The following is a 47261-nucleotide window of genomic DNA, read 5'->3' as shown; positions in this document are numbered from 1 at the left end:
TTACTACCCGGTGCTTTTTGGGGAACCCTGAGGGACTCTGATTCCCTCAGGGTTCCCCTCACGGACCTGGGCTTGGGCAGACGCGCCTCAACCGCACCCGTAGCGCCGCCTCAAGGTCCCGGCATGGGGAATCACAGCCAGGTTCTCCTCACGGCACGAAACCTCAGGCAGGCAGATCCACCAGATCAGCCAGCCGAGCCCGATGCCGCCCTGGCGTGCCGAAAGCGATCTGATCGCTCTTGGCCCGTTTGAGATAAAGATGCGCCGGATGCTCCCACGTCATCCCGATCCCGCCGTGCAGTTGGACAGCCTCCTCGGCCGCGTGCACCGCGATCGGCGACACCCGCGCCTGCGCGACCGCCACCGCGATCGGCACGTCGTTCCCGGTCGCCAGCGCATCCGCCGCGTACCGAGCCGTCGCGCGTGCGTTCACCAGTTCCGTGTACAGGTTCGCCAACCGGTGCTTCAGCGACTGAAAGCCCCCGACCGGACGGCCGAACTGGTACCGCCCCTTCAGGTAAGTCACAGTCTCGGTCAACGCCCACTCAGCGATCCCGGTCTGCTCCGAAGCCAGCAACCCAGCCGCGGTGGTCAACGCGGTCTCCAAAGCTTCCGCAGCGGCCGAACCAGTGCAAATCACCTGTGCCGCAGCGGAATCCAGCGTCACGTCGGCAACCCGGCGCGTCAGGTCCAGCGACACGGCCTCGGCCACGGTCGCCGCCGAAGCGTCCACGGCGTAAAGACCAGGGCCATCAGGACCGACGGCCGGAACGATCAGCAGATCCGCGACCGACGCATCGGCCACTGTGGACACTCGCCCGGTCAAGGTTCCGTCGAGAAAAGAAACCGTGGCGGGGAAAGCGGAACCCGGAGCAGTCGACAAAGGCACCGCCAGCGCGCCGATCATCGAGCCGGAAGCGAGCTGGGGGAGCAGCTCCGAGCCCGCGGCCAGCAGCGCGGCAGTCGCAAGCACGGCACTGCCCAGGTAAGGCACTGGCGCGACGCTCCGGCCCAGTTCCTCCATGACGACCGCGACCTCGCGCGTCGAAGCCCCGTGTCCGCCAAGGGATTCCGGCACCATGAGCCCGGCGGTCCCAAGGTCGGCGGCCAGGGTCTTCCACAGGGCGAGGTCGTACGGCGCGTCCGTCTCGACCCGCGCGAGCAGGGCGGCGGGCCCGGCGCGGTCGGTGAGGAGCGCCCGCACCGAGGACCGCAGGTCCTCTTCCACCTCCGAGTACAGCAGGTCCGGCGTGCTCATCGCGGCAGGTCCTTCCAGGCGACGTCCTTGTCCACCCGCGGCTCGGACGGCAGCCCCAGCACGCGTTCGGAGATGATGTTCCGCAGCACCTCCGAGGTACCGCCTTCGATCGAGTTCCCCTTGGCGCGCAAGTACCGGTACCCGGCGTCGCGGCCGAAGAAGTCGACCTGTTCCGGACGGCGCATCGTCCAGTCTTCGTAGCGCAGGCCCTCTTCGCCGAGCAGCTCCAGCTCCAGGCCGGACAGCTCCTGGTTCAGCTCGGCGAACGCCACCTTCATCGCCGAGCCCTCCGGACCGGGCGCGCCGACGGCGAGCTGCTGCCGCTGCCGTTCTCCGGCCAGCCGCAGCGATTCGGCTTCGACCCAGTGCTGCACGAGCCGGTCGCGCAGTTCCGGCGTCCGCAGTTCGGGACGGTCCCGCCAGGTCTTCGCGACGAGCCCGATCATGCCGCCCTCCCGCGGCATCGCGGTGCCGCCGATCGCGACGCGTTCGTTCATCAGTGTGGTCTGCGCGACCTTCCAGCCCTCGCCGACCGCGCCGATCCGCTGCGAGTCCGGAATCCGCACCTCGGTCAGAAAAACCTCGTTGAACTCCGCCTCGCCGGTGATCTGCCGCAGCGGCCGGACCTCGACGCCGGGCGCGGTCATGTCGCACAGGAAGTACGTCATGCCCTGGTGTTTCGGCACGTCCGGGTCGGTGCGGGTGACGAGGATGGCCCACTGCGCGAGATGCGCGCTGGACGTCCACACCTTCTGCCCGGTCACGACCCAGTCGTCGCCGTCGCGGACCGCGCGCGTGGCCAGCGCGGCGAGGTCGGAGCCGGCGCCCGGTTCGCTGAACAGCTGGCACCACACCTCCTCGCCGGTCCACAGTGGACGGAGGTAGCGCTTCTTCTGCTCCTCGGTGCCGAACGCGAGGATCGTCGGCGCGGCCATGCCGAGCCCGATCAGGATCCGGCGCGGGTTGTTGTCCGGTGCGCCAGCGGCGGCGAAAGCGGCCTCGACCTCGCCCTGCAGCGCACGAGGAGCTCCTTGTCCGCCAAGGCCTTCGGGGAAGTGCACCCAGGCGAGCCCGGCGTCGAAGCGAGCCCGCAGGAAGTCCAAAGCGGACAGTTCAGCAGGGTCGTGCGCGGCGAGGAAAGCGGCGACCTGCGCCCGCAGTTCCTCGGCGGTCACTTGCCCGCCTCCGTCCGGTACTTCTTCAGCTCACGCCGCGCCAGCGAACGCTTGTGCACCTCGTCCGGACCGTCGGCGAGCCGCAGCGTGCGCACCCCGGCCCAGATCTCCGCCAGCGGGAAGTCCTGCGAAACGCCGCCCGCGCCGTGCGCCTGGATCGCCTTGTCCAGGATCCATTCGACGGCCAGCGGAGTGGAGATCTTGATCGCCTGGATCTCCGTGTGCGCGCCCTGGTTGCCGACGGTGTCCATCAGCCACGCGGTCTTCAGCACCAGCAACCGCTGCTGCTCGATCCGCACGCGCGCCTCGGCGATCCAGTCCTGCACCACGCCCGAATCGGCGATCGGACGGCCGAAAGTCTCGCGCGACAGCGTGCGGCGGCACATCGCCTCCAGCGCCCGCTCCGCCATGCCGATCGCGCGCATGCAGTGGTGGATGCGGCCGGGGCCGAGGCGGGCCTGCGCGACGGCGAACCCGGAACCCTCGTCGGCGATCAGGTTTTCCGCGGGCACCCGCACGTCCTCGAACAGCACCTCGGCGTGCCCGCCGTGGTCGCCGTCGGTGTAGCCGAACACCTGCATGCCGCGCACGACGGTCAGGCCCGGAGTGTCGCGCGGGACCAGGATCATGCTCTGCTGCTTGTGCGCGGGCGCGTCCGGATCGGTCTTGCCCATGACGATGAAGATCTTGCAGTTCGGGTTCATCGCGCCGGTGATGTACCACTTGCGCCCGTTGATCACGTACTCGTCGCCCTCGCGGCGGATGCTCGTCGCGATGTTGCGCGCGTCCGACGACGCCACGTCGGGTTCGGTCATCGCGAACGCGGAGCGGATCTCCCCGGCCAGCAACGGTTCCAGCCACTGCTTCTTCTGCTGCTCGCTGCCGAACATGGTCAGCACTTCCATGTTCCCGGTGTCCGGCGCGGCGCAGTTCACCGCGGCGGGCGCGAGGTGCGGGCTGCGGCCGGTGATCTCGGCCAGCGGCGCGTACTGGAGGTTGGTCAGCCCCGCACCGTGATCTCCAGGAAGGAAGAAGTTCCACAGCCCGCGCTTGCGTGCTTCGGCCTTCAGCTCGTCGACGACCGGCGGCGGCGACCACGGGTCGGTGCGCGCGGCCAGCTGCTCGTGGAAGACAGCTTCGGCGGGGTAGACGTGCGAATCCATGAATTCGAGCAGCTGCCCGCGCAGTTCCTCGGTACGGGCGTCGAACGCGAAGTCCATCAGTTCTCCTTGGTGAGCGTCTTGCTGCCCTGCTCGATGAGGGGTGCGACGGCGGCGCCGATCTGGTCGAAGCCCTCGCCGACGGTTTTGCCTTGCTGGAAACGGAAGTAGATGCCCTCGAGGATCACCGCGAGCTTGAAGTACGCGAAGCTCACGTACCAGTTCAGCGCCGACAGATCGCGGCCGGAACGCTGCGCGTAGCGGGCGATCGTCTCGTCGGTGTCCGGGTAGCCCGGCGCGCTGCTGGCGTTGGAGACCATCGGCAGCGAGAGCTGGTCCCGCTGCGCGTAGGTGATCATCAGGCCGAGGTCGGTGAGCGGGTCGCCGAGCGTGGACATCTCCCAGTCCAGCACCGCGGTGATCCGGTCCTCGCCGTCGACGAGCACGTTGTCCAGCCGGTAGTCGCCGTGCACGATGGCGGGCGGGCCGGACGCCGGGATCGCCGCGGCGAGCTGGTCGTGCAGCCGGTCCGCGCCGGGCAGGTCGCGGCTGCGCGAACCGTCGAGCTGCTTCTTCCACCGGCGCAGCTGGCGTTCCAGAAAGCCTTCCGGACGGCCGAAATCGCCGAGCCCGACCGCTTCCGGATCGACCGCGTGCAGGTCGACGAGCGTGTCCACCAGCGAATCGGCGATCGCCCGCGTCCGCTGCGGGCCGAGCTGCTCCAGCTCGTCGGCGGTCCGGTACGGCGTGCCCTCGACGAACTCCATCACATAGAACTGCGCGCCGAGCACCTCCGCGTCTTCGCACAGCAGAACGGTTTCCGGCACTGGCACCGGAGTCCCGGCCAGCCCGCTCAGCACGCGGAACTCGCGCCGCATGTCGTGCGCGGTCGGCAGCACGTGCCCGAGCGGCGGACGGCGCACGACCCAGCGCTGAATGCCGTCTGTGACGAGATAGGTGAGGTTGGACCGCCCGCCCTGCACCACGTCCGCGGTGAGGGCGCCGGAGACGAGCCCGGGCCGCTCGCGGTCGAGATGGGCGCGCAGCCTCGCCAGATCGAGGCCGGGCGGGTCGGTTTCGGTCATCGGAAGGACTCCAGTTCGTGCGAGGTCGGCGATCGCCCCAATGCCACATTGGGTGCGTGAGACGCACCGAATGCCGCATTGGGTGCGTCAGATGCACCCAATGCCACATTGGGGCGCGGGCGGGCGGTCAAAGGATGAGCCGGGAAACCATCTCGGCGACGCAGGCGGGTTTGTCCTCGCCCTCGATTTCGACGGTCCAGCGCACGACGGCCTGCTTGCCGCCGGGCACGTCGGTCAGCTCGACCAGGTCGGCGGTCCCGCGCACCCGCGAGCCCACCTTCACCGGCTGCGGGAACCGCACCTTGTTGAGCCCGTAGTTGATGCCCATCTTCAGGCCGTCGACGCGGTAGATCTCCGGCAGGAACGCCGGGATCAGCGACAGCGTGAGGAACCCGTGCGCGATCGTCGTGCCGAACGGGCCCGCGGCGGCCTTCTCGGCGTCGAGGTGGATCCACTGGTGGTCGCCCGTGGCGTCGGCGAACAGCTGCACCTGCTCCTGGCTGACGGTGTGCCATTCGCTCGTGCCCAAGGGTTTGCCGACTGCTTCGGCGAGTTCGGCGACGTCGGAGAACACGCGCATCGCGATCAGTCCTTCGGTCCGCCGGCGACGTAAATGACCTGGCCGGACACGAATCCCGCGCCCTCGCTGACCAGGAACGACGCGACGTTCGCGATGTCCTCGGGCGTGCCGACGCGCTGCACCGGGATCTGCGACGCGGCCGCGGCCTTGAAGTCCTCGAAGCTCATGCCGACGCGCTCGGCGGTCGCCGCGGTCATGTCGGTGGCGATGAACCCGGGCGCGATCGCGTTGGCGGTGACGCCGAACTTGCCCAGTTCGATCGCCAGCGTCTTGGTGAAGCCCTGCATGCCCGCCTTGGCCGCGGCGTAGTTGACCTGCCCGCGGTTGCCCAGCGCGGAGGTGCTGGACAGGTTGACGATCCGGCCCCACTTCTCCTGCGTCTGGTACTTCTGCACCTCGCGGGTCATCAGGAACGAACCGCGCAGGTGCACGTTCAGCACCGAGTCCCAGTCCTGTTCGGTCATCTTGAACAGCAGGTTGTCGCGGGTGATGCCGGCGTTGTTGATCAGCACGGTCGGCGCGCCGAGCTCCTCGGCCACGCGGGTCACCGCGGCCTCGACCTGCCCGGCGTCGCTGACGTCCAGCGCGACGCCGACCGCCCGGCCGCCGTCGGCGACGATCGCCTCCGCCCCTTGCTTGACCCCGGCCTCGTCGAGGTCCAGCAGGCCGACGGCGAACCCGTCGGAAGCGAGGCGGCGGGCGACGGCGGCGCCGATGCCACGGCCGGCTCCGGTCACGATGGCCACACGGGAAGCGGTCACGGGGATCTCCTCATCGTCGGGGAAAGCCTGCTCGGCGCGTCCGGACAGGCTGGGGCACGCTCGGACTGCCTGCGCAGGATGCCACGGCGCGGCACCTGTCGCTGGCGGCTAAGCGTACGCTTATTACGCGGCGATCGCGAGCCCCTCGTCCGATCGGGGAGGAGTCAGCGGCGGCTTCGCGGCGGGGCGGCGAGCGCGGCCAGCGCGACGAGTTCAGTGAGGGCCATCCCGCGTTCGACGAGGCCCAGCGGGATCAGCAGCCACCAGCGTTGGTCAGTCAGCGCGGCGACCGCGACCGCGCCGAGGATCACCGCGAACCACGCGAGCGACGCCACGGCGAGTGCGCGGGCGAGGAACCGGCGGCGCGGCGAGTCCGGGAAGACCGTGCGCGCCGAGATGAGTACTGCGAGCGGAAGGCAGACGAAAGCGACGACGCTGGCGATCCGGTGCAGCGTGCCGCCTGCTCCGGAGGCTGCCGCGTTGGCCCAGTCGGTCTTCGGGAACGCGACGATCACCAGCAACCCGGCTGTCCAGAACGCTCCGAACACCGCGGCGAGGACCGGCAGGCGGCCTTGCAGACGCAGCACGGCGAACGCGACCGCCGAACCGGCCGCGACCAGTACGACAGCCAGGTCGAACACCCGTTTGTGGTCCGACAGCCCGTATTCGCTGATGGTCCGCCAGGTCGCGCTGATCTCGTCGGTCGGCGGCACCACCTGCAACAACAGCATCAGCACGGCGCCGAGCGCGAGCGCGCCGATGCCAGCCAGCGCGAGCAGGGCGGGACGGCGGTCGGCGGACACTGTTGTCATGTACTCAGAGTGACACGTGCCGGATATGTCCCCGGTGAGTCAGGCCGCCCTGCCGGACCCGGTGACCTGCGCGCGGACCGTGCGCAGCGCGTTGTGGTCCACAGTGGACGGTTCGGCGGACAGCCAGCCGCCGATCTCGTGCAGGAACTGCTCGGGCGTCATCGGCGGACCGGGTTCGCCGTCCGGTTCGGCGGTGGTGACCTCGCCGTCGCGGCTCGGGTAGACGATCATCGCGCCGCGCAGCGCGACGCCGGGCAGCAGTTCGCGGTAGCGGTCGAGGCTTTCTTCCAGCTGGGTGCCGCCGCCGCGGAACGGGCGCCCGTTGCGCAGCAGCCGTCCGTCCTCGGCGGTTTCGTAGTGCCCGGGCAGCCACAGCTTCGACTCGACCAGCACCAGGCGTTTTCCGCACAGCACCGCGTGGTCGACGTCGGCGAACACCGAACCGGGCCACGCGAGACCGTGGAAGATGCGCGCGCCGGGCAGCCGGGTCAGATACCGCTCCAGCAGGTCGGCGGTGAGCCGTTCGGCCAGCTCGTCGGCTTCGGCGCCCGGGGAGCCGAAAACCGCACTGCCGCCGAATTCCTCGGCGAACTCGTGCCGGGCGCGACGCGCGGACAGATAGCCGCGAGCGAGCCGGTGCACGAGCAGCGCGGTGCCCGCGGTCAGCGCGAGCCAGACGACCAGCACCGGCGGCGTGAAGTCGATCCCGGCGAGCAGCGGCAACAGCACCAGCACCGTGCCGGCGACCGCCGCGACGACCGGCGTATGCCCTGGCCCGCGCCGCCGCCCGTGCCGCATCCGCGGGTCGGCCGCGGCGAACGACCACCACTCCAGGCTTTCCGGGTCGATGTCCGGCGCTTCCGGGCGGTAGCCGGGCTGCTCGCCGAATCGCCGCCGGGGCCGGGGTTTGGGCACCGACGCGGCCGGGACGCCGGCGTCGTAACGAGCGCGTTCGTTGGGGTCGGCGAGGGTGTCGTAGGCCTCGCGCAAGAGCTGGAAGGTGCCGACCGTGCCGCCCGCGTCCGGGTGCAGCGTCTTGGCCAGCCGACGGTAGGCGGCCTTGATCTCCGTGGGGGACGCGGTTTTCCCCACGCCGAGTACCGCGTAGTAGTCGGGCACGGTTCGGGTTCCACCTCCGGACGGCTGCCCGCGCAACGATATGGGGTCGCCGGGGCGGGGTGCCAGCCGCCTCCGCGGCGCGCCGGAGTGAACGTGTTTCCGCTAGTTCCGGGCTAGCCACTCCTCGCGGCGGAGGGCGTACTCGACGGCGTGGCGGTCGTCGCCCGGTGCGAAGTAGTCGGGGTCGTCGGAGACGAAGTCGCGGATGTGCCGGAGTCCGATGGCGGCCATCGTCGCTTGGGAGGCTTTGTTGCCCACGGCCGTCCCGGCGAAGATGCGGTCGAGGCCGACGTCGCGGAATCCGTACCGGAGCAGTTCGAGCGAGCCTTCCTTGGCGAGCCCTTTGCGCCAATGCCTGCGGAGCAGCCGGTATCCCAACTCGGCCTCGTTCGGCGCGTCGGCGGGGCGCAGGGCCCAGTAGCCGGCGAAATCGGCATCGAGGAAACCTGCCCAGCAACCCAGGCCCGGCGCGGTGTCCGCGAGCAGTTTCCGAAGCGCTTCAGCCGACTGCTCCCGGGTCCGCACGCCGCCGAGGTAACGCATCACCTCCGGGTCGGCGGAGAGTTCGATCTCGTGCTCGAGATGTCCGGCGGACAACGGGACCAGCCGGAGGCGCTCGGTGTGCAGGATCGGCGGGGACATCAGGCGAAGTTCCGGGCCAGCCAGTCTTCGCGGCCGGCGGCGTACTCGACCGCGTGCAGGTCGGCGCCCGGTGCGAAGTGCTCGGGGTCGGCGACGAAGTCCCGCACGTGCCGGAGCCCGATAGAGGCCATCGTCGCTTGGGAGGCTTTGTTGCCCGCTGCCGTCCTGGCGTAGACGCGGTCGAGTCCTAGGCCGCGGAAACCGTGCCGCAGCATCTCGCCAGCACCCTCCTTGCCGAGTCCTTTGCGCCAAAACCCGGGAAGCATCCGGTATCCCAGCTCCGCCTCGTTCGGGGATTCGCCGGGGCGCAGGGACCAGAAACCGGCGAAAGCGCCGTCGACAAAACCGGCCCAGCAACCGAGGCCGCGACCGGCGTACGCGAGGGTTCGCCGAAGCTCGTCCGCTGACTGCTCCCGGGTCTGCACACCGGTCAGGTAGCGCATCACCTCCGGGTCGGCGGAGAGTTCGACCAGGTGCTCGAGATGTCCGGCGGACAACGGGGCCAGCCGGAGGCGCTCGGTCTGCAAGATCGGTTGGGACATCAGGCGAACGCTCCCGGCCAAATGGACGACGAGAAGCAGTCTGGCAGCCGGAAGGGCCGCCCGTCAGCCGGTTTTCCGCCCGTCCGCGCAGGTTGCCGCGCTGCGCTGGGGTGTGGTGACTCCCGGTCAGCGGCGCCATCCGGTCGGAACGCCCGTTCCCGCCGTTGCGCGATCCTCGCGGCGGGCCCGCGCCCCACCGTCCCCTTCTCCCACTCCCGCACCGGTTTCGGCAACTTTCCGGACGCAGCCCTTCCGCACCCCGTTCATCTTATGTTAAGAAGCTTTACTAACTATTGGATGGAGGCACGACGTGAGCTCACCCACCCGCCCGGGGGACTCCGCGACCCTTCCGGGGAACGGTCTCGAACGCCGGATCGGGCCGCTGCAGGCGACCGCGATCAACATGACGCAGATGTGCGGGATCGGCCCGTTCGTCACCATCCCCGCGATGGTCGCGACCATGGGCGGCCCGCAGGCGATGTTCGGCTGGATCATCGGCGCGATCATCGCGCTCGCCGACGGGCTGGTGTGGGCCGAGCTGGGCGCGGCGCTGCCCGGGGCCGGCGGCACCTACATCTACCTGCGCGAAGCGTTCCAGTACCGCTCCGGGCGGCTGATGCCGTTCCTTTTCGCCTGGAGCGCGGTGCTGTTCATCCCGCTCATCATGTCCACCGGCATCATCGGGCTGGTCCAGTACCTGGGCTATCTGGTGCCGGGCGTGACCGACGCGGGCGGCGTCACCCCGCTGGGCAAGGTCATCGGCATCGGCCTCGTCGTGCTGATCGTGCTCGCGCTGTTCCGCCGGATCGGCCAGATCAGCAAGCTCACCACGGCGCTGTTCCTGATCATGCTGTTCGCCGTTCTCGCGGTGATCATCGCGGCCTTCACGCACTTCGACGCGCACCAGGCGTTCGACTTCACCCCGGGGGCCTTCGGCTCGGGCGGCGCGTTCTGGTCCGGGCTGGGCGCGGGCCTGGTCATCGCCGTTTACGACTACCTCGGCTACAACACGAGCGCGTACCTCGGCGGCGAGGTCCGGAACCCGGGCCGCACGCTCCCGCGCTCGATCATCTTCTCCATTCTCGGCATCATGACGCTCTACTTCCTGCTGCAGGTCGGCGTTCTCGGCTCGCAGCCGCTGGAGTCGATCAAGAACGCGACGTCGGTGGCGTCGTCGGTGCTGGAGCAGGCGTGGGGTTCGGTGACCGCCAAGATCATCACCGTCTTCATCGTGATCGCCGCCGTCGGTTCGGTGTTCGCCGGCCTGCTCGGCGGGTCGCGGGTGCCGTTCGAAGCCGCGCGCGACAAGGTGTTCCTGCCGGTGTTCGGCAAACTGCACCCGAAGCTGAACCTCCCGACCGCGGGCGTGCTCGCGATGGGCGCGATCACCGCGATCGGTTCGCTGTTCACTTTGACTGACGTGATCAACGCGGCGGTCACCGTGCTGGTGATCATCCAGTCGCTCGCGCAGGTGGCGGCGATCGTCGTGCTGCGCCGCCGTCAGCCGCACCTCAAGCGGCCGTACCGGCAGGTGCTGTACCCGGTGCCGACGATCATCGCGTGCATCGGCTGGGTCTACGTGTACGTATCGGCCAGCTGGCTTTCGATCTGGCTGTCGATCGGCTGGATCGTTCTCGGGGTCATCGCCTTCCTGGTCTATGCCTCGAAGGAAAAGGTGTGGCCGTTCGGTCCCAAGGAAATCCGCGAGGCGTTCGCGGCCCAGCCGGTCTCGGGGGTGGAGTCGTGAAGAAACCGCTGATCGCGGGGATCGCCGCGCTGGTCCTCCTCCCCGGCATAGTCACGGCCACTGCTTCGGCGCAGCAACCGGAAGCGGCGGCATCCCGTCCGCAGGGCCCGTCGACGATCGGGCTCGGCGGCTGGCAGGTGCTGACGACCGCGCAGGTCAAGGACGACGGCACGGCGGTGTCGAAGCCCGGCTACCCGACGCACGGCTGGCTCAAGGTGAAGCCGGACGACGCGGGCGCGCCGGGCACCGAGATCAACGCGCTGGTGCAAAACGGCAAGTGCCCCAATGTTTTCTACTCCGACAACATGCGCAAATGCTTCGGCTATCAGACGAAGCGCGGACCGGTGGTCACGAAGCAGTTCATGGACCCGTGGTGGTTCCGCACCGATTTCGACCCCGGTTTCCGGCCGGGCAAGAACGCGAAGCTGACCGTCCCGGGTGTCGTCGGCGAGGGCGACGTGTGGGTGAACGGCACGCTCGTCGCGGGCAAGGACGTGGTGAGCGGCGCGTACGCGGGCCACACCTTCGACGTCACGAAGTTCCTGCGGCCGGGCAAGAACACGCTCGCGGTCAAGATGTACCCGAACGACCCGAATTCGATGTACACGCTCGACCAGGCCGACTGGGCGCAGATCGTGCCGGACAACAACACCGGCCTGCAGTACCCGCCCACGCTGCAGCTGTCGGACGCGCTGAGCGGCGACAACGCGCACGTCGTGCAGGACAACGCGGCGGATCTGTCGACGTCCTCGCTGACCGCGAAGGTCGACGTCACCAATGACGCGGGCTCGCCGCAGACCGGCGAGGTCGCCGCGACGGTGACGCCGCCGGGCCGCGGCGCGCCGATCGTGGTGAAGCAGAACGTCACGATTCCCGCGCACGCCAAGCAAACCGTGACGTTCACGCCCGCGAAGTTCCCACAGTTGAAGATCGTCAAGCCGCAAGTGTGGTGGCCGTACTCAATGGGTGCACAGCCGTTGTACACCTTGGGTACGACAGTTTCGCAGGGCGGCGTGGTGTCGACTTCGTCGTCGGACACGTTCGGGATCCGGACGGTGACGTCGAAGCTGATCGGCAAGTCCCCGGCACTGCCGGACGGCGCGCGGAAGTTCGCGGTCAACGGCCGCGACTTCGTGTTCCGCGGCGGCGGTTTCGCGCCGGACCTGTTCCTGCGCTACGACAAGGCCGACATCGCGCACCAGCTCGCGCTGATCAAGAACCTGGGCCTGTCCGGCGTCCGGCTCGAAGGCCACGACATGCCCGCGGACTTCTACGAGCAGGCCGACCGCGCCGGACTGCTGGTGCTCGGCGGATTCCTCTGCTGCGACGCCTGGCAGCCGGAGCATCCGGAGAAACTGACCGACCGCGACTACCGGATCATGCACGATTCCGCGTACTCGATCGCGCAGGCCGAACGCAGCCACCCCAGCGTGATCACCTACGGCTGGAGCGACAACGAGCCGATCCCGCGGCAGGAGACCGAGACGCTGAGCGCGTTCAAGGCAGCCGACTGGGACGTGCCGGTGATCGCGTCGGCGGAGTACAAGAGCACCAAGACGCTCGGCCCGTCAGGGGAGAAGGAAGGCCCTTACGACTGGGTCCCGCCGACCTATTGGTACGACTCGTCGACCTTCGACAAGACCGACCCGAGCCGCACGAACGCAGGCGGGGCCTGGGGTTTCGCGAGCGAGCAGAGCGCCGGGCACACCGTGCCGACGCTGGATTCGATCCGGCGGTTCCTGTCGCCGGAGGAGCAGGCGAAACTGTGGCAGGACCCGGCGTACAACCAGTACCACGCGAACTACGAATCCGGGCACGGCGGCTACAAGTTCGGCACGCTGTACACCTTGGACGAGTCGATCGCCCGCCGGTACGGGAAATGGGATTCGCTGGAGTCCTATGTGGAGTCCGCGCAGATCGCGAACTACGAGAACACCCGATCCCAGTTCGAGGCGTTCCTCGCGCACGCCAACGACAAGAAGAACCCGTCGACCGGCGTCGTGTACTGGCAGCTGAACAAGGGCTGGCCGACGCTGCTGTGGTCGCTGTACAACAACGACGGCGACCAGCCGGGCGCGTACTTCGGTGCGCAGAAGGCGAATAAGCCGCTGCACGCGCTGTACACCTACGACACCGGCGCCGTCGCGCTGTCCAACCTGGGTGCCGCGCGGCAGAACGGGATTTCCGTGCAGGCCAAGGTATACGACACCGCGGGCAAGGTGCTCGACGACCAGACCGCTCCGGCGGTTTCGCTGGACAGCCAAGGCGTCGCGACCGGCTTGCTGAAGCCGAAGGTCCCGGCTGAGACGAAGGCACCGGCGAAGGCGCAGGTGTACTTCGTGGAGCTGCAGGTGCGGCAAGCCGGGAAGGTTGTGGACCGGAACGTCTACTGGATGTCGACGCAGAAGGACGTCGTGGACTGGGCGAAGACGCTGCAGAACCCGCAGGCGACGATGAGCCAGTACGGCGATCTGACCGCACTTCGCGACCTGCCGAAGTCGCAGGTGAACGTGACTGCGTCGACGCGCCCCTCGCGTGGCCCGGACGGCACGGACACCGCGACGACGGTCACCGTCACCAATACGTCGAAGGCCTCCGCGGTCAGTTTCTTCCTGCGCGCGGACCTGCGCCGCTCTACCGACGGTTCCCAGCTGCCAGCTGCGACCTGGGACGACAACGACATCACGTTGTGGCCGGGCCAGTCGCAGACGCTGACCGTCCGCTACCGGGCCGCCGACCTCCACGGCGCCGGCCCGACCGTCAGCGTCGACGGGTTCAACACCGGCCGGGTCGTGGTGCCGGCCGGTCCGCACCGGGACAGCCAGGGCGCTGTCCCGCCGGTCATCGAGGGGACCCGCGAGTGACATCGGAAGACCTGATCCTGGGCATCGACTTCGGCGGCACGAAAGTGGCGCTGGGTCTGTCCGACCGGACCGGCACGCTGCGGGCGACCCGCCGCCTGGACACCGACGCCGAAGCGGGCGCCGAACAGGTGGTCGCCCGGGCGCTGGCCGCCGCTGTCGAGCTGGCTTCCGGTGCTCAGCCCGCCGCGATCGGCGTAGTGAGCCCGGGAATCGTGCTGCCGGACCGGATCCTGCTGGCCCCGAACGTGCCCGGCTGGGAAGAACTCCACCTGGCCGAACTGGTGTCAGCAGCCTTCCCCGGTGTGCCGGTCGCGGTTGGCACCGACGCGAAAGCCGCCGCCCTGGCCGAATGGACCTGGGGCACTCTGGCCGGCGCCGATCCCGCGGTATTCCTCTCGCTAGGCACCGGCATCGCCGCCGCGGTCCTGGTCGGCGGCCGCCTGCTGACCGGAGCCAACGGGGCGGCCGGGGAGATCGGGTACAACCTGCGCACCCCTCAAGACACTGACGGTTTCTCCGGCGGAGCGGCGCCGCTGGAGGAAGCCGTCGGAGGCCGGTGGCTGGGCACGCGGGCAACCGCGCTGCTCGGCCGCCCGGTCACGGCGGGGGAGTTGTTCGCCTTGGCGCGGGAGAACACGGAGGCCAAGGAGCTGGTCACTTCGGCTTTGGACGAGCTTTCGATGCACGTGGCCAACCTGGCGATCGCCTTCGATCCCTCGCGGATCGCCGTTGGTGGTGGGTTGGTTCGGTCGGCTGATGTGCTTTTGCCTGCCCTGAGGGAACGTTTGGCGGCCGCGGTGCCGTTCCCGCCGGAGTTGGTGCCTGCGCGGTTCGACCAGGACGCTGCGTTGCTGGGCGCGGTGGCGCTGGCGCTGCGCGCAGAGTGAAACTCCGTGACCGGCGGGGTTGTTGGGACGCTTCGCCGGTCACGGGTACCAAGTTTTGACGGGACCGCGGGCCCCGATCAGGCCGTCCGTGAGGGCCGCCCTGAGGGAATCTGATTCCGTCAGGGTTCCCCTCACGGACCTGAGTTCGGCAGGCTGCGGGTGCGCGTCTCCCTCCGCCGCCCTTCCTGCGTCATCTTTCCTGGCTCGCCTAGGCCTCTGACTTGCCAGATCTCTTCTCGCACCTCTCTCATCCGCCTCCCTCCGCACTCGCGGCCCCTTCCCCTCCGTCTCCCTGGCCAGCAAAAACAGCCCGCTAGATCCAACCTGGCACCCTCGCGCACCGATCTGGCGCCCAAGAAGTGTGGACGAGGAGCTGCGGGTAGCCGTGCTCGTCGCCAGCACCCGGGAGGGCCGGGTCGGCGGCGAGATCGGCCGATGGTTCGTCGAGCGGGCCGCCGGGCACGGCGGGGTGGTGCTCGACGTGCTCGACCTCGCGACGTTCGCGATCCCGGCCCGGCTGCCGGCCGAGCCGACAGCTGTCATGGCCGGGTTCGCGAAGCGGATCGCGGTGGCCGAGGCGTATGTCGTGGTCACGCCCGAGTACAACCGCAGCTTCCCGGCGTCGCTGAAGCAGGCGATCGACTGCGCGTACGAGGAATGGCGGGCCAAACCGGTCGGCTTCGTCTCCTACGGCTACCGCGCGGCCGGGCGCTACGCGGTGGAGCACCTTCGGGACGTCTTCACCGAACTGCACACGGCGACGGTGCGGGATTCGGTGTGCCTCGACTTGCTCGAGCACGAATGCGGTGACCCCGGCGCGGGTCCGCACGGGGAATCCGCAGGTCACGCGGTCTCTGCTCTACTGGACGAACTGATCTGGTGGGGACTGGCACTGCGCGAGGGCCGGCGCGCGCGGCCGTATCGCGGATGAGGAACTGAGGGGAAAGGACAGACATGAGCAACGCAGCCGGGGAACCGGCGATCGAGACTTCCGGGCTCGTCAAAGTGTTCGGCGAGACCCGGGCGGTGGACGGGGTCGACCTCGTGGTGCCCGCCGGGACCGTGTACGGCGTCCTCGGGCCCAACGGCGCGGGCAAAACCACCACCGTCCGCATGCTCGCCACGTTGTCCCGCCCGGACGGCGGCGAAGCGCGGGTGTTCGGCCACGACGTGGTGCGCGAAGCGGACGCCGTGCGCAGCCGGGTGAGCCTCACCGGCCAGTACGCGTCGGTCGACGAAGACCTGACCGGGCAAGAGAATCTGGTGCTGCTGGGCAGGCTTCTGGGGCACCGCAGCGCTGCCGCGCGCGATCGGGCGGCTCAGCTGCTCGCGGCGTTCGGGCTCACCGAAGCCGCGCGCCGCCAAGTCAAGAACTACTCCGGCGGCATGCGCAGGCGGCTCGACATCGCCGCGAGCATCCTCAACACGCCGGACCTGCTGTTCCTCGACGAGCCGACCACCGGCCTCGACCCGCGCAGCCGCAACCAGGTGTGGGACATCGTCCGCGCGATCGTCGCGCAGGGCACCACCGTCCTGCTCACCACGCAGTACCTCGACGAGGCCGACCAGCTGGCGTCGCGGATCGCGGTGATCGACCACGGCCGCGTCATCGCCGAGGGCACCAAGGGCGAGCTGAAGGCCTCGGTCGGGGTCGGCGCCGTCCACTTGCGACTGCGGGACGCCGACCAGCGCGCGGCCGCCGCCGAAGTGCTGGAACGCGCGCTTTCCGCCACCGTGCAACTGGATCACGACCCGGTCGCGATCACCGCCCGGCTGTCGTCGGACGCGCACGAGGCCGCCGCCGACCGCGCGTCGCGGGCTCTCGCGGAGCTCGCGAAGGCCGGCGTCATCGTCGACACGTTCTCGCTCGGCCAGCCCAGCCTCGACGAGGTTTTCCTGGCCCTCACCGACCGCACAGCCACCGAGGAGGCGGCGTGACCACCGTCAAGGAACCCGATCTCGACCTCGCGGCCCCGAAGCCGGACGAGCTGGCCGCGGTCCTGCTCGCCACCGAACGGCCGCCTCGGCCGAGCGCGCTGTCCGCGTCGTTCTCCTTCGGCTGGCGGGCCGTGCTGAAGATCAAGCACGTGCCGGAGCAGCTGTTCGACGTCACCGCGTTCCCGATCATGATGACGTTGATGTTCACCTACCTGTTCGGCGGCGCGCTGGCCGGTTCGCCGACGCAGTACCTGCAGTTCTTCCTGCCGGGCATCCTCGCGTCGAGCGTCGTGATGATCACGATGTACACCGGCGTCGCGGTGAACACGGACATCGAGAAGGGCGTGTTCGACCGCTTCCGCACGCTCCCGATCTGGCGGCCCGCCCCGATGGTCGGCTACCTGCTCGGCGACGTGCTGCGGTACCTGATCGCGTCCGTGGTGATCATGGTCGTCGGCCTGATCCTGGGCTTCCGCCCGGACGGCGGGATCGGCGGAGTGGCCGTGGGAGTCCTGCTGCTGCTCGTGTTCTCGTTCGGGCTGTCGTGGGTGTGGACGATGTTCGGGCTGCTGCTGAGGTCCGAGAAATCGGTGATGGGCGTCAGCATGATGGTGATCATGCCGCTGACGTTCCTCAGCAACATCTACGTCGACCCGTCCACCATGCCCGGCTGGCTCCAGGCCGGCGTCTCGGCCAACCCGATCAGCCACCTGGTCACCGCGGTGCGCTCGACGATGTCCGGAGCCTGGGACGGCAGCGCCATCATGTGGACGCTGATCGCGGCGGCCGCGCTGACCGCGGTGTTCGGGACGCTGACCATGCGGCTGTACAACCGGAAATGACCGTTGCGCAGCGGGAGGCACTCCGGTGCGCAGCGGGAAGCCGCGCACCGGAGGGCCTCGCTGGCCAAGTCGTGGCAGCGCCGCTCGTCGCGCCCGGCTTCGGGGCTGCCGACCTCGTCCCGGCGCCGTGGCTTCAGGTCGTGGGGGAGAGGACGTAGGAGAACCGGCGGACCGCCGGAACCCATTGCTGGAACCGGGAAAGAGTGTCGATGCGCAGCGCGGTCGACACGTGGGCGAGGCCGCGGTGCAGTTGCCGCCAGTCCCGCAGTTCCTTGTCGCAGAGCGTCCCGGCGACCGGGTTCTGCCAGACCTCGCCGTTCCGCCGCGGTGCGCAGTCGGCCACGAACCCGGCCCAGGTGTCGTCCGGCGAACGGTGGACGAGGCCGCCGGTGATCGACCGGTCCGGGTCCGGCGCGGTGTCCAATGCCTTTTCGAGCACGAGCCGCGGCGCGGTGAGCAGACCGAGCAACGCCACCACCGCCTGGTAGTCGCCGGGTTCGAGGTTGTCGCCGAGAAAACGCGACGCCGCGGAAAGGTCCCGGGTCGCGCGAAGCATCCGGTACAGGTTGAACAGCCGCTTCGCCTCGCGCGGGGTGCTGATCAGCACGTCCAGTTCGGACAACAGGTCGATCTCCGCGGGCGTGAGCGGACGCGGCGGATCCGCGGCCCGCTCCGGACGGCTCTGACTGTCTACTTCGGACCCTTTCTCGATCTCGGGAGCGAAGTCCGGAAGCGTCCGGTCCGGGGACGGAATCCGCTGGGTTCGCGGCCGTTCCTCGCCCGCGGGCTCCAGCAGGCGGTCGTCGGTCAGCGACCGCAGCAGGCTGCGCAGGCTCCCCTCGGACATGGCGGGCAGCACGAACGGCAGGTTGATGATCTTCCCGAGATAGTCCTCCGGGGAAGCGAGCCTGCCGTCGTCGAGGGAATCGTCGAGCATCCCGTCGTAGTGGCTCCGCAACGACCGGGTCAGCCAGCGCGGGTCGACGCCGACCACCACCACGAACAGTTCCAGGGCGAGCAGCAGGTGCACTGCCTCCAGCACCTCGACCACCTGGCGCGAGCTGCACCGGTCGAGGTCGTCGATGTACAGCACGATCCGGTCGATCGGCGTGCCGCCCGAGCCGGGATTCGCCCGCCAGTCGGCCATGAGGTCGACCAGCTGCTCGAAATCCTTGCGGATGGTCGAGATCAGCCCGAGGTCGCGCCGGTAGGAATCGCCGTGCGCGCGATCGGCGAGGAACGCGTAAAGATTGCGGCCCGGAGTCAGCGCGGTCAGCTCCCGGCCGAGTTCGCCGACCCTCGCCACCACCTCTTCCAGCTGAGCCTCGGCGACCCGCTGATCAGTCTCCGCCCGGCGGATCTCCTCGAGCATCCGGACGACCTCAGGCGCGACTCTCCGCGTGCCCCGGTCGACGCCGCGGCGAAGGTCTTCGCTGAGCTCGCGCAACTCCCGGATTCCCGACCGGGCCCGGCTCAGCAGCACGACCCCGGCGCCCGCCACCGCGGCGAACCCGGCACCGACCCCGGCCAGCCACTCCCGCGCGACCGGAGTGGCCGCGGCGACGAGGAAACCGATAAACAGAATGACCGCGGACGCCATCAACGCTGCCTTGCCCCAGCGCCCCTTCGGCGATCTGCGCAACGCCTCGGCTTCGGACAACGTGCCGCGCAACTGCTCGACCAGCAGCGCACCCTGCTCGGCCTCGTCCTGGATCCCGAGACGGCGCCATACTTCCCGGCTGCCGGTCAACGACCGGATCAGCACCTTCGCGATGTCTTTCCGGCTCAGCGCGGCCTTGTCGACGTCCGCCTGAAGTTTCGCGGCGGTCGCCTGCGCCTGGCGCTTAGCGTCCTCGAGTTCGGTGACCTGATCGAGCCGTTTGGCGAGTTCCTCGCGCAACTGCTCGCGGCGCTGCTGCGCATTCGGGCCAGGACCGGCGAGCTGGCGGAAGATCTCGTCGCCGAGACTGGCCCACAGATTGCGGTCCGCGTAATGCCAGGCGTTGAACCCGATCTGGACGATCTCGCCGCAGTAAGCCGGATTGCCCGAGCCCGCGAGCCGGTCCACCTCGTCCCGCATCAGCCCCATGAAGTAGCTCTTGCCGGACCCCCATTCGCCGAACACCCCGACCGACAGCGGCGGCAGAGTGCTCCGGTCGGCGATCACCGTAGCCAGCATCGACACGTAGGGCGCGACCCCGAGCCGATCGCGGTCGAGCGGGATGCCGAGCGTCGGATCGACCAGATCGTTCGAGATGCCGCCGGCCAATTCGACGGCGGAAAATCTAGCGGCCCCCGCCCGCTTCCAGGCCGCGCGGATCGCGTCCTCGGTCGTTTCGGAGTTGCAGACGAAGACAAGGCTGCGCAGCCCGCTGGTTTCCTGAAGTGCCCGGACGGCCGCCGGAATCGCCACCGCGGCGACCTCCGCTTCCCCGAGCCCGATATCGCCGGTGCCCAGCAACGGAAACCCGAGCGCGATCGAGTCCGCACTCGCCGCGAACCGAATGCCGGTTTCGGTGGCAGTCGCGATCGCAGGCAACGACGGCAGACCGAACGCACCGTCTTCGTGCGGCGTCACGAGCACGGCGAACTTCAGCGAGCTCCCGGCGCTGCGGAGGTCCAGCACGAACGGCCGCTCCGGGACGATCGCGTCGTAGTCGACGGAATCCCAGCCCGCGTCCGGAAACTGCTCCCGGACCGCACGGCCGAGGCCGCCGAGAGTCCCGCCGACGGAAACCGCGATACCGTCGATGCCGGACTCCCACGGACGGTTCGTGCGCACCAGATAACACGAGGTCCCGCCCGCCGAACCGAGATAACCGGAGTCGTTGTGTTTCGGTGTGCCTGCCATACCAGCTTGCGCCCTCCACGACGTCGACGCGGACGGCCAGCCTAGCCAGACTGTGGCTTCGGCGCTCGGATAGCGGGGGTTCCGGGACGCGCAGCGGCACCCGTCAGCCCGCAGCTTGTCCTGCCAGGCGGCTTCGAGTCTCGCTGGACGGGAGCGACTCGTTCTTGCCGGTGGCCGGGTTTCGCTGGGCTCGTTGCCCGGTCGGCTGGGTCGCCCGGGCACCCGGGCCGGTGGTTACAAGCGCCAGGTCATGGGCTTCTCCGGTTGGTAGCTGCAGGAAGAGCCCGTCGTGATGGTGTCGCGGAGGTGGGCGGCCAGTTCCGGGTGGAGGTCGCCCAGTTTGCGGAGGGTGTCGCGGATTCGGGCGGTCACGGCTTTGCGTGCGCGTTCTGTTTCGTCGCCCAGACGGCGGGTTCGGCCGGACAGGCCGGTGGACGTTCGGAGTTCGTCGAGCAGGGCTGCGCGTTCGGTGTCTAATGCGGCGGCTTTGGCGTCGTCGCCGCGGAGGGTGGCGGTGTCGATCGCCTCGTCCAATTGGTCGAGGCGGCGGCGGTAGGCGGCTTTCGCGGTGTCGTCCAGGATGGGGTCGCCGCTGAAAGTTCGGGCGGCTTCCGGTTCGGGGCCGCCCTCGGGGGAGAGCAATTGTGCGGCGGGGGTTTCGGTTCCTGGTCTGCTCAGCAGGAAATTCAGGTCTCGCAGGCCTTTCGCGTCCGGCATCCGTACTTCCCGGTTGGCGAAGCGCAGGGTCCACACCGCGTCGGTGCGGTGGAATTCGTTGGCGGGAACAGACGGTGCTGGGCGGGGGCGCTTGGTGAGGTGCTGCATGCCCAGTTCGGCTGCTTCGGCGGTGACGGCATCGGCCAGGGTGGTTGCTCGGTCGGTCTCGCCCAGGTCTAGCAACGTGTTCGCGAGGTGGTTGCGGGCTTCGATTGCCCACGGGCGGGCGCGCAGGCGGTCTGCGGAGCGGGCGGCGGAGGTGAAGCGGGCGGCGGCTGTTTCGGCGTCTCCGAGGGTTTTGTGCAAGAGGCCTAGCCACAGGTCTACTGGGCCGCTCAGCTCGCAGCCGTATAGGGAGACCAGCCATTCTCCGGAGTGCGGGGAGAGTTCGCGCAGCAATCGTTCTGCTGCGGCGCGGTCTTTCAGCACTGCGGCGGCTTGGGCTTGGCAGCGCAGCCACAGCGGAGTGAAGGCACGGGCGTACGGGCCGTCTGCGGCTGCTTCGGACAGTTCGTGCCGGGTGGTCGCGGCGTCGCCTGCGAGTGCGGCGGTCAGGGTGCGCAGCAGGGCGGGGTGGGGGAGACCGGCGTCGGCCATTTTTGAGGGGAGCTCGGCGGCTTCGGCGAAGCGGCCCTGTACGAGTAGTGCGCTCCAGCGCAATTGGTCGGGCAGGTAGCCGTAATCGTTGCTGCCGAACATTTCCGGGGCGGCCAGTGCTTCGGCGAGCGCGGCGTCGGCTTCGGTGAAGCGGCCGCGGAAGGTGCAGATGATGCTGCGGTCGATCGCTTCCGCCACCTTCGCGGCTGGCACGCCTTCGTCGGCGATTGCTTGGAATACCTGGAACTGGTCCAGGTAGCGCGGATCTCCCTGTTCGAGCATCGCGACCCATTTGAGCGAGGCGGCGAAGAATTCGTTCTCGCGGTCGTTGGTGCGTCTCGCGATGGCGGTCAGTTCATCGGTGAGCCGCTCGCGTTCGGCGCCGCTGCCCAGGCCCCAGATCGCGTCGTGTCGTGCCCACAAGGTGAACGCCAGCGCGTCGTCGTCCTCGTCGTCTCGGGCGAGGATCGCGGCGCGGGCGGTGAGTTCCAACCGGATGCGGTCCAGCGAGAGGGGTTCGGCCGCGTTGCCGCCGCACAGTTCTTCGTGTGCTTCGCGGAGAAGCTGGGCGGTGAACTCGCGTCGTGCGCCGCTGGTGCCGAATTTCGACAGGGTGAGGGCGGCCCGGGCTAGGAGGTTCGCGTTGTCCAGTTGGCGGGCCAGCGCGGTGGCTTCCTCGCAGAGGAGCCAGGCTTCGTCTTTCTCCTCTAGGCGCCACAGCGCGGTGCCTAGTTCCAGCGCGACGACTGCTTGGCTGCGTTCGTCCGCTGCGCGTTCGCGGGCTCGGCGCAGATGTGCGATGGATTCCTCGAACGCCATCCGGGCACCGGCGTCTTTGGCCGCGGCGAGCAGCAGGCGGACAACGTGTCTTGGTTCGAGGTCGGTGTTGGCGAGATAGGCGTGCCGGGCGCGTTCGGCGACTCCGGTCAGGGTCGGGGTGTGTTCGCTGGCGCGTACGACCGCCGCGTGCTGGCGTTGTGCTTCGGCGGGGGTCAGTCCGGCGTATCTCGATTCGCGCACCAGGTCGTGCGCGAAGGCGAAGCGGCCTTCGCCGAGTGCGAGGACGAGCCGGGCGGCTACGGCGCGTGTGAGCAGGTGGTCGACCTGTGCGACGGGTGCGCCGGCGGTGGCGGCGAGCAATTGGAGGGAGAACTCGCGGCCGAGCACCGCGGCATTGGTGAGCAGATCGGCAACAGGGCGGGGGAGCAGGGACAGCCGCCGCTGGAGTGCGTCGGCGACTCCGGGTGCGACCGCGGACACTGTGCTCCCGCTGCGCCACAGCCGCGCGGTCTGCTCCACGAAGAACGGGTTGCCGCCGGTGCGCCGGTGCACGTCGGCCGCCAGTTCGGCATCTGGATCAGCGCCCGCGGTGCGGCTCATCAGCTCGGCGACGCCGGTTTCGTCCAGACCGGTGAGCGTGATCGTGGTTGCCTTCGCGAGCAGCGGCAGCATCAGCTGGTGCAGCGGATGGCTGGGCGCGTCCACTTCGACGTCGCGGTACGTGCCGATGAGCAGCAGCCGCTCGAACCACGTGTGCCTGGCCGCGAACTCGAGCAGCCGCAGCGACGCCGGATCGGCCCAGTGCAGATCGTCGAGGATGACGACCACCGGGCGTTCCTGAGCCACCGTGACCAGCGCCCGGGTGACGGCGTCGGGCAGCTGGAACCCGTCGTCAGCGGGCGGTTCGGGGGTTTCGCCGAGCAGCGCGGACAGCATCGGCGAGCTGGCGACGGCCCATTCGTGCGCCGCGGCTTCCCGGCGCAGCGAGCGCATGACCTGGACCCACGGCCAATAGCCCGGCGCGGCTCCGGACTCCCAGCAGGTGCCGCCGAGGACGAGCGCGCCTGCCCCGCGTGCGTCGTCGGCCAATGCGCTGACCAGCGTGGTCTTGCCGATTCCGGCCTCGCCGGTGACCAGGGTCAGGCCGCCGTGACTGGCCGTGGCGCGCGAGAGCTGCGCGCGCAGTGTCGAGGCGGGGTGGGCCCGCCCGATCAGCGCCGCAGTCATGTCCGGTTCCTCCCTTTCTCCGCGAGCCTCTCACGGACTCGCGGTGCCGTCTCGTGCTTTCACCGGCTGCGACCGGCTGGTCACGCAGGTCGATGCCGATGCGGCCATTCTGTCCGGGGGGTCTGACAATTTCCGGAGCCCCGTCACCTGGCCGGGTGACGGGAGTCCACTGTGGACCGGCGCTGGTCACAGGGTGACGGGCGTCTCCGCCGAGGACCGGCGCGAGGGGTGGTTGCGGTACTGTCGCCGGCATGGGGAGTCTCCGTTCGCGCGTCCTCGCTTGGGCCGGCCGCCGGTACATCGCCCGCCAGCAGAAGCGCGGTTTCGATCTCGAGAAGATGGCACTGCTGCCCGATTCGGCGCTGGAGCCGTTGCGCCGCCAGGGCCTCGACCCGGTGCCGGACCTCGGCAGGCTGCGCGGCGAGGCGCCGATCAGCAAGCTGGACCTGCCGTTCGGGATGAACGCCTGGCTGGTGACCGGGTACGAGGAGGCCAAGGCCGTCCTCGGGAAGGGCTCGGAGTTCAGCAACGACTTCACCAATCTTGTCGGCAACGCGGGCGTCACCGAGGACCAGAACCCGGGCGGCCTCGGATTCGCCGACCCGCCGGTGCACACGCGGCTGCGGAAGCTGCTGACGCCGGAGTTCACGATGCGCCGGCTGTCCCGGCTCACGCCGCGGATCGACGAGATCGTGGCGGGCCAGCTGGACGCGATGGCCGCCGCCGACGGGCCGGTCGACCTGTGGGAGCAGTTCGCGCTGCCGATCCCGTCGCTCACGATCTGCGAGCTGCTCGGCGTGCCCTATGAGGACCGGGCGGACTTCCAGCGGCTGAGCACCGCGCGGTTCGACCTGTTCAGCGGCGCGGGCGCGTCGCTGGGCGCGATCTCGGAGTCGCTGGGGTACCTGCTGGAGATCGTGCGCAAGCAGCGCGAACAGCCCGGCGACGGCCTGCTCGGCATGCTGATCAAGGAACACGGCGACGAGATCGACGACCGCGAACTCGCCGGTCTCGCGGACGGCATCCTCACCGGCGGCCTCGAGACCACCGCGAGCATGCTGGCGCTGGGCGCGCTGGTGGTGCTGCGCGACCCGGCCGCGTTCGACGCGGTCCGCGGCGACGACGACTCGGTGCACCGGTTCGTCGAGGAGTTGCTGCGCTACCTGACGGTGGTGCAGATGGCGTTCCCGCGGTTCGCGAAGCAGGACCTGGACGTCGCCGGGGTGCACATCAGCGAGGGCGACATCGTGCTGGTGTCGCTGTCGGTCGCCGACCGCGACCCGGTGCTCGGCAAGGGCGACATGGACCGCTTCGACCCGACCCGCGAGCCGTCCTCGCACCTGGCGTTCGGCTACGGGATCCACCGGTGCATCGGCGCGGAACTGGGCCGCATGGAGCTGCGGGCGGCCTACCCGGCGCTGGTCCGGCGGTTCCCGAACCTGAGGCTGGCGGTGCAGCCGGAGGAGTTGGCGTTCCGGAAGGTGTCGATCGTGTACGGGCTCGACTCGCTGCCGGTGCTGGTGGACTGACGCTGAATCCCCGGGCGGCCAAGGGCGGTCGCGCGGGGTCGGCCGGTGCCTGGTTGGTCGGCGCGCAGGATTGAGCACGGTTGTGGCTGGGTTGACGGCTTCGCCTGCCGACCCGCCGACCGTCTGATGCGACGGGAATGCCCCGGTGGACGGCTTGGGGCAGTGGCTACATCGACGGCACGATCACCAGGACGGCGCGCTGGTGGCGTGCACGGTGGGCGTGGTCGGGCCGGTGGTGCCGTGCTCGCGGTGTGTGGTGGGCGCAGTCGAACCGGTAGTGCCGCGCTCGCGGTCTGCGTGGTGGGCGCGCTCGGGCCGGTGGCACCGCGCTCGCGGTGCCGGTGTGCGTGGCGGGCACGGTTGGACCGACGGTGTCGCGCTGATGGTGTGCACGGTGGGCGTGGTCGAATCGGCGGTGTCGCGCTCGCGGTGCGGTGTGCGTAGCGGGCGTGGTCGAATCGGTGGTACTGCGCTGGCGGTGTACGTGGCGGGCGCGCTCGGACCGGCAGTGCCTCGCGCGTGGTGGGTGCGGTGGTGCCGCGCTCGGAACCTGTCGCCGCAGCCCTACGGCACCTTCCTCAAGGCCTTCTCACGCGCTTTCCTCGCCGCCTTCTCACGGCGCGTCCTCGCAGTCACCGCAGCCTTCTCGCGGTGCCTCCTTCGCCGCACCTCTCACCTCATCGCACTCCTCTCGGCCGGAACTGCACGCTGATCCGCGGCCCCACCGCACGGGCCGTCTTCGGGATCGCGTGTTCCCATGTGCGCTGGCAGGACCCGCCCATCACGATCAAGTCACCGTGTCCCAACGGGTACCGCACCGAGTCCCCGCCGCCTCTCGGGCGCAGCGCCAGGTGTCGGGCCGCGCCGACGGACAGGATCGCCACCATGGTGTCCTCGGTCCGGCCGCGGCCGAGGTCGTCGCCGTGCCAGGCGACGCTGTCCTGGCCGTCTCGGTAGTAGCAGAGCCCGGCCGTGCGGAACGGTTCGCCCAGTTCAGCCGCGTAATGTGCGGACAGTGCCTCCCGCGCCTCGGTCAGGACGTGATGCGGCAGCGGCGCGTGTTCCCGGTAGAAGCACAGCAGTCGCGGGACGGCGACGACCCGGTCGTACATCTGCCGACGCTCCGCGTACCACGGGACCTCGGCCGCGAGATGCTCGTACAGCTCGTCCGAGCCGTCGAGCCATCCCGGCAGCACGTCGATCCACGCGCCTTGCCCCAGTTCGGTGCGCTGCACGCCGGACAGCGGGCCCAGCGTGGCCGGCCCGCTCGCACCGAACAGCGAGCCCTGAAATGCCTGACTCATGCCTCCAAGCTACACGAAAATCGAACACCTGTTCGGATGAACTACTCGGCGGGCTTGGGATGCGCGGTGACGACGAGCCGGTGCAGGCGCGCGTCGGGGGCGGATTCGTTGTGGTAGCGGGACACGAGGTCGGTCACGAGGGTGGTCAGTTCGTCGGTGAACGCCGAACGGTCGCGAGCGGAGGCGAACGCGATTTCCGTGTCCAGGGTCAGCGTCGAGAGCGGCTTGCCCGCGCGGGCCGCGCGCCGGGCCAGGCCGGCGACCTCGCGCAGTGTCCGGCCCGCCACGGCGAGCAGGTAGCTCACCGAGAGGCGGTCCGGCTTGACGCGGGCGGTGCCGGCCGCGCCGAGTGCGGCGGGGGAGACCAGGTAGGCGCCGGCGGTGGCGGCGAAAAGCCGTTCGGTGAGGCCGCCCCACTGCCGGGTTCCGGCGGGTTCGACGAGGCCGTGCGATGCGAGCGCGCGCAGGTGGTAGTTGACCTTTTGCCTGGTCAAACCCACTTTGGCGGCCAGCGCCGCGGCGGACGCCGGTTCGGTCAGCGCGGCCAGCAGGCGGGCGCGCACCGGGTCCAGCGCGGCCGCCGCGACGGCGGGGTCCTCGATCACTTCGACGTCCTGCATCCTCTGAGCCAAGCAGTGACAAACAAAGTCGTCAAGGGACGCGCCCTTGTCCGCGACCGGCCGGAGACCTACAGTGATCACCCAGTGGTCTGGACCTGTACCGCTACCGCCGCCCTGAGTTCGACGGAGGTTGGCACGTGCGCACGAGAACCCGGATCGGCGGAGCACTGGCGGCGGCGGTGTGCGGGATGGCGATTCTCGCCCCGGTCGCGGACGCCCAGGTCGGCGGCGGCACCTGGAAACCCTGGTCGCCGGGGTACAAGGAACAGCAGAAGGGCTGCGGCCAGGTCAGCGGGCTCACCTTCAAGCTGACCTGCTCCGACGGCAGCGGCGAGCAGCGGGCCGAGCGCCGCTACGACACCTACACCGGCGGCACGCACCAGTTCGAGGGTTCCTTCAAGATCACCAGCATGGGCGGTTCGCGGATCAGCCTGAAACAGACGTTCCGCGACGGCTCCAATGCCGGACCGTATTTCCTGCTGGCGGTGGAGAAGGGCGGAAGGCTCTACACCGTGGAGAACGGCCAGACCGTGGCGACCGGCGCGACTGTCGGGACTTCGGTGCGAGTCAACACGATCAACGAGGTCGGCAGCTCCCACAAGGTATACATCAACGGTTCGCTGAAGCAGACGGACGACAGCCCATCGGGTAGTTATTACGACAAGTTCGGGTCGTACCGGACGGCCAGCGGCGCCGGGCCGATTACCGTGCAGTGGAGCGGAATCAAGTTCTGGACCAGGTGATTCGCTTGCTCGCCGGACGGGTGCCATCCGCCGCCTGGCATCCGTCCGGCGAGCGGCCCCGGCCGAATTTCCGTTGCCGCGGCAGGGGAAATTCGGCCACTGTGGCGGGCATGACTCTGGTCGAGCATTACGACACTGAAACCACTGAGCGCACGCGGCTTCTCCGATCGCCGCACGGCAGGCTGGAATTCCGGCGCACGCAGGAGCTGGTGCGCAGAGCGATATCGGGGCCCGGCAAGAGAGTGCTCGACGTCGGCGGGGCGACCGGGGTGCACGCCCGATGGCTTGCCGCAGAAGGACATTCGGTGCACGTAGTCGATCCGGTGGCCGGTCATGTCGCGGAGGCGGCACACCTCGAAGGCGTCACCGCGGAAGTCGGGGATGCCCGAGCTTTGACCTGGCCGGACAACAGCGCGGATGTCGTGCTGCTGATGGGCCCGCTCTATCACCTGACCGAATCCGGCGACCGTGCGCAGGCGATCGCGGAAGCCCGGCGCGTTCTTCGGCCGGGAGGATTGCTATTCGCCGCCGCGATCAGCCGTTATCTCTCGGCCATGGAGACCGGAACAAACGGCCAGCTCACCGACCATATAACACCGTCGGTGGAAGCTGTCCTCAATACTGGACGCTATGACGGCCACGTCGGTTTCGTCCCCGCGCATTTCCACACCGCGGACGAGCTTCGCGGCGAGCTGGAAACCGCTGGGCTGTCGGAGATTTCGGTGTACGGAGTGGAGGGCCCGGCCTGGCCGGCGCTGGACGTGGCCGGTATCGACGAGTTCGACGCACGCGTGGACGCGGCCCTTCGATGCGCCCGGTTGGTCGAACAGGATCCGCTCCTGATCAACGCCAGCGCGCATTTCCTCGCCGTGGCTGTCAACTAGCCCATTCGTCCAGCGAATCCCACGCGGTGAGCGTCCGGCGACTGGTGAACCGGCGAGGTTCACCGCTCAGCGGATCGTCGAATTCCAGCACTTTGGCCAGCAGCTGCAACGGTTTCGTGAAGTCGTCCAGCGGTTTCTCGTGCAGCTCCGGATAAAAGTCGTCGCCAAGGATAGGAGTTCCCAAAGAACACATGTGGACCCGCAACTGGTGCGTGCGTCCAGTGGCAGGGGTGAGGCGATAACGCCCCAGCCCGTCCCGGTGCTCCAGAAGCTCCACTGTGGACTCCGAGTTCGGCGGCCCGGGAATCTCCTGCGCGGCCAGCACGCCGCGCTCCTTGATGATCCTGCTGCGCACGGTCCGGGGCAGCTCCAGGGAGGGATCGTACGGCGCGATCGCCTCGTATTCCTTGTGCACCAACCGATCGCGGAACATCGTCTGATACGCGCCCCGAGCGGACGGTGTGATCACGAACATCACCAGCCCCGCCGTCACGCGGTCGAGCCGGTGCGCGGGGGACAGCGCGGGCAGGTCCAGCGACCGACGCAGCCGCACCAAAGCGGTTTCCAGCACGTGCCGTCCACGCGGGATCGTCGCCAGGAAGTGGGGTTTGTCGACCACCAGCAGGTGCTCGTCGCGATGCAGGACGGTGACGTCGAAGGGCACCGGGACCTCGTCCGGCAGATCGCGGTGGAACCAGATGAACGACCCGGGGACGTACGCCGTGTCGATCCCCAGCGGACCGTCCTCGCCGTGGATCCGCTGCTCGCGCAGCATTTCCTCGATCCGTGCGGGAGCAACCCGGGGGAGGCGTTCGACCAGGTGCTCCAGCAGTGTCGTCCACGGGCCCTCGTCGGGCAGCCGCAGCCGGGCTGGGTCTAGGCCGTGCCGGGGCGGGATCGGGGCCGGGCGCTTGCGTCTCATCGGCTCCCGAGTCTAGTCGGCGGGGTGCTGCCGGTAGGCCGCGATGTAGCGGGCGGTCGCCTCGGCGTTGGCCTCGGCGGCCTTCTCGCGCCGGATCCGCTTGCCGGTTCCGGGCGGGAAACCGTTGCGGGCCAACCGGTGGTCGATGCTTTCCTCCATGTACGCGCACGAGTAGAAGTACGACACCAGCGCGGCCATCAGCACGATCGCCAGCCGCAGCCCGAGCGGGGCCGGCAGCAGCAGCCAGACCAGGCACAGCGGCGCGATGCCCACCGACGCGCGCAGGACGTGCCGCGCCTTCCAGTGCTTGGACGTCGCGTCGTGCAGCAGCCAGTCCCGGTAGCGCTCGGGCAGTCGTCCGCTGACGGCGTACCAGAACCAGCGGAGTACGCCGGGCCGTTCGGTCATCGTGCCTCCTCGGGGTCTGCGGCCAGAGTACACTAATGATTAGCACACTAACTATTAGTGTGGTGCAGCCCGCGCTAGGGTGGGCTCGAGCACGAGGAGGACGAGTGGCCGAGATCGACCTTGGCGAGGACCCGCTGAAGCTCGACCGGCAGGTGTGCTTCGCGCTGTCGGTCGCCTCGCGCAGCGTGATCGCGATTTACCGGCCGCTGCTGGAGCCGCACGGGCTGACGCATCCGCAGTACCTGGTGATGCTGGCGCTGTGGGAGCAGTCGCCGCGGTCGGTCAAGGACCTCAGCACGGCGTTGCGGCACGAGCCCGCGACGCTGTCGCCGCTGCTCAAACGGCTGGAAGCGGTCGGGTATGTGACGCGCGGCCGCAGCCGGGCCGACGAGCGCCAGTTGACCGTCGAGCTCACCGGGAAGGGGCGGAATCTGCGCGCCGAGGCGGAGAAAATCCCGTATCGCGTCGTGGAGCGGCTCGGCATGGAGGTTTCCGAACTGGAGGCGCTGCACGCCGCGCTGGGCCGGGTGATCGAAGCGACCGCCTAGCGGGAAGAACTCGCGCCCGGATCCGGTTCTGCTCAAGGGAACGCGTCGACTGAGCGGAGCGAACGTGGACAAGATCCGGGTGGGGGTGGCTCCGGGACTCGGGACCGGGCCGGAAGAATTCTCCGGTTTGGCGGAGCTGACGGAGGCAGCGGGCGTCGACTCGCTGTGGCTGTCGGAAGTGGTCTATTCGCCGGACGTCGACCCGTTGATCGGCATGACGCACGCGCTGGCCCGCACCGAGCGGCTCAAACTGGGCACCGGCGTGGCGATTCTGCCCGGACGGAACCCGGTGCTGGTCGCGAAACAGCTGGTCACGCTCGCTGGATTGGCCCCGAAACGCGTGCTCCCGGTGTTCGGCCTGATGCCCGCGCAGCCAGGGGAACGCGCCCTGTTCCCGGTGCCGCAGCGGCGACGCGCGGCGGTGTTCGACGAGTCGCTCGCGTTGCTGCGCCTGGTGCTGGAACGGGACAACGTGTCCTTCGACGGCGAGTTTTTCCAGGTCGAAGGCGTGACGATCGGGCCGCGTCCGGCGAAGCGGCTCGACGTCTGGGTCGGCGGTGCAGCCCCGGCGGCATTGCGTCGCGCGGGCCGGTTGTCCGACGGATGGCTCGGCAGTTTCCACACGCCGGACCAGTCCCGCGCGGCAAGGCTGGCGATTCAGGAAGCCGCGGCCGAAGCCGACCGGGAGATCGAATCGGACCACTTCGGCTTGAGCATGGTCCTGGCGCCGCACGGGATTCCGGAAGGGCTGCGGATGGTGGCGCAGCGGCGTAATCCAGGCCGCCCGGCCACCGAACTCGTGCCCACCAGCTGGGCCGGGGCGCGCCGGATGATCGAGCAGCACGTCGAGGCCGGACTCACGAAATTCGTGGTCCGGCCCGGATACTCCGGTGATTACCGGCAGTTCCTCGACGATTTCGTGCGCGAACTCGTGCCGTTGCAGAACTAGAACGTCAGCTGTTCGGTCTTGCGGGGCATGAGCAGCAGCGCGACGACGCTGAGCACCGACACGGCCACGATCGCGAGGAACACGTTGTGCGTGGCTCCGGCGAGCGATTCGCGCACGTACGCCGTGGCCGGTGAGTTGTCGTGCGCGCCGCTGAGAATGCGGCTGGTGGCGTCGACGCTCGCCGGAAGGTGCCCGGCGACCTCCGCGGGCGGGTTCGCGAACCGGCCGGCGAGGGTGGCGTTGGCGATCGCGCCGAAGATCGCCGTGCCGACCGCGCTGCCCAGCGAACGGCTGAACATGTTGGTCGCGGTCACCACACCGCGGCGCTCCCAGCCGACGGTCGACTGCACGGCCACCACCGTCGGGCTCGACGAAAGCCCGAGCCCGATACCGACCACGAACACGGCCGCCGCGGCCATCCAAACCACCGATTCGAGGCCGAGGAACGTCGCCATGACCGCCCCGACGAGCAGGAATCCGCTGCCGATCAGCGCGGTGTCGCGAAATCCGATCCGCAGGTAGACCTTCCCGGACAGCGACGCCGCAATCGGCCAGCCGATCGTGAGCGCGGCCAGCGCGAAGCCCGCGGTGAGCGCGTCCGTGCCGAGCACGCCTTCCGCGTAGGTGGGCAAGAACGAGCTGAAGCCCAGCAGCACCGCGCCGGTCACGAGGGCGACGAGGTTTCCGCCGATCAGCGTGCGCCGGGTGAACACCCACAGCGGCAGCACGGGTTCCTCCGCGCGCCGCTCGACCAGCACGAACGTGACCAGCATCAGGACGGCGACGGCGAAGATCGCCAGGCTCGGCGCGGACGTCCAGCTCCACGCGACCCCGCCTTCCAGCAGGGCCAGGATCAGCAGCGCGCAGCCGAGCGTCAGCAGGGTCGCGCCGGCGTAGTCGACCTTGTGCCGCGTGCGTTTCACCTGCTCGGTGAACTTGCGGTAGAGCATCCACGCGGCGAGCGCGCCGAGCGGCAGGTTGACGAAGAAGATCCACCGCCAGCTGAGGTATTCCGCGAACACGCCGCCGAGCGTCGGCCCGATCACCGAGGCGACCGCCCACACTCCGGCGAGGTAGCCCTGCACCCGGGCGCGCTCCTCGACCGTGTACAGGTCGCCGACCATCGTCATGCTGATCGGCTGGACCGCGCCCGCGCCGATGCCCTGCACCGCGCGCGCGGCGATGAGCACCGGCATGCTCCACGCGAATCCGCACAGCACCGAGCCGAGCAGGAACGCGGCGATGCCGAAGAACATCACCGGGCGGCGGCCGAGGACGTCGGCGAACTTGCCGTACAGCGGCACGGTGACCGCCTGGGTCAGCAGGTAGATCGAGAACAGCCACGGGAACTGGGAAAACCCGCCCAGGTCGCGGACCACCGAGGGGACCGCGGTGGCGATGATGGTGCTGTCGAGGGCCACGAGGCCGGTGCTCAGCATGACGGCGGCGAGGACGGGTCCGCGCTCGGAACGAAGGCCTACGGCGGCGCGTTTCGCCGCGGGCGGACTGCTCGTGGTTCCCATGCCGGGAATAAACTCCTTCGCACCGGCAAGCATTCCCCAGCCGTTTGATCGGTGCCCGAGCGTCCGTCTGACCGCCATCATGGGGGGATGGACAGATGGGTGCGATCGATCGGCAGCGGCTGGGTCGTGCGGGGCGAGGTGCCCGGGCCGGACGTCGACGAGTTCGCCGAACCGGCGGCCGTCACGAGGGCACTGGCGGCGGTGGAGGGGGACACGTTGCTGGCCGCGCAGCATCCGGCGCGGACCCCGGCGGCGCTGGCGGCCGGGCTGGACGTCGAGGCCGCGCTGCCGCAGGCGCGCGAGACCCTCGATCGGCTGCTGGCCGGGCACTACCGCCCGGAAACCGGGTTCGTCGCGGCTTACCGGATCGGGGAGACCATCGCGGGCGTGCTGTGCCAGGTCGACGTCCGTGAACTGGCGCCGGGCGGGGCTCGCGTGCGGCACACCGAGGAGGTCTATCCGGAGGTGGTCGCCGAGCGCGCGGCCGTCCTGGACGGCCTCGGCTGCGCGACGAGCGCCGCGCTCCTCGTGCCGGTCGGCGACGGCGCGGACCTGACCGCGGCGGTCAAGGAAGCGGCGAGCTCAGCGGATCCTGATGTGTCCACTGTGGACCGGGCAGGCCTGCCGCACGAGCTGTGGGTGGTGGGCCCCGGCGAGATGCAGGAACGGCTGCTGGAGGCCGCGTCGGCGAGCGATCTGCTGGTGGCGGACGGAAACCACCGGGTCGCGGCCGCCGCCGGAAGCGGTCAGCTGCTGGCGCTGATCACGGCGGGCTCGCAGCTGGAGATCCGGGCGATCAACCGCGTGCTGCTCGGGACCGGGCACACCGCCGAGGCCCTGTGCACGGCTTGGCGGGCGGCTGGGCTCGACGTGACCTGGTCGAACGACGCGACCCCGCCCTCCTGCCCCGGCACCGCGGTCGTGCTGGCCGGCTCGCGAGTGCTGCGGGTGCGGCTGCCCGGGGCGGATCCGCTGGTGATCGACCACGAGGTAGCGGAACAGCTGCTCCTGGGCTCGGCGCTCGGCCTCGACCCGGACGGCCCGCACGTCCGCCCGCTGCTGCCGGGCAGCCCGGTCCCGCCGGACGCGGACGCCGTGGTCCAACTGGCCCCGGTGCCGTTCGAGACGGTGCAGGCAGTGCACGCGGCGGGACGGCGGATGCCGCGGAAAGCCACGTACTTCACGCCCAAGCCGAGGGGCGGGCTGGTGCTGGCGCGCTTGTACCGCGCCGATCGTTACTAATCCGACCACAGCCACGCGCAGCAACGGTTGCGTGCCGAGCGGGGGTCGGCCTGCTTCTGGTCGGATTAGTAAAAAGGTGCAGGTCAGCGTCTGTTCCGCTTAGGATCGCGCAGGTGGAGCTACCCCTGATGCCGCCGGTGCGGCCGATGCTCGCCAAAGCCGTGCACGAGGTGCCGCGCGACGGCGGGTTCTGGTACGAGCCGAAGTGGGACGGCTTCCGCTGCGTGGTGTTCCGCGACGGCGACGAGGTCGAACTCGGCTCGCGCAACGACCGTCCCCTCACCCGGTACTTCCCGGAGCTGGTCGACCTGCTGCGCGACGCACTGCCGGACAAATGCGTCGTCGACGGCGAGATCGTGCTGGTCACGCCGCGCGGCCTGGACTTCGGCGCGTTGCAGCTGCGGCTGCACCCGGCGGCCAGCCGGGTCCGGAAGCTCGCCGAGGAGACTCCCGCCAGCTTCGTCGCGTTCGACCTGCTCGCACTAGGGGAGCAGGACCTGACTGAGCAACCGTTCGCCGACCGGCGTCGCATGTTGGAGGGGATCTTCGCTCCCTCGAGCGGCTTGCAGCGGGTGCACTTGACCCCGCTCACCACTGACCCGGACACCGCGCAGGACTGGTTCACCCGGTTCGAGGGCGCGGGCTTCGACGGGGTCATGGCGAAACCCGCCGATCTGCCGTACGAGCAGGACAAGCGCGTGATGCTGAAGGTGAAGCACGAACGCACCGCGGACTGCGTCGTCGCCGGTTTCCGCTGGCACAAGGACGGCAAGGGCGTCGGCTCGCTGCTGCTCGGCCTGTACGACGACGAGGGTTCGCTGCACCACGTAGGCGTCGCGAGCAGCTTCACCGCGGCGCGGCGCCGGGAGCTGGTCGAGGAGCTGGCCCCGTGGCGGGAGAACGCGCTCGAAGGCCATCCGTGGCGCAGCTGGGCGGAATGGCAAGCCGACGAGGTCCGCCGTCCGGGCGCGAACAGCCGATGGGCCCCCGACAAAGACCTGTCCTGGGAACCGCTGCGTCCGGAACAAGTCGCCGAAGTCCGCTACGAACACCTGCAAGGCGGCCGCTTCCGCCACGGCGGACGGCTAGTCCGCTTCCGTCCCGACCGAACTCCGGATTCGTGCACCTACGCACAACTCGACGAAGCCCCGCCAGCGGAGTTGGCGGATTTGTTCGGGGAGGCCCGATGAGCGGGGCAACACTGGAAATAGACGGTGTAGAACTGACAATCTCCAGCCCTGACAAGGTCTATTTCCCGGAACGAGGCGAAACCAAGCTAGCTCTCGTACGCTATTACCAGGCCGTCGCGGGCCCCTTGCTGGACCGGCTGGGCGGACGGCCGCTCCTTTTGGAACGCTATCCAGACGGGGCGGGCGGGAAATCCTGGTTCCAAAAACGCACGCCGAAGAACGCTCCTTCCTGGCTGACCACAGCCGTCGTCTCCACCCCGAACGGCACCACCAGCGACGCCCTGGTCGCCGCGAACCTGGCTCACGTCCTGTGGGCGGTAAACCAAGGCTGCCTGGGCTTCCACGTATGGCCGAACCGCGCGGCGGCGCTGGATATCGCGGACGAACTGCGCATCGACCTGGACCCGTCACCCGGCATCGGCTTCCCACAGTTGCGCGAGGCAGCGATACTGGTGCGCGAATTCTTGGCCGAACTGGGTATCGAGGTCTACGTAAAGACCTCCGGCTCGCGAGGCCTGCACCTGTATTCCATGCTGGAACCGCGATGGGACGGCTACGAGGTGCGGGCAGCCGCTGTAGCATTGGCGCGGGCTTTGGAACGGCGGCATCCAGATCTCATCACCGCGCAATGGTGGAAAGAAGAACGCGGTTCGCGGGTTTTCGTGGACTTCAACCAGAATGCTCCGCATAAGACGGTTTTCGGAGCTTGGTGCGTGCGGCCGAGGCTGGGCGGGCAAGTGTCGACGCCGATCACTTGGGACGAACTGGCAACGGTGGAGCCAGACACCCTGACGCTCTCGACCGTCCCAGCACTGGTCGCGGAACGAGGCGACCCATGGGCAGGCGCGAACGACCGGCCGCAATCGATCGAGGCGTTGCTGGAGATGTCTCGGGAAGATATGGCTGGCGGGCTGATGGACGCACCGTGGCCGCCCGTCTACCCGAAGATGCCCAACGAACCACCGCGAGTAGCACCCAGCCGAGCCAAAAAGGCGACCGCCGCCGACGAGTAACGAGCGGAACCTCACCCCAACGAAAGATCAAACGCCAACTGCTCCTCCTCCGAAGCACCCACAGAACCCCCGGACAAGCTGGCCACACACCCAGGGCAAGGCGTCACATGTCCAGTCCCGGGCTCAGTCAAATCCACCGGCGTCCAAGTCCGGGAGTCCCGCTCCCCGCACGCGGACCTCCGATACCGAAGATCGTCCGCGCGAGTCATCAGATGCGCGACCGGATCCTCCTCCGGCAACGCGCCGACCAAATACCACCGGGCCGCAATCGTCTTCGCCATAGGAACTCGTCCTCCAAAGAGGCTGCTTCGAGCTACCCGGCCATACTGCGACCCCCACCCCCGTAACCGGCGCGTTTAGCCATCTTCGGCGTGGCGCGACGACTCCTCGTCCGGCTCGTCCAAATACCGGAGAAACCGCAAAAGCCCCCGCTCATCAGCGCCTGCGTCCTTATCCACGCAAGCGCGAAGCTCCCGCTCAACGCGAGCCGAATCGATCCCGGCCCCGATCAACACCAGCTCGGTCCGACGTCCCCCACCAGGCCAAGACGACCGCTCGACCTGCACGAACGCCCCCACCGTATGCAGCCCGAACCGAGACCGACCCCCCTCTGCGCCAAGATCAACCTGCCCCTTGACCCGATACAACCCAGCAGGCCGACTCTCCAAAAAGGCCATGAACCGCCGTGGCGAAAGCGGCTGATCGGACGTGAACGCGACACTCTCATAACGCGCGTGCAAATGCTCGGAATGATCGTGCTCGCGAAGATCGTCCAACGACAACTGCCCGTAACTGTCCCGAGGTCGAGGGTCGAAAAACAACGCCGGATCAACCCGCCCGCGCTCAGTCAGCACCATCGGCACCCCCGGCGCGTACTCCTCGACCACACCCCGCACCTTGGCCACCGCATCCGCGTCGGCCCGATCGACCTTGTTGAGAACCACCAGGTCGGCAACCCGCAGGTGCTCGGCAAGCTCCGGATGCCGCTCCCGCGTCGCCTCGAACTCCACCGCGTCGACAACCTCGACCAGCCCGCCGTACCGAATATCCGGATTCTCGCTGGCGATCATCAACCGCAACAGATCACGCGGCTCGGCGATCCCGCTGGCCTCCACGACGATCACGTCGATACCGGCCTCAGGCCGCGACAGCTTGCCAAGCATGGCGTCCAGCCCGCTGGCGTCCACCGCACAGCACAGGCAGCCGTTGCCGAGCGACACCATCGTGTCGACCTGCCCTGCAACGGCGAGCGCGTCGATGTTCACCTGGCCGAAGTCGTTGACCACGACGCCGACCCTGGCGCCCTGGCGATTGGCGAGCAGGTGATTGAGCATTGTGGTCTTTCCCGCGCCAAGAAAACCCGCGACGAGAACTACCGGAACCCGCTGCCTGGCCACGCTTCAACCCCTTCTGCCGTCCGGTCGTCGACGATACCTGGCGCCGCAGCGACGACCGGCGTTGCCGCCTCCGCAAAGGGGACTTGCGGAGTGTGCCGTTGTGGCACGATGAACGGATGATCTGGACGCCGGGCAGGGAGGACCGGGTCGACGGCATGCCGACGGCCGAGGAGTGGCGGCAGTTGTCGGTCGTGCCGGAGAAACGGGAGGTCTACGGCTACGACCTGTACTTCCGTGAGTGCTGGGCGGACGTGCTCTCGGTCTTCGGCGGCGACGCGACCGGCGTGCTCGACGGGCTGGCGATGCTCGTGGTCAAACCGGACGCGGTGGTCGGCCGCAGGCTCGGCCCCGTCATGGAGTACCTGGCGGACAACGGTTTCGTGCCGGTCGCCACCACGCGCTTGCGCTACACCCGGCATTCGATGCGCGAGGTGTGGCGCTACGACTGGCACATCTACACCGTCGACCGGCTGCAGTTATGCACTTTCTACTATCTCACCAACGACGTGCTGCTGTTTCTGGCGCGCGACGTCCGCCCGGTCGCGGGATTGCCCGCGACGGTCCGGCTCTGCGAGCTGAAGGGCGTCGGCGATCCGGCCCAGCGCAAACCGCACCATCTGCGCACGAAGCTGAACCCGCCCAACCGGATCCTGAACTTCGTGCACGTCGGCGACGAACCGGCGGACATCGTGCGCGAGCTGGCGATCTTCCTCGACCGCCCGCAGCGGCTCCGGTTTCTCGAGGAGCTGCGGGCGCATCTCGCCGAGGACCGCACGGCGCAGGCACGGGCCGAGATCGCCGCCATCGAAGCGGATTGCCCGGCGCACGACCTGGATATCGACGCGACGCTGGACCGGCTGGCCTTGATGACGCGCGAGTCCGCGGTCGCCCGGTTGCGCGAACTCGTGGCGGGCGGGGAGCGGATCACCTGGGACGAGCTGGCCGAGCTGGTGCCGTTCGAGAAGGCCGACCGCTGGGACGTGATCGTGACGGCGTCGTTCGTGGTGCACAACGAGCGCCCGGTGCCGCATGCCTTGCTGCCGCCGGTTTCGCCGGAAGCGTGGACGGCACAAGCGGCGCGGCATCCGGTCGGCTGACCAGTTCGTCTACAAAGGACGCCGCACCCGGGGCTTGTCCCAGAGCACGGGAGGCGGGTTGGAGATCAGCTTCGTCTCGCCGGGCTCGTCGCATTCGATCAGGCCCGCCCCGACCGCGGCGAGGTCCCAGCGATCGACCTCGGCCCCGCTTTCGGCGACGGCCTCGGCGACCTCGATCCAGGGCACGGATTCCCCGAACCGCAGGCGTTCCAGCAGCTGGAGCGCCTGGCCGCCGCGCTCGGACCGGTTGAGCGCGGCCGCCACAGCCTCGGCGGCCGCGTCGGCGTCGAAGGACTGCGGGACGGCGGTGGCTTCGGCGGCGAGTGCTTCTTCGAGCAACGGCAGACCGCTCGGTTCGTCGGAGGCCAGTCCGGTCAGCGCCTCCCGCCGCTGCGCCGGGTCGAGCAGCAGGCCGAGTTCGCGGATCAGGTCGGCGGGCTCATCAGCGACGTGGACGTAGCTGAAGTTGCGGTTGTGCTGGCGCAGCAGGGCGCGCAGCGTGCCGGGCTTCTGCTGTGCCAGGTCGGCTGAGCCTTTCAGCGAGGCCAGCCGCGTTGTCGCGGGCGTCGGCCCAGGCTGCTCGTCTCGCGCGAGCAGCAGCAGGCCGGAACCGGCGTAGATGAGGTCGTTCAGCGCGAGCCGGTCCACCGTGGCCGACGTCAGCTGGTACCGCCACATTTCCCGCCACAGCGGGCCGCTGAACGCCGGGCGCTGCACGGTCTGGACGGCGAAGCCCTGATCGGTCAGCCAGTCGAGCACCGGGCGCACCTTGCCCGCGGCGATGCCGTCCGGTTTGACCATCAGCAGCGCGTGCCGGCGCAGGACTTCCGGGGCCCGGTCGCCGAGGAACCGGGCGACGTCGCGGATGCCTTCCCGGAAATAGGTTTCGCGGCGGTAAGCGGTGCGCTTCGCGGGCATTCGCGTGAGCGCGGCCCAGTCCGTGTCGTCGATCTTTGCCCCCATGGTCGATCCTCTGCCGCGATGATATCCCGGAGACGCTCCGCGAGCGGAAGCCGGCGACGGGGGCGCTGCGCGCCGGGCGAGGCGTGTGAAGCACCGATGAGCAGTCTGCCAAGAAATGCCGAACACCTTCTGCGGACCGCTGTCAGGCGCAGCGGATGTCGACGAAAGTCGCTTCGTCCTGAATATGCGAGGTTTCGCCGCCTGGTGGGCGGGATGGCGGATTCCGCGGCGGCCGATCAGGCTACGGCAAAGGCGGGATCGACGGCTGACTAGCGGAACCGGATCAGGTCCTCGTCCTGCGAAACGTCGAATCGGCGCGGAACGCGCGAGTACCGAAGGTCTACTGTGGATGGACACGTTTTGTCCATGCTGCCAGGCGATTTCAGTGGTCCGTACCGGTTAACGCTGTCGATCCCGCACCCTCCCGGCCCGGGGTTGCGCCGGATGCCGGAAGCGAATTGCTCGGTTCCGGGCATTGCGTCGACAGATTCTCCGACATTCCTTTTTTTCGCGTAGAATGTTGTTCACCCGGATGGTCGCTGCGCCGGTTTGCCCGGGTCCATAGAGTCTGAGAGGCAGCGGCGGTCCGGTGGGGGAATAACCGTCAGCGGCTCCGAATCGCGGCTCGCACACGGCCGTGCCGGGTGCGGACGGGCGCGGGTGAGCCCCGGACGCGTCGCGGGCGGCACCGGACCGGTCGGCTGCGCGAACACCCTGTATCCGCACGGCGCCCAGCACGCCGCGCACCCCAGCACTCCCGAGTATCCCCAGCACCGCGCAGCCGAACACCACCGCGACCACCCGCGCCACCGTCCGCACCGGCGGCGCTTCGCGTTCCCGGACGATCGACGCCGCACCGGGGCGGCCGTCGACCAGCCGGAATCCGTTCCGCGGGTCCGCCGGAGAAATCCCGCACGACCGGCTCCCGCGACTGAGGCCCGGCCGGACGGCGGAAAGGACCACGTATCCCGAGGAAGAACATTCCCGGAGGGCCGGAATGCACAATTTGCTCGAGTCCCGCAGCACGACCTTGATCACCCAGCAGGAGGCCGAAACATTCGGAAAGGACTGGCGCGCCGCGGCGTTCCGCGACGTCGAGTCCAGGCTCACCGACCGCGGTTTCCCTTGTGTCTTCTCGAGAAACGCATTCCGGAAGAAACTGCTCCTGTTCGCCTTCGCCGAGGACGCCGGGCCGGACGGCATCGCGAGACTCGGCGCCGCGCTCGCTGATTACGTCGAACTTTCCCGGAACTGGAACGGTCACCTCGACACCGCGTACCCCTTGCTGATCGTGTTCTCGCCCTCGGCCGTCTCGGCCCGGTCCGTCGCCGGGTACCAGGCGTTCGGCTGGGAGGTGATCCAGAAGCTGCACCACGTCGACCCGGCGCCGTGGCCGGACAACGTCGGCACCGACCCCGGCGAAAGCTCGTGGTCCATGTGTTTCAACGGAATGCCGCTGTTCGTCAACATGAGCAATCCCGCGCACGAGGTCCGGCGCAGCCGCAACCTCGGCGCGCATTTCGTGCTGGTGGTCAACCCGCGCGAGCGGTTCGACGCGGTCGCGGGCGACACCCCGAGCGGCCGCAAGGTCCGCAGCAACATCCGGGCGAGGATCGACCGCTACGACGGCGCCCCGCGGGCCCGCCAGCTCGGCTCCTACGGCGTGACCGGGCTCGAATGGTGGCAGTACGGCCTTCCCGAGGACGACGTCGAGCGGACCGATGCCTGCCCGTTTTCCTTCCGGGCGAACGAAACCGCGCAGCCGGACGGGGCCGCGGCCCCTACCTGATCGGAGACAGGCGATGATGGAAGTGATCGTTTCCCAAGGCCGCATCGGAGATCGCGGCGCGGGAATGATCGAAGGCGCGGCGCGCACGGCGCGTGCGCTGGAAGAACGATACGGCGTCGAGACGCGTTTCGTCGGCACTCCCGCCGGCCCGGAGGACGACGACTGGGCGGTCAGCCTCCTGGCCGCGGAAGAGACGCTTTCCGGCCTGGCGCAAGCGGTTTCGGCGAGCGTCGCGGCCGGACGGCGCACGGTGCTCGTGGCCAACACCTGTTCGGCCAGCCTGGCGACGCTGCCGGCCGCGGTCCGGGCGCACCCGGACTGCGCGGTGCTGTGGATCGACGCGCACGGCGACTTCAACACCCCGGACACCACGGAATCGGGCTACCTCGGCGGGATGGCGCTGTCGGGCGCGTGCGGCCTGTGGGAAAGCGGGCACGGCGCGGGCGTCGATCCCAGCCGGGTCGTCCTCGTCGGCGCGCGCGACATCGATCCGTCCGAACGCGACCTGCTGGACAAGGCGGGCGTCCGGATCCTCGCCCCGGCGGACGTCACCGGGCAGCGGGTCGCGGCGGCCGTCGGCGGCGCGCGGGTGTGGGTGCACATCGACTGGGACGTGCTCGAACCGGGCACGGTGCCCGCCGATTACCACGTGCCGGACGGTCTGCCTCCCGGCGGGATCCGCGAGATCCTGGAGTCGATTCCGGCCGCCGACGTCCTCGGTCTCGAACTGGCCGAGTTCGCCGCGACCGGCGACGAAAGCACCGACGCGCGCGCGGCCGAGTCCATTATGGACATGGTCGCCCCGGTGTTCGCGACCGCGGCGGTGAGATGAACCGGCGCACGACGGCCGTCCTAAAGGCGGCGCGGGTGAGTCCTTCGCTTCCGTTCGCCAAAATGCACGGGTGCGGCAACGATTTCGTCGTACTCGACCTGCGGGACGCGCCCGGGCCTTCGCCGGAACTGTGCCGGGCGCTCGCCGACCGGCACACCGGCGTCGGCTGCGACCTGATCCTCGGGATCCGGCCGCCGCGCAGCGCTTCCGCGGTCGCCGCGTTCGAGATCTGGACCGGGGCGGGCGAAAGCTCGCTGCAGTGCGGCAACGGCGCCCGCTGCGTCGCCTCCTGGCTCGTCCGGGCCGGGCTGGCGCGCCCGCCGTCGTTCGAGATCGACAGTCCCAGCGGGACACATCAGGTGGAAGTGCTGGGAGACAACGCGTTCAGCATCGGGCTGACCGTGCCGCGGTTCGCTCCCGAGCAGATCCCGCTGTCCGGCTTCGCGAGCCGGGACGGCCGGTACGAGGCGGCGCTGGCGGACGGGACTCCCGTCCGCTTCGCCGCGGCCTCCACCGGCAATCCGCACGTGGTGCTCGAAGTCGACGACATCGGCAGCGCCCCGGTGGCGCGGCTCGGCCCGGCCGTGCGAGCGCTGCCCGGGCTGCCGCCGACGGTCAACGTCGGATTCGCCGAGGTCGTGGCACGCGACCGGATCCGGTTGCGGGTCCACGAATTCGGCGCGGGCGAGACGCTCGCCTGCGGCAGCGGGGCCTGCGCGGCCGCCGCGGTCCTGATCCGGGCCGGGCGGCTCGACCGGAACGTGACGGTCGAGGTGCCCGGCGGGGAACTCCGGATCGGCTGGCCCGCCGAAGAGGAGCCGATCGTCCTGGCCGGCCCGGCCACGACTGTGTACGAAGGAGAATTCCGTCATGCCGCTGTACTCCAGCATTCTTGACGCGATCGGCCGCACGCCGATCGTGCGGCTGAACCGGATGGCGCCCGGGCACGTCTCGGTGTACGTCAAGGTCGAGTCGTTCAACCCGGGCGGCTCGGTGAAGGACCGGCTGGCGCTGGCCATCGTCCTCGACGCCGAGGCGAGGGGAGAGCTCAAGCCCGGCGACACGATCGTGGAGTGCACGTCCGGCAACGTCGGCATCGCGCTGGCGATGGTGGCGGCCGCGCGCGGGTACCAGTTCGTCGCGGTCCTCGGCGACACGTACTCGGTGGAACGGCGCAAGCTGATCCGCGCGTACGGCGGCAAGGTGGTGCTCTTCCCCGGCCACCTCGGCAGCCTCGGCGGCAACCGGATCGCCGACGACCTGGCCGAGAAGCACGGCTGGTTCCGCGCCCGCCAGTTCGAGAACCCGGCCAACCCCGCGTATCACCGGGAGACCACGGCCGCGGAGATCCTCTCCGACTTCGCCGGGAAACGGCTGGACACCTTCGTCACCGGATTCGGCACCAGCGGCACGATCACCGGCGTCGGGCAGATGCTCAAACTGGCCCGGCCCGACGTGCGGACCGTCGTGCTGGAGCCGGAAAAGGCGGCCGTGCTGGCCGGGCAGTCGTGGAATCTGCACCAGTTGCAGGGACTGGCTCCGAACTTCGTCCCCGGGGTGATGGACCGCACCGTGATCGACGAACTGGTGACGATCGACGACGAGCTGGCCAGGGACACCGCGCGCCGCTTGGCCGCCGAAGAGGGGATCTTCGCCGGAATGTCCGCGGGCGCGACCCTCGCCGCCGCGTTGCGCGAAGCGGAGAGCTCGCCCGAGGGCGCGGTGCTGCTCGCGATGCTGCCCGACACCGGCGAACGGTATCTGTCCAGTTTCTGGTTCGAAGGAATCAGCGACGGTTCGGACGACGAATGGCTGGCCTCGCTCGGCGAGTGACGCGCACTCTCGCCTGACCACCTGGGAAACGTGATGCACGAATTCATTCCTCCGGCCACGCGGTTCGCCCCGCTTCCAGAGAGATTCGCCATGAAACGCGGCGGCGTGCTGCACGGCGCGCGCGTCGCTTACGAGACCTTCGGACAGCCCTCCGCGGCAGGGGACAACGTCGTCCTGCTGCTCACCGGGCTTTCGCCGGACGCGCACGCCGCGTCGAGCCCCGAGGACCCCGCTCCTGGCTGGTGGGAGTCGATGCTGGGGCCGGGCAAGCCGATCGACACCGACCAGTGGCACGTGATCTGCGTGAACTCGCTCGGCGGCTGTCAAGGATCGACCGGGCCCGCCTCGCGTGACCCGGCGACCGGGCAGCCATACCGGCTCGGCTTTCCCGAACTGTCTATTGAGGACATTGCGGACGCCGCGGCGAACACGGTGCGGCACCTCGGATTCGATCGGCTGGCGTGCGTCGTCGGCGCGTCGATGGGCGGGATGAGCGCGCTCGCGTTGCTGGCCCGGCATCCGGACCTGGCGCGCAGCCACATCAGCATCTCCGCGGCCGCGCATTCGCTGCCGTACTCGATCGCGATCCGTTCCCTGCAACGGGAAGCGATCCGCTCCGATCCACTGTGGAACGACGGGCGGTATCTTCCGGAGCGCTATCCGGAACGCGGCATGCTGACCGCGCGCAAAATCGGCATGACCACGTACCGGTCGGCGCGGGAATGGGAGCGCCGGTTCGGCCGCGAGAGATCCGGGATCGGGGACGCCGCGTTCGGCCTGGAGTTCGCCGTCGAGTTCTATTTGGACCATCACGCGCGCCGGTTCGTGCGCCGGTTCGATCCCAACAGCTACCTGTACCTCAGCCGCAGCATGGACTGGTTCGACCTCGGCGAGCTGTGCGGCGGCAGCACCGCGGAGGCGCTGGCGCGGCTGCGGGTCGACCAGGCGCTCGTGATCGGCACGGAGACGGACATCCTGTTCCCGCTGCACCAGCAGCGGGAGATCGCCGACGGACTGCGGGCAGGCGGCGCGGACGTCGAGTTCCTCGCGCTGGAATCCGATCTCGGCCACGACGCGTTCCTGGCGGACCTCGACAGTTTCGGGCCGCCGGCAGCGAAATTCCTGTCCGCCCTGTGACCGCCGGAGAAGACAAGAGAGCGAGACCGATTTGGACGACACCATTGCCCTGGTCACCGGGGCCAACCGCGGCATCGGGTTCGAGATCGTGCGGCAGCTCGCCGAACGCGGCGTCCGCGTGGTGCTCAGCGGGCGCAACGAAGCCGCCGTCGAGACCGCTGCGACGGGCTTGCGCGACGCGGGACTTGCGGTCGAAGGGCTTCAGCTCGACGTGACCGATCCGAAGAGCATCGAGGCCGCCGCGGCGGAGCTGGAAACCCGGTACGGACGGCTCGACATCCTGGTCAACAACGCGGCCGTGCGGATCGAGAAGTACGGCAAGCAGCCGTCGGAGCAGACGCTCGCCGAATGGCGGGAAACCTTCGACACCAACCTGTTCGGCACGGTCGAGACGACGCTGGCGATGCTGCCGCTGATCCGCAAGTCGGCCGCTGGGCGGATCGTGAACGTGTCGAGCCTGCTCGGCTCGCTCACCCGGCACAGCGATCCCGAGTCCTACACCCACAGCGACACCTTCAAGGCGCTTCCGGCCTACAGCGCCACGAAGAGCGCGGTGAACTCGTGGACCGTGCACCTGGCGTACGAGCTGCGCGACACGCCGATCAAGGTCAACTCGGCGCATCCCGGCTACACCAAGACCGGGATGAACGACGGAGCCGGAGACCTCGAACCCGCGGACGGCGCCGTGACCAGTGTCGAGCTCGCGCTTCTTGACGAGGACGGCCCGAGCGGCAGCTACCTCCACGCCGGGAAGGTCCTGCCGTGGTGACCCGCACTGTTGCTCTCGTGACCGACCGCGTCAGCCTGCCCATCGACTACGACATGCCGCTGCTGCGCGAGGCCTGCGCGAAAGTCGGTCTGGAGACCGAGGTCTGCCAGTGGGAGGACGCCGAGGTCGACTGGGCGCGGTTCGACGCGGTTGTGCTGCGCTCGCCGTGGAACTACGTGGACCAGCTGCCGGAGTTCCTGGCGTGGTGCGAACGGGTCGAGAAGGCGACGCTCCTGCTCAACCCGCTCGCGGTCGCCCGGTGGGCGCTGGACAAGTCCTACCTGGCGGACCTGGCCGCGCTCGGCGTCCCGGTCGTCCCGAGCCGGTTCGCTTCCCCCGGGGACGACCCGGACCTCGTGGTGCAGGAAGTGCTGGAGAAGCATCTCGAAGCCACGGAAATCGTCGTCAAGCCGGGGATCGGCGCGTATTCGCGCAACGTCCGCCGATTCACCCGGCCGGCGACACGTGAAGCCGCCGCGCATCTGTCGAAGCTGTTCGACGAAGGCGGGCACGCGCTCGTCCAGCCGTATTTCGCGTCGGTCGACCGGGACGGCGAAACGAACCTGATCTATTTCGACCGGGAGTACAGCCACGCCATCCGCAAGGCCGCGATGCTGATGCCGGACGGCACTGTGCACGTCCCGACGCTCGATTTCCGCAAACCACGCGTAGCCGACCAGGACGAACGCGCGGTCGCCTCCGCCGCTCTCGACGCCGCAGCCAGCCATCTCGGACTGGACCGGCCGCTGCTGTACGGCCGCGTCGACCTGGTCCGCGACGACCGGGGGCAGCCTCGGGTGCTGGAACTGGACATCTGCGAACCGTCGCTCAACCTGCCCTTCGATGACAACAGCGCGCTGCGGTTCGCCACCGTTCTAGCCAACCGCGTCGGCTCCTGACCACCCCAGCCACAACGCGGGATCGCGTCGGCGTCTGACGGAGTTGCGTGCACGGCCCCCCGGGCCGGGTACGCAGCTCCGTCAGA

42 protein-coding genes are annotated in these 47261 nt (G+C 69.2%); 22 read left to right on the top strand and 20 right to left on the bottom strand.

Features of this window, described 5'->3' with window-relative positions:
• Nucleotides 1–163: 163 nt before the first annotated feature.
• The 10 genes from ABZX37_RS40835 to ABZX37_RS40790 form a co-directional block, all read right to left on the bottom strand.
• Complete coding sequence (locus ABZX37_RS40835) at nt 164–1258, bottom strand: acyl-CoA dehydrogenase family protein (RefSeq protein ID WP_354748990.1); 1095 nt, start codon at nt 1256–1258, stop codon at nt 164–166.
• Nucleotides 1255–2433: an acyl-CoA dehydrogenase family protein gene (locus tag ABZX37_RS40830; RefSeq protein WP_354748988.1), complete on the bottom strand. Its 1179-nt coding sequence runs from the start codon at nt 2431–2433 to the stop codon at nt 1255–1257. Before ABZX37_RS40830 ends, ABZX37_RS40835 begins: the two co-directional genes overlap by 4 nt.
• Nucleotides 2430–3653, bottom strand: a complete 1224-nt coding sequence (locus ABZX37_RS40825; RefSeq protein ID WP_354748986.1) for an acyl-CoA dehydrogenase family protein — start codon at nt 3651–3653, stop codon at nt 2430–2432. The genes ABZX37_RS40830 and ABZX37_RS40825 overlap by 4 nt, the downstream gene beginning before the upstream one ends.
• Nucleotides 3653–4678: a phosphotransferase family protein gene (locus ABZX37_RS40820; RefSeq protein WP_354748984.1), complete on the bottom strand. Its 1026-nt coding sequence runs from the start codon at nt 4676–4678 to the stop codon at nt 3653–3655. Before ABZX37_RS40820 ends, ABZX37_RS40825 begins: the two co-directional genes overlap by 1 nt.
• Before the next feature lie 127 nt (nt 4679–4805).
• Complete coding sequence (locus tag ABZX37_RS40815; protein WP_116203019.1) at nt 4806–5258, bottom strand: MaoC family dehydratase; 453 nt, start codon at nt 5256–5258, stop codon at nt 4806–4808.
• 5 nt (nt 5259–5263) lie between these two features.
• Nucleotides 5264–6025, bottom strand: a complete 762-nt coding sequence (gene fabG, locus ABZX37_RS40810; RefSeq protein ID WP_354748992.1) for a 3-oxoacyl-ACP reductase FabG — start codon at nt 6023–6025, stop codon at nt 5264–5266.
• Between the two features lie 158 nt (nt 6026–6183).
• Nucleotides 6184–6831, bottom strand: a complete 648-nt coding sequence (locus ABZX37_RS40805; protein ID WP_354748982.1) for a DUF998 domain-containing protein — start codon at nt 6829–6831, stop codon at nt 6184–6186.
• 39 nt (nt 6832–6870) lie between these two features.
• Nucleotides 6871–7950 (bottom strand): DnaJ domain-containing protein, encoded by a 1080-nt coding sequence (locus ABZX37_RS40800; protein WP_354748980.1) that lies wholly within the window; start codon nt 7948–7950, stop codon nt 6871–6873.
• Nucleotides 7951–8052: 102 nt separating this feature from the next.
• A complete protein-coding gene (locus ABZX37_RS40795) occupies nt 8053–8592 on the bottom strand; it encodes a GNAT family N-acetyltransferase (RefSeq protein WP_354748978.1) in 540 nt (179 codons plus the stop codon).
• Nucleotides 8592–9134 carry a GNAT family N-acetyltransferase gene (locus tag ABZX37_RS40790; RefSeq protein ID WP_354748976.1) on the bottom strand — a complete coding sequence of 181 codons (543 nt, stop codon included), beginning with the start codon at nt 9132–9134 and terminating at the stop codon, nt 8592–8594. The genes ABZX37_RS40795 and ABZX37_RS40790 overlap by 1 nt, the downstream gene beginning before the upstream one ends.
• Nucleotides 9135–9444: 310 nt before the next feature.
• Between ABZX37_RS40790 and ABZX37_RS40785 the strand changes: the two genes are divergently transcribed.
• The 6 genes from ABZX37_RS40785 to ABZX37_RS40760 all read left to right on the top strand — a co-directional run bounded on the left by ABZX37_RS40785 (nt 9445) and on the right by ABZX37_RS40760 (nt 17412).
• Nucleotides 9445–10881, top strand: a complete 1437-nt coding sequence (locus tag ABZX37_RS40785) for an APC family permease (RefSeq protein ID WP_354748975.1) — start codon at nt 9445–9447, stop codon at nt 10879–10881.
• The gene (locus ABZX37_RS40780; protein WP_354748974.1) at nt 10878–13745 is read left to right on the top strand and encodes a sugar-binding domain-containing protein; all 2868 of its coding nucleotides are present in this window, start codon (nt 10878–10880) and stop codon (nt 13743–13745) included. The genes ABZX37_RS40785 and ABZX37_RS40780 overlap by 4 nt, the downstream gene beginning before the upstream one ends.
• Nucleotides 13742–14632, top strand: a complete 891-nt coding sequence (locus tag ABZX37_RS40775; RefSeq protein WP_354748972.1) for an ROK family protein — start codon at nt 13742–13744, stop codon at nt 14630–14632. The genes ABZX37_RS40780 and ABZX37_RS40775 overlap by 4 nt, the downstream gene beginning before the upstream one ends.
• Before the next feature lie 361 nt (nt 14633–14993).
• Nucleotides 14994–15563 carry an NAD(P)H-dependent oxidoreductase gene (locus ABZX37_RS40770; RefSeq protein ID WP_354748970.1) on the top strand — a complete coding sequence of 190 codons (570 nt, stop codon included), beginning with the start codon at nt 14994–14996 and terminating at the stop codon, nt 15561–15563.
• A gap of 23 nt (nt 15564–15586) precedes the next feature.
• Nucleotides 15587–16570, top strand: coding sequence for an ATP-binding cassette domain-containing protein (locus ABZX37_RS40765; RefSeq protein ID WP_354748968.1), 984 nt, complete (start codon nt 15587–15589; stop codon nt 16568–16570).
• Nucleotides 16567–17412 carry an ABC transporter permease gene (locus ABZX37_RS40760; RefSeq protein WP_354748966.1) on the top strand — a complete coding sequence of 282 codons (846 nt, stop codon included), beginning with the start codon at nt 16567–16569 and terminating at the stop codon, nt 17410–17412. The genes ABZX37_RS40765 and ABZX37_RS40760 overlap by 4 nt, the downstream gene beginning before the upstream one ends.
• 133 nt (nt 17413–17545) lie before the next feature.
• Here the strand turns inward: ABZX37_RS40760 and ABZX37_RS40755 are convergent, their stop codons facing one another.
• On the bottom strand, nt 17546–20263 hold the full coding sequence (locus ABZX37_RS40755; RefSeq protein WP_354748965.1) for a P-loop NTPase fold protein: 2718 nt from the start codon (nt 20261–20263) through the stop codon (nt 17546–17548).
• 234 nt (nt 20264–20497) lie between these two features.
• On the bottom strand, nt 20498–23584 hold the full coding sequence (locus ABZX37_RS40750) for an AAA family ATPase (RefSeq protein WP_354748963.1): 3087 nt from the start codon (nt 23582–23584) through the stop codon (nt 20498–20500).
• A gap of 251 nt (nt 23585–23835) precedes the next feature.
• On the opposite strand from ABZX37_RS40750, the gene ABZX37_RS40745 reads away from it, so the two are divergent.
• A complete protein-coding gene (locus ABZX37_RS40745; protein WP_354748961.1) occupies nt 23836–25113 on the top strand; it encodes a cytochrome P450 in 1278 nt (425 codons plus the stop codon).
• 677 nt (nt 25114–25790) lie between these two features.
• Here the strand turns inward: ABZX37_RS40745 and ABZX37_RS40740 are convergent.
• A complete protein-coding gene (locus ABZX37_RS40740; protein ID WP_354748959.1) occupies nt 25791–26417 on the bottom strand; it encodes an alpha-ketoglutarate-dependent dioxygenase AlkB in 627 nt (208 codons plus the stop codon).
• Between the two features lie 41 nt (nt 26418–26458).
• Nucleotides 26459–27037 (bottom strand): helix-turn-helix domain-containing protein, encoded by a 579-nt coding sequence (locus ABZX37_RS40735; RefSeq protein ID WP_354748957.1) that lies wholly within the window; start codon nt 27035–27037, stop codon nt 26459–26461.
• A 137-nt stretch (nt 27038–27174) separates the two neighbouring features.
• On the opposite strand from ABZX37_RS40735, the gene ABZX37_RS40730 reads away from it, so the two are divergent.
• Together ABZX37_RS40730 and ABZX37_RS40725 are read left to right on the top strand one after the other, a co-directional pair.
• Entirely contained in the window at nt 27175–27780 is a 606-nt protein-coding gene (locus tag ABZX37_RS40730; RefSeq protein ID WP_354748955.1) for a hypothetical protein, read from the top strand.
• A 110-nt stretch (nt 27781–27890) separates the two neighbouring features.
• Complete coding sequence (locus ABZX37_RS40725) at nt 27891–28664, top strand: class I SAM-dependent methyltransferase (RefSeq protein ID WP_354748953.1); 774 nt, start codon at nt 27891–27893, stop codon at nt 28662–28664.
• Here the strand turns inward: ABZX37_RS40725 and ABZX37_RS40720 are convergent.
• Complete coding sequence (locus tag ABZX37_RS40720; RefSeq protein WP_354748951.1) at nt 28657–29586, bottom strand: RluA family pseudouridine synthase; 930 nt, start codon at nt 29584–29586, stop codon at nt 28657–28659. The genes ABZX37_RS40725 and ABZX37_RS40720 overlap by 8 nt on opposite strands.
• 12 nt (nt 29587–29598) lie before the next feature.
• Nucleotides 29599–29994 carry a DUF5313 domain-containing protein gene (locus ABZX37_RS40715; protein ID WP_354748949.1) on the bottom strand — a complete coding sequence of 132 codons (396 nt, stop codon included), beginning with the start codon at nt 29992–29994 and terminating at the stop codon, nt 29599–29601.
• 104 nt (nt 29995–30098) lie between these two features.
• Between ABZX37_RS40715 and ABZX37_RS40710 the strand changes: the two genes are divergently transcribed.
• Together ABZX37_RS40710 and ABZX37_RS40705 are read left to right on the top strand one after the other, a co-directional pair.
• Entirely contained in the window at nt 30099–30542 is a 444-nt protein-coding gene (locus tag ABZX37_RS40710) for a MarR family transcriptional regulator (RefSeq protein WP_354748947.1), read from the top strand.
• Nucleotides 30543–30606: 64 nt separating this feature from the next.
• Nucleotides 30607–31491: a TIGR03854 family LLM class F420-dependent oxidoreductase gene (locus ABZX37_RS40705; RefSeq protein WP_354748945.1), complete on the top strand. Its 885-nt coding sequence runs from the start codon at nt 30607–30609 to the stop codon at nt 31489–31491.
• Here ABZX37_RS40705 and ABZX37_RS40700 read toward each other — a convergent pair.
• Nucleotides 31488–33014 carry an MDR family MFS transporter gene (locus tag ABZX37_RS40700; RefSeq protein WP_354748943.1) on the bottom strand — a complete coding sequence of 509 codons (1527 nt, stop codon included), beginning with the start codon at nt 33012–33014 and terminating at the stop codon, nt 31488–31490. The two genes, ABZX37_RS40705 and ABZX37_RS40700, sit on opposite strands and share 4 nt — an antisense overlap.
• A gap of 87 nt (nt 33015–33101) precedes the next feature.
• Here ABZX37_RS40700 and ABZX37_RS40695 point away from each other — a divergent pair, with 87 nt between their 5' ends.
• From ABZX37_RS40695 to ligD, 3 genes are all read left to right on the top strand, one after another.
• The gene (locus tag ABZX37_RS40695) at nt 33102–34256 is read left to right on the top strand and encodes a DUF1015 family protein (RefSeq protein ID WP_354748941.1); all 1155 of its coding nucleotides are present in this window, start codon (nt 33102–33104) and stop codon (nt 34254–34256) included.
• Nucleotides 34257–34369: 113 nt separating this feature from the next.
• Nucleotides 34370–35446, top strand: coding sequence for an ATP-dependent DNA ligase (locus ABZX37_RS40690; RefSeq protein ID WP_354748939.1), 1077 nt, complete (start codon nt 34370–34372; stop codon nt 35444–35446).
• Nucleotides 35443–36459 (top strand): non-homologous end-joining DNA ligase, encoded by a 1017-nt coding sequence (gene ligD / locus ABZX37_RS40685; RefSeq protein ID WP_354748937.1) that lies wholly within the window; start codon nt 35443–35445, stop codon nt 36457–36459. The genes ABZX37_RS40690 and ligD overlap by 4 nt, the downstream gene beginning before the upstream one ends.
• A gap of 11 nt (nt 36460–36470) precedes the next feature.
• Here the strand turns inward: ligD and ABZX37_RS40680 are convergent, their stop codons facing one another.
• Both ABZX37_RS40680 and ABZX37_RS40675 read right to left on the bottom strand, forming a co-directional pair.
• Complete coding sequence (locus ABZX37_RS40680) at nt 36471–36740, bottom strand: hypothetical protein (protein ID WP_354748936.1); 270 nt, start codon at nt 36738–36740, stop codon at nt 36471–36473.
• A 75-nt stretch (nt 36741–36815) separates the two neighbouring features.
• Complete coding sequence (locus ABZX37_RS40675; protein ID WP_354748934.1) at nt 36816–37856, bottom strand: GTP-binding protein; 1041 nt, start codon at nt 37854–37856, stop codon at nt 36816–36818.
• 116 nt (nt 37857–37972) lie between these two features.
• Between ABZX37_RS40675 and ABZX37_RS40670 the strand changes: the two genes are divergently transcribed.
• Nucleotides 37973–38953, top strand: a complete 981-nt coding sequence (locus tag ABZX37_RS40670; protein ID WP_354748932.1) for a nucleoside-diphosphate kinase — start codon at nt 37973–37975, stop codon at nt 38951–38953.
• A gap of 9 nt (nt 38954–38962) precedes the next feature.
• Here ABZX37_RS40670 and ABZX37_RS40665 read toward each other — a convergent pair whose 3' ends face one another.
• On the bottom strand, nt 38963–39916 hold the full coding sequence (locus ABZX37_RS40665) for a nucleoside-diphosphate kinase (protein ID WP_354748930.1): 954 nt from the start codon (nt 39914–39916) through the stop codon (nt 38963–38965).
• 997 nt (nt 39917–40913) lie between these two features.
• On the opposite strand from ABZX37_RS40665, the gene ABZX37_RS40660 reads away from it, so the two are divergent.
• From ABZX37_RS40660 to ABZX37_RS40630, 7 genes are read left to right on the top strand one after another with little or no spacing between them, the layout of a single operon-like run.
• Nucleotides 40914–41705, top strand: coding sequence for a YqcI/YcgG family protein (locus tag ABZX37_RS40660; RefSeq protein ID WP_354748928.1), 792 nt, complete (start codon nt 40914–40916; stop codon nt 41703–41705).
• 13 nt (nt 41706–41718) lie between these two features.
• On the top strand, nt 41719–42537 hold the full coding sequence (locus ABZX37_RS40655) for an arginase family protein (RefSeq protein ID WP_354748926.1): 819 nt from the start codon (nt 41719–41721) through the stop codon (nt 42535–42537).
• 35 nt (nt 42538–42572) lie between these two features.
• Nucleotides 42573–43433 carry a diaminopimelate epimerase gene (gene dapF / locus ABZX37_RS40650; protein ID WP_354748924.1) on the top strand — a complete coding sequence of 287 codons (861 nt, stop codon included), beginning with the start codon at nt 42573–42575 and terminating at the stop codon, nt 43431–43433.
• A complete protein-coding gene (cysK, locus tag ABZX37_RS40645) occupies nt 43408–44370 on the top strand; it encodes a cysteine synthase A (protein WP_354748923.1) in 963 nt (320 codons plus the stop codon). Before dapF ends, cysK begins: the two co-directional genes overlap by 26 nt.
• Before the next feature lie 33 nt (nt 44371–44403).
• Nucleotides 44404–45507: a homoserine O-acetyltransferase gene (locus ABZX37_RS40640; protein WP_354748921.1), complete on the top strand. Its 1104-nt coding sequence runs from the start codon at nt 44404–44406 to the stop codon at nt 45505–45507.
• A 31-nt stretch (nt 45508–45538) separates the two neighbouring features.
• Nucleotides 45539–46276, top strand: a complete 738-nt coding sequence (locus ABZX37_RS40635) for an SDR family oxidoreductase (protein WP_354748919.1) — start codon at nt 45539–45541, stop codon at nt 46274–46276.
• A 17-nt stretch (nt 46277–46293) separates the two neighbouring features.
• Entirely contained in the window at nt 46294–47175 is an 882-nt protein-coding gene (locus ABZX37_RS40630) for a hypothetical protein (protein ID WP_354748917.1), read from the top strand.
• The last annotated feature ends 86 nt before the right edge of the window (nt 47176–47261 follow it).

It is taken from the genome of Amycolatopsis sp. NPDC004079 (assembly GCF_040610415.1).
Classification (GTDB): domain Bacteria; phylum Actinomycetota; class Actinomycetes; order Mycobacteriales; family Pseudonocardiaceae; genus Amycolatopsis; species Amycolatopsis halotolerans.
The sequence above is the reverse complement of the archived record's forward strand: the minus strand, read 5'-3'. Positions and strand labels throughout refer to the sequence as shown.

Bases quoted from the DNA above. Each gene is read 5' to 3' on its own strand.
- ABZX37_RS40805 (WP_354748982.1), bottom strand. From the start codon at position 6,831: ATGACAACAGTGTCCGCCGACCGCCGTCCCGCCCTGCTCGCGCTGGCT.
- ABZX37_RS40700 (WP_354748943.1), bottom strand. From the start codon at position 33,014: ATGGGAACCACGAGCAGTCCGCCCGCGGCGAAACGCGCCGCCGTAGGC.
- ABZX37_RS40665 (WP_354748930.1), bottom strand. From the start codon at position 39,916: ATGGGGGCAAAGATCGACGACACGGACTGGGCCGCGCTCACGCGAATG.
- ABZX37_RS40765 (WP_354748968.1), top strand. From the start codon at position 15,587: ATGAGCAACGCAGCCGGGGAACCGGCGATCGAGACTTCCGGGCTCGTC.
- ABZX37_RS40680 (WP_354748936.1), bottom strand. From the start codon at position 36,740: ATGGCGAAGACGATTGCGGCCCGGTGGTATTTGGTCGGCGCGTTGCCG.
- ABZX37_RS40720 (WP_354748951.1), bottom strand. From the start codon at position 29,586: ATGAGACGCAAGCGCCCGGCCCCGATCCCGCCCCGGCACGGCCTAGAC.
- ABZX37_RS40835 (WP_354748990.1), bottom strand. From the start codon at position 1,258: ATGAGCACGCCGGACCTGCTGTACTCGGAGGTGGAAGAGGACCTGCGG.
- ABZX37_RS40815 (WP_116203019.1), bottom strand. From the start codon at position 5,258: ATGCGCGTGTTCTCCGACGTCGCCGAACTCGCCGAAGCAGTCGGCAAA.
- ABZX37_RS40735 (WP_354748957.1), bottom strand. From the start codon at position 27,037: ATGCAGGACGTCGAAGTGATCGAGGACCCCGCCGTCGCGGCGGCCGCG.
- ABZX37_RS40670 (WP_354748932.1), top strand. From the start codon at position 37,973: ATGATCTGGACGCCGGGCAGGGAGGACCGGGTCGACGGCATGCCGACG.
- ABZX37_RS40655 (WP_354748926.1), top strand. From the start codon at position 41,719: ATGATGGAAGTGATCGTTTCCCAAGGCCGCATCGGAGATCGCGGCGCG.
- ABZX37_RS40825 (WP_354748986.1), bottom strand. From the start codon at position 3,653: ATGGACTTCGCGTTCGACGCCCGTACCGAGGAACTGCGCGGGCAGCTG.
- cysK (WP_354748923.1), top strand. From the start codon at position 43,408: ATGCCGCTGTACTCCAGCATTCTTGACGCGATCGGCCGCACGCCGATC.
- ABZX37_RS40725 (WP_354748953.1), top strand. From the start codon at position 27,891: ATGACTCTGGTCGAGCATTACGACACTGAAACCACTGAGCGCACGCGG.
- ABZX37_RS40750 (WP_354748963.1), bottom strand. From the start codon at position 23,584: ATGACTGCGGCGCTGATCGGGCGGGCCCACCCCGCCTCGACACTGCGC.
- ABZX37_RS40660 (WP_354748928.1), top strand. From the start codon at position 40,914: ATGCACAATTTGCTCGAGTCCCGCAGCACGACCTTGATCACCCAGCAG.
- ABZX37_RS40820 (WP_354748984.1), bottom strand. From the start codon at position 4,678: ATGACCGAAACCGACCCGCCCGGCCTCGATCTGGCGAGGCTGCGCGCC.
- ABZX37_RS40795 (WP_354748978.1), bottom strand. From the start codon at position 8,592: ATGTCCCCGCCGATCCTGCACACCGAGCGCCTCCGGCTGGTCCCGTTG.
- ABZX37_RS40715 (WP_354748949.1), bottom strand. From the start codon at position 29,994: ATGACCGAACGGCCCGGCGTACTCCGCTGGTTCTGGTACGCCGTCAGC.
- ligD (WP_354748937.1), top strand. From the start codon at position 35,443: ATGAGCGGGGCAACACTGGAAATAGACGGTGTAGAACTGACAATCTCC.
- ABZX37_RS40790 (WP_354748976.1), bottom strand. From the start codon at position 9,134: ATGTCCCAACCGATCTTGCAGACCGAGCGCCTCCGGCTGGCCCCGTTG.
- ABZX37_RS40745 (WP_354748961.1), top strand. From the start codon at position 23,836: ATGGGGAGTCTCCGTTCGCGCGTCCTCGCTTGGGCCGGCCGCCGGTAC.
- ABZX37_RS40740 (WP_354748959.1), bottom strand. From the start codon at position 26,417: ATGAGTCAGGCATTTCAGGGCTCGCTGTTCGGTGCGAGCGGGCCGGCC.
- ABZX37_RS40695 (WP_354748941.1), top strand. From the start codon at position 33,102: ATGGACAGATGGGTGCGATCGATCGGCAGCGGCTGGGTCGTGCGGGGC.
- ABZX37_RS40755 (WP_354748965.1), bottom strand. From the start codon at position 20,263: ATGGCAGGCACACCGAAACACAACGACTCCGGTTATCTCGGTTCGGCG.
- ABZX37_RS40640 (WP_354748921.1), top strand. From the start codon at position 44,404: ATGCACGAATTCATTCCTCCGGCCACGCGGTTCGCCCCGCTTCCAGAG.